39 protein-coding genes and 11 pseudogenes (2 of these 50 running past the window's edge) are annotated in these 57,671 nt (G+C 31.6%); 29 read left to right on the top strand and 21 right to left on the bottom strand.

The window, feature by feature from the left end; genetic code table 11:
* From MNO09_RS01995 to MNO09_RS01985, 3 genes and pseudogenes are all read right to left on the bottom strand, one after another.
* Positions 1-1,185, bottom strand: a pseudogene (locus MNO09_RS01995) (DNA translocase FtsK) (its annotated part extends 465 nt beyond the left edge of the window); the annotation flags it as partial.
* 118 nt (positions 1,186-1,303) lie between these two features.
* Positions 1,304-1,690: a hypothetical protein gene (locus tag MNO09_RS01990; protein ID WP_048530099.1), complete on the bottom strand. Its 387-nt coding sequence runs from the start codon at positions 1,688-1,690 to the stop codon at positions 1,304-1,306.
* A 190-nt stretch (positions 1,691-1,880) separates the two neighbouring features.
* Positions 1,881-3,164: a replication-relaxation family protein gene (locus MNO09_RS01985; RefSeq protein ID WP_070169472.1), complete on the bottom strand. Its 1,284-nt coding sequence runs from the start codon at positions 3,162-3,164 to the stop codon at positions 1,881-1,883.
* 1,694 nt (positions 3,165-4,858) lie between these two features.
* On the opposite strand from MNO09_RS01985, the gene MNO09_RS01980 reads away from it, so the two are divergent.
* Together MNO09_RS01980 and MNO09_RS01975 are read left to right on the top strand one after the other, a co-directional pair.
* The gene (locus tag MNO09_RS01980) at positions 4,859-5,281 is read left to right on the top strand and encodes a hypothetical protein (RefSeq protein WP_016089810.1); all 423 of its coding nucleotides are present in this window, start codon (positions 4,859-4,861) and stop codon (positions 5,279-5,281) included.
* 4 nt (positions 5,282-5,285) lie between these two features.
* Complete coding sequence (locus MNO09_RS01975) at positions 5,286-6,740, top strand: FtsZ/tubulin family protein (protein ID WP_070169526.1); 1,455 nt, start codon at positions 5,286-5,288, stop codon at positions 6,738-6,740.
* A gap of 33 nt (positions 6,741-6,773) precedes the next feature.
* On the opposite strand, the gene MNO09_RS01970 is transcribed toward MNO09_RS01975, so the two are convergent.
* Positions 6,774-7,514, bottom strand: coding sequence for a MerR family transcriptional regulator (locus MNO09_RS01970; protein ID WP_016089808.1), 741 nt, complete (start codon positions 7,512-7,514; stop codon positions 6,774-6,776).
* Between the two features lie 3,359 nt (positions 7,515-10,873).
* On the opposite strand from MNO09_RS01970, the gene MNO09_RS01965 reads away from it, so the two are divergent.
* Together MNO09_RS01965 and MNO09_RS01960 are read left to right on the top strand one after the other, a co-directional pair.
* On the top strand, positions 10,874-11,827 hold the full coding sequence (locus tag MNO09_RS01965; RefSeq protein WP_070169570.1) for a hypothetical protein: 954 nt from the start codon (positions 10,874-10,876) through the stop codon (positions 11,825-11,827).
* Between the two features lie 19 nt (positions 11,828-11,846).
* Positions 11,847-13,346 (top strand): annotated as a pseudogene (locus tag MNO09_RS01960) (hypothetical protein).
* Positions 13,347-13,494: 148 nt separating this feature from the next.
* Here MNO09_RS01960 and MNO09_RS01955 read toward each other — a convergent pair.
* Positions 13,495-13,605: a YjcZ family sporulation protein gene (locus tag MNO09_RS01955; RefSeq protein ID WP_000540371.1), complete on the bottom strand. Its 111-nt coding sequence runs from the start codon at positions 13,603-13,605 to the stop codon at positions 13,495-13,497.
* Between the two features lie 404 nt (positions 13,606-14,009).
* Between MNO09_RS01955 and MNO09_RS01950 the strand changes: the two genes are divergently transcribed.
* The 3 genes from MNO09_RS01950 (at position 14,010) to MNO09_RS01940 (ending at position 16,592) form a co-directional block, all read left to right on the top strand.
* On the top strand, positions 14,010-14,276 hold the full coding sequence (locus tag MNO09_RS01950; RefSeq protein WP_070169568.1) for a hypothetical protein: 267 nt from the start codon (positions 14,010-14,012) through the stop codon (positions 14,274-14,276).
* Between the two features lie 898 nt (positions 14,277-15,174).
* Positions 15,175-15,609, top strand: coding sequence for a sodium:proton symporter (locus tag MNO09_RS01945; RefSeq protein WP_070169007.1), 435 nt, complete (start codon positions 15,175-15,177; stop codon positions 15,607-15,609).
* Positions 15,610-15,845: 236 nt separating this feature from the next.
* The gene (locus MNO09_RS01940) at positions 15,846-16,592 is read left to right on the top strand and encodes a YrrS family protein (protein WP_070169006.1); all 747 of its coding nucleotides are present in this window, start codon (positions 15,846-15,848) and stop codon (positions 16,590-16,592) included.
* Between the two features lie 929 nt (positions 16,593-17,521).
* On the opposite strand, the gene MNO09_RS01935 is transcribed toward MNO09_RS01940, so the two are convergent.
* On the bottom strand, positions 17,522-17,995 hold the full coding sequence (locus MNO09_RS01935) for a CDI toxin immunity protein (protein ID WP_070169005.1): 474 nt from the start codon (positions 17,993-17,995) through the stop codon (positions 17,522-17,524).
* A gap of 727 nt (positions 17,996-18,722) precedes the next feature.
* Here MNO09_RS01935 and MNO09_RS01930 point away from each other — a divergent pair.
* Positions 18,723-19,004 (top strand): annotated as a pseudogene (locus tag MNO09_RS01930) (hypothetical protein).
* A 1,011-nt stretch (positions 19,005-20,015) separates the two neighbouring features.
* Here the strand turns inward: MNO09_RS01930 and MNO09_RS01925 are convergent.
* Positions 20,016-20,180 (bottom strand): hypothetical protein, encoded by a 165-nt coding sequence (locus tag MNO09_RS01925; protein ID WP_081339411.1) that lies wholly within the window; start codon positions 20,178-20,180, stop codon positions 20,016-20,018.
* Between the two features lie 711 nt (positions 20,181-20,891).
* Between MNO09_RS01925 and MNO09_RS01920 the strand changes: the two genes are divergently transcribed.
* Entirely contained in the window at positions 20,892-21,170 is a 279-nt protein-coding gene (locus MNO09_RS01920) for a hypothetical protein (RefSeq protein ID WP_070169004.1), read from the top strand.
* Between the two features lie 607 nt (positions 21,171-21,777).
* Positions 21,778-21,969, top strand: a complete 192-nt coding sequence (locus MNO09_RS01915; protein ID WP_070169003.1) for a hypothetical protein — start codon at positions 21,778-21,780, stop codon at positions 21,967-21,969.
* A gap of 145 nt (positions 21,970-22,114) precedes the next feature.
* Here the strand turns inward: MNO09_RS01915 and MNO09_RS01910 are convergent, their stop codons facing one another.
* Positions 22,115-22,252, bottom strand: coding sequence for a DUF3956 domain-containing protein (locus MNO09_RS01910; RefSeq protein ID WP_000376554.1), 138 nt, complete (start codon positions 22,250-22,252; stop codon positions 22,115-22,117).
* A 654-nt stretch (positions 22,253-22,906) separates the two neighbouring features.
* Here MNO09_RS01910 and MNO09_RS01905 point away from each other — a divergent pair.
* Positions 22,907-23,161: pseudogene (locus MNO09_RS01905) on the top strand (LPD1 domain-containing protein); the annotation flags it as partial.
* Between the two features lie 13 nt (positions 23,162-23,174).
* A pseudogene (locus MNO09_RS01900) lies at positions 23,175-24,435 on the top strand (DUF3854 domain-containing protein).
* 295 nt (positions 24,436-24,730) lie between these two features.
* Here MNO09_RS01900 and MNO09_RS01895 read toward each other — a convergent pair.
* A complete protein-coding gene (locus MNO09_RS01895) occupies positions 24,731-25,159 on the bottom strand; it encodes a hypothetical protein (RefSeq protein WP_098251898.1) in 429 nt (142 codons plus the stop codon).
* An 869-nt stretch (positions 25,160-26,028) separates the two neighbouring features.
* Between MNO09_RS01895 and MNO09_RS01890 the strand changes: the two genes are divergently transcribed.
* Genes MNO09_RS01890 through MNO09_RS01875 form a run of 4 tightly spaced genes read left to right on the top strand, consistent with a single transcriptional unit; the run spans position 26,029 to position 28,669 of the window.
* A complete protein-coding gene (locus MNO09_RS01890) occupies positions 26,029-26,409 on the top strand; it encodes a GntR family transcriptional regulator (RefSeq protein ID WP_241949907.1) in 381 nt (126 codons plus the stop codon).
* Complete coding sequence (locus MNO09_RS01885; protein WP_070169579.1) at positions 26,406-27,104, top strand: ABC transporter ATP-binding protein; 699 nt, start codon at positions 26,406-26,408, stop codon at positions 27,102-27,104. Before MNO09_RS01890 ends, MNO09_RS01885 begins: the two co-directional genes overlap by 4 nt.
* Complete coding sequence (locus tag MNO09_RS01880) at positions 27,101-27,895, top strand: hypothetical protein (protein WP_048563620.1); 795 nt, start codon at positions 27,101-27,103, stop codon at positions 27,893-27,895. Before MNO09_RS01885 ends, MNO09_RS01880 begins: the two co-directional genes overlap by 4 nt.
* A gap of 39 nt (positions 27,896-27,934) precedes the next feature.
* The gene (locus MNO09_RS01875) at positions 27,935-28,669 is read left to right on the top strand and encodes a Bax inhibitor-1/YccA family protein (RefSeq protein WP_070169578.1); all 735 of its coding nucleotides are present in this window, start codon (positions 27,935-27,937) and stop codon (positions 28,667-28,669) included.
* 966 nt (positions 28,670-29,635) lie between these two features.
* Here MNO09_RS01875 and MNO09_RS01870 read toward each other — a convergent pair.
* The 3 genes from MNO09_RS01870 to MNO09_RS01860 all read right to left on the bottom strand — a co-directional run bounded on the left by MNO09_RS01870 (position 29,636) and on the right by MNO09_RS01860 (position 32,629).
* Positions 29,636-29,830 (bottom strand): hypothetical protein, encoded by a 195-nt coding sequence (locus MNO09_RS01870; RefSeq protein ID WP_070169584.1) that lies wholly within the window; start codon positions 29,828-29,830, stop codon positions 29,636-29,638.
* 1,133 nt (positions 29,831-30,963) lie between these two features.
* Positions 30,964-32,109, bottom strand: a complete 1,146-nt coding sequence (locus MNO09_RS01865) for a DUF418 domain-containing protein (RefSeq protein WP_070169001.1) — start codon at positions 32,107-32,109, stop codon at positions 30,964-30,966.
* Positions 32,110-32,146: 37 nt separating this feature from the next.
* Complete coding sequence (locus MNO09_RS01860) at positions 32,147-32,629, bottom strand: thioredoxin family protein (protein ID WP_048563623.1); 483 nt, start codon at positions 32,627-32,629, stop codon at positions 32,147-32,149.
* A gap of 601 nt (positions 32,630-33,230) precedes the next feature.
* On the opposite strand from MNO09_RS01860, the gene MNO09_RS01855 reads away from it, so the two are divergent.
* Positions 33,231-33,779: a hypothetical protein gene (locus tag MNO09_RS01855; RefSeq protein WP_048563624.1), complete on the top strand. Its 549-nt coding sequence runs from the start codon at positions 33,231-33,233 to the stop codon at positions 33,777-33,779.
* 889 nt (positions 33,780-34,668) lie between these two features.
* Here the strand turns inward: MNO09_RS01855 and MNO09_RS01850 are convergent.
* Positions 34,669-35,220 (bottom strand): annotated as a pseudogene (locus MNO09_RS01850) (hypothetical protein); the annotation flags it as partial.
* On the opposite strand from MNO09_RS01850, the pseudogene MNO09_RS30970 reads away from it, so the two are divergent.
* Positions 35,120-35,374: pseudogene (locus MNO09_RS30970) on the top strand (hypothetical protein); the annotation flags it as partial. The pseudogenes MNO09_RS01850 and MNO09_RS30970 sit on opposite strands and share 101 nt — an antisense overlap.
* 457 nt (positions 35,375-35,831) lie before the next feature.
* Here the strand turns inward: MNO09_RS30970 and MNO09_RS01845 are convergent.
* Positions 35,832-36,089: a zinc ribbon domain-containing protein gene (locus tag MNO09_RS01845; RefSeq protein WP_070169000.1), complete on the bottom strand. Its 258-nt coding sequence runs from the start codon at positions 36,087-36,089 to the stop codon at positions 35,832-35,834.
* 171 nt (positions 36,090-36,260) lie between these two features.
* Between MNO09_RS01845 and MNO09_RS01840 the strand changes: the two are divergent.
* Positions 36,261-37,691: pseudogene (locus MNO09_RS01840) on the top strand (IS4 family transposase).
* Positions 37,692-38,145: 454 nt separating this feature from the next.
* Here MNO09_RS01840 and MNO09_RS01835 read toward each other — a convergent pair.
* Positions 38,146-38,424 (bottom strand): putative quinol monooxygenase, encoded by a 279-nt coding sequence (locus tag MNO09_RS01835; protein ID WP_070169470.1) that lies wholly within the window; start codon positions 38,422-38,424, stop codon positions 38,146-38,148.
* Positions 38,425-39,470: 1,046 nt separating this feature from the next.
* Here MNO09_RS01835 and MNO09_RS01830 point away from each other — a divergent pair.
* From MNO09_RS01830 to MNO09_RS01795, 8 genes and pseudogenes are all read left to right on the top strand, one after another.
* On the top strand, positions 39,471-41,726 hold the full coding sequence (locus tag MNO09_RS01830) for an N-acetylmuramoyl-L-alanine amidase family protein (RefSeq protein WP_088107629.1): 2,256 nt from the start codon (positions 39,471-39,473) through the stop codon (positions 41,724-41,726).
* Positions 41,727-42,506: 780 nt separating this feature from the next.
* A complete protein-coding gene (locus MNO09_RS01825) occupies positions 42,507-43,220 on the top strand; it encodes a response regulator transcription factor (RefSeq protein WP_048563637.1) in 714 nt (237 codons plus the stop codon).
* Positions 43,217-44,296 (top strand): sensor histidine kinase, encoded by a 1,080-nt coding sequence (locus tag MNO09_RS01820; RefSeq protein ID WP_016119293.1) that lies wholly within the window; start codon positions 43,217-43,219, stop codon positions 44,294-44,296. The genes MNO09_RS01825 and MNO09_RS01820 overlap by 4 nt, the downstream gene beginning before the upstream one ends.
* Positions 44,297-44,372: 76 nt before the next feature.
* The gene (locus MNO09_RS01815) at positions 44,373-44,864 is read left to right on the top strand and encodes a DM13 domain-containing protein (protein ID WP_048563638.1); all 492 of its coding nucleotides are present in this window, start codon (positions 44,373-44,375) and stop codon (positions 44,862-44,864) included.
* Between the two features lie 71 nt (positions 44,865-44,935).
* Positions 44,936-45,027 (top strand): annotated as a pseudogene (locus tag MNO09_RS01810) (IS6 family transposase); the annotation flags it as partial.
* A 776-nt stretch (positions 45,028-45,803) separates the two neighbouring features.
* Complete coding sequence (locus tag MNO09_RS01805; protein ID WP_048563639.1) at positions 45,804-46,205, top strand: BlaI/MecI/CopY family transcriptional regulator; 402 nt, start codon at positions 45,804-45,806, stop codon at positions 46,203-46,205.
* Entirely contained in the window at positions 46,205-48,127 is a 1,923-nt protein-coding gene (locus MNO09_RS01800; protein ID WP_241949905.1) for a M56 family metallopeptidase, read from the top strand. The genes MNO09_RS01805 and MNO09_RS01800 overlap by 1 nt, the downstream gene beginning before the upstream one ends.
* 249 nt (positions 48,128-48,376) lie before the next feature.
* Positions 48,377-48,799, top strand: coding sequence for an organic hydroperoxide resistance protein (locus MNO09_RS01795; protein ID WP_053513985.1), 423 nt, complete (start codon positions 48,377-48,379; stop codon positions 48,797-48,799).
* A 554-nt stretch (positions 48,800-49,353) separates the two neighbouring features.
* Here the strand turns inward: MNO09_RS01795 and MNO09_RS01790 are convergent.
* From MNO09_RS01790 to MNO09_RS01770, 5 genes and pseudogenes are all read right to left on the bottom strand, one after another.
* Positions 49,354-49,551: pseudogene (locus MNO09_RS01790) on the bottom strand (IS4 family transposase); the annotation flags it as partial.
* A gap of 386 nt (positions 49,552-49,937) precedes the next feature.
* The gene (locus MNO09_RS01785) at positions 49,938-50,417 is read right to left on the bottom strand and encodes a CPBP family glutamic-type intramembrane protease (protein ID WP_000615073.1); all 480 of its coding nucleotides are present in this window, start codon (positions 50,415-50,417) and stop codon (positions 49,938-49,940) included.
* Positions 50,418-50,486: 69 nt separating this feature from the next.
* The gene (locus MNO09_RS01780) at positions 50,487-50,840 is read right to left on the bottom strand and encodes a PH domain-containing protein (protein ID WP_070169586.1); all 354 of its coding nucleotides are present in this window, start codon (positions 50,838-50,840) and stop codon (positions 50,487-50,489) included.
* A 6-nt stretch (positions 50,841-50,846) separates the two neighbouring features.
* Positions 50,847-52,232 (bottom strand): glycosyltransferase family 2 protein, encoded by a 1,386-nt coding sequence (locus tag MNO09_RS01775; protein ID WP_088106829.1) that lies wholly within the window; start codon positions 52,230-52,232, stop codon positions 50,847-50,849.
* A gap of 111 nt (positions 52,233-52,343) precedes the next feature.
* Positions 52,344-52,577 (bottom strand): hypothetical protein, encoded by a 234-nt coding sequence (locus tag MNO09_RS01770; RefSeq protein ID WP_088106830.1) that lies wholly within the window; start codon positions 52,575-52,577, stop codon positions 52,344-52,346.
* A gap of 230 nt (positions 52,578-52,807) precedes the next feature.
* Here MNO09_RS01770 and MNO09_RS01765 point away from each other — a divergent pair, with 230 nt between their 5' ends.
* Positions 52,808-55,024 (top strand): peptidase domain-containing ABC transporter, encoded by a 2,217-nt coding sequence (locus tag MNO09_RS01765; protein ID WP_070169445.1) that lies wholly within the window; start codon positions 52,808-52,810, stop codon positions 55,022-55,024.
* Complete coding sequence (locus MNO09_RS01760; RefSeq protein WP_241949904.1) at positions 55,017-56,330, top strand: HlyD family secretion protein; 1,314 nt, start codon at positions 55,017-55,019, stop codon at positions 56,328-56,330. The genes MNO09_RS01765 and MNO09_RS01760 overlap by 8 nt, the downstream gene beginning before the upstream one ends.
* A 123-nt stretch (positions 56,331-56,453) precedes the next feature.
* On the opposite strand, the pseudogene MNO09_RS01755 reads toward MNO09_RS01760, so the two are convergent.
* Positions 56,454-57,671 (bottom strand): annotated as a pseudogene (locus MNO09_RS01755) (IS4 family transposase) (its annotated part continues 27 nt past the right edge of the window); the annotation flags it as partial.

The following is a 57,671-nucleotide window of genomic DNA, read 5'->3' as shown; positions in this document are numbered from 1 at the left end:
GTAGGGAATCTCTGAATGAATTATGGAATCATTAGCCCACTCTTGTCACAGCATAGTAATAGATAATTCTTTGTTAAGTTCTGCTACTGGCATTTCGCCATTTCGTTGTAAGGCATCTATTAACCTCGATGCACGTGTATAACTTATATTAAATTTGTCCTGTACTACAGATATAGGAACGGTTCCTGCCTCTTTTACAAAAGCTAAAACATCGTCATATAGAATATCTTTAAAGGAATTTGTCTCCTCTTGCGCGGCTTCGTTGTCTTCGCCTGGAATGGCTACTTCTTGTGAAATAGTCTTCTTTATATTTGTATCAGATGAATGAGAAGTATTAATATCCGATTCTCTTGTTAATATTGGTATACCATTATCGTTTGAAATCAGTACTTTACGAGGGCCATTCCCTGCGTAAGAACTTACAACTTGATTTTGTTCTAACTTATCAATTAATCTTGCAGCCTTCATATAGCTAATCTTAAATTTTCTTTGCAGAAAGGCTGGCGAGACTTGTTGTGAGTCGATAACAAATAATTTAATGTCTTCATACAATTTGTTTTCTGCCTCTTCCTCATCAACCTCTGCTTGCTGGCTGACAACTGCAGAGTCATTAGATAAGGTTACACTTTCAGATTTATGTTCCCTATAATTCTCTAACGATACTATGTGTTGTTGCTCACCCTGTAATGCTATTGGGTTATCCAGCTCCATTTTCTCATCTTGCATAGGTGGTAATGGTTCAATTTTTTTCAAATTCTCTGCATCTACATGCTTCATAGCATTTGTTTTTTCGATAGATTCATTAATAAGTCGAAGACGTTCATTCTCCCAATATCGTCCTGTTTCCATATCTACCTGTGTAATAGCTTGAAAAAATTCCTCTTTAGGCACAAAGTTACTTGTAATTTGTTGGACTGGTTGCACATGGTTATCTTGTACGATACGAGCAGCACAGATGAATGCCCCTTGTGCCATGATATCTCCTGGTGACATAACAACTTCTTTTGTTTTCTGGTAAGTCGATCCTAATCGACTAACAGGATTCTCTTGCATAGGAGAAATACCCTGTTCGGATTCTGCCTCTTTAAATTCCTCTTTTTCACCAAACATATCAGAGAAAATTTTTGCATCATATGGTGTTACATCTCCAAATATCATTTTGTTACGGAACGAACCTAGTAAAGTAACTTTATGTAGTTTACTAGACCGAATCCAAATGAAAAAATAAATCCACTAATTAAGGTGAGTGTAGTAAATAACGGTAACCGTTGTTTAAATGTCCCCATAGAAAATCACCTACATCTTACAGGTATATTTGAATTTTATGATGGAATGTGAAGCGATTATTGAATTCAGGTTTAAATTGCTCTTTTGATTTTTCTAAAAAGAATTTCGCCGCATCTTCAGTTTGTTTTAAATATAAATCAATACTACTTCTTTCACATAGTTGGTCATATTCTTCTTGAGAAAGTACTGCAATATTCACCTCTATTTTTTTATTTGTTGCTGTTTCAATTATGACATCGTACCAAAAGTAATTTGGCTTTCCTGGAACTTGGATATCTTGTAGAGAAACATTAAACGTTGCACCCTCTTCTGTAATATGTTTAAGTACAAGTTCTGGGTTCTTAAATGCTTCTCTTGCAGAGAGCACTCCCCCATTCGTTGTTGTTGCAAATTGTAAATTCATTATCATTTTCCACCTTTCTCCATACAAAAAAAGGCAAGCGACACCCACTGTAAAAACAGCGTGTGTCGCTTGCCTTAATTTCATATGTTCTGATTTGATTGTAGTTTTCATTATATGTTCAAACGTTATTCTAACACTTTAAATAATTAAAATCAATAAAATTGTATAGAGTTATATAGAGAATAATAGATTAATATAATTCTACAAGTTTACGTCTTTTCGGATGAATGTTATTTGCAGTACGTACCAGGATCTGTTCATCCGCTTCTATAGTGACACTTTCATTTTGTAAGGATAGCAGTAGAACGTTGTGATAAGCGTTCATTAAAAGAATATCTCTAGGTTTTTCACGTTTCGGATAAATAACAACAAGTGGAACGCCTTCGTCTCCTTCTTTTCTTGAAAATACGACATCGTCTAGTCTAGCAATCATCCTGTAATCATTTTCATTTCCGAAAATAAAGAAGAAATCTTGGAGCACATCTTTATCTCTCCTATACGTTCGTCGAAGTCCTCCATCTATTGGTTCTTTGAACGTTTGAACCTTTTCAACAAATGCGTAACGCCAATCGGCATCTCCTACTGTACGTTGAGATAAAGATAAAAGAATATCTTGTTCGAAGTTTTGATTATCATCTTTTCCAAGGATGATATCTGAAATAACATCTCCAGCATTTTTAAGTGAGCAGACGTGTACATGTAGATTGGTTTGATTCATTAAAATTTCATGATATTTCCGCATAGAAAATAATAGATTTTTCATCCGCAAGTATGGTGGTTCAGCATCTTCTGCAAGAAACATAGTTTTGTCGTACATAACAAAAACAACGGTTATATTCTCATTCGTTTTTTGTGAGAATTCTATGTACTTACCTACTTTTTCAACTAAGGTAGTATTTGTTTCTTTACACATATCCATCTCGATATAGATATTTTTACCTTGATATGAAATATGTTCATCAGGAATCAAAGGCAACTGGTCATCCTCAATTTTCATATTTTGTTTCTGGTAAAAAGAACGAATATCCATTTTATATAATAATTCATTGGTTTGAGTTTTCTTTGTAGTCGCTAGAAGAGTACGCATAATGACTTCGCGTGAACATACTGTGTGAAAAGAAGTTGCTCGTGAGTACCTTCTTTTGGAACTTTTTTTGGGAATTCTTCCTATCCCCATTAAAAATTCAATTGTTTTTTCTTTTAAGGAAAATAAGGCACGTTTCGTAATGCTGTCATCCCTTTTATCAATTTTTTTAGTTAGCATAGCCCCGTATTGTGAGTATCGGTCAAGTTTTGTAAATATGCTAGCTTCAGAACATTCTCTTCCCTCAAATGCACTATATAACATTGTGATTTGTCGTGTTGTAAGAGCTCTTTTGTAATATAAAACTGTTAACATAAAAACGTCTGCTTCTTTTAAGTGAAAATGTTTTTTGGTACCTGGTCGTTTATATTTATACACTTCTCCGGACAAAGTATACACCTCTTATATTGAATTAGACTTAAATTAAATAATTATCATTTTTAATATACTATTACATTGATATAGTGGTTGTAAAATAAAAAAACATGAATAAGAGGTTTTGCTTTTCAGAGATACCCTATTTTGTACACCAGAGTTGGGATGGTAACTACTATTATAAATCTATTAAAAATTATGGGTTTATATGAATCTACTAAATCTTTCATGTTGTTAGGCCGATATACTACTAGACATCTAACAATAGTTATAATGAAATTTTGTTATAAAAATAATGTTATGACGTCCTAACATTTATTAGATAGGAATAATAACATTTTGATTGATTACAATTATTCAAGAATTATAAAGAGGCTTTTGATAACAAAGAGGAGTTTTCTCTATATTTTTTTAGAAAGTAAACTCTTTGTTGAAGTGCCCTCTCCTACTTTTGTTACTGATTCATTGCAAAAATTCAACTTATTCTTTTAGGTGTTTCACCTCAGATAATTGTAAATTCATTTATATAAATAAAAAAATGATAGTTTTTACTAAATCGTTAGTACGTTAAAAATGTGTCTATATGTTCTGAACATAAGGGTTCCATACACATGAGGTTAATTAGTTGTTAATTTTATGTGAAGTTCTAATTACCATCATCATTCCTACTAAATGAATAAGACTTTTAGTGTAATGTAAGTATCACTTTGATGTTAATAAGATAAGAACTTACTGTTAATAATCCAATTTACATAAATTTCATAGCAGTGATGCAATTTTTTTAGCATAATACTATTAGAATGTCTTAGTTTAAGAGATTATTTACAGGGATTTTAAGAACTATTGCATCAGTCAGCTTAACCTTTGACTCTCTTTTTAACATGTTAATTATAATTTGAGATGATTTCTGTTGTTCATATGAAATTAACAGCCGCTCCTAATGGCTTTCTAAGAATGACTGAAATTGACAAGGAATTGAATTTTAATGAGGCACAGAGTAAATTTTTTCTGTCAACAGATACATTCATGTGAACTAACAAGTACTAGGTAAAGAACAGCGCATTAACATAACATTAACAATTATCGTCCTTATAAGAGATAGATCCCTTCAAAACAATTAAGTAATAAAAAAACTTAGTGTGAATTGTTATAAGATCTTCATGAAATTTCCTTAGTAACATATCTACACGCGTATGATATTAGGTGTTTGGATATTTAATATTTTAGATGTGATTTATATAAGCTGTATAAGTAAGGATTATATATAAAACTTATCTATACAGCTTATGTAAAATAAAATCAAATAATTTTTGTGAATAAAATTTAATTTATTGTTGTTATAACAGTGTTTATATATACGACTTATATATAAAACTTATATATAAGTCGTATATATATATTTGTGAGTTTAATGTTAATAAAAAGGAGTGATTTTTTATGTGTTTTTATCAGTTTTTCTATATTGTTTTATTACAATTAATAAAAATGTGAATTACATGAAATTTAAGATTGATATAACATGTATACGCGTTATATATACACTGTATATATAAACCCTTATAAAACTTAGATTCTTTATGATTTTATTAATATAAGTCTTATATATAAGACTTATATATAAGTTTTATTTATAATGACTTGATATACGACGTGTAATGATGTACTATGTTTCTAGGAATAATTAACCAATGCTTTAAGGGGGGGACAACTTGAACGAGGTTTTAAGTGAAAAATATCAAACAATCAAGTTTGCAGATGAAGTAGTAAACATGTTTGCTGATATACTTGAACAAGATGAAATACTCTACAGTGTATTTCTATACATAGGAAACGTAGTAAATAAACAATTTCAAGAGACAAAGTACATGAGGGGCATATCGATTAATGAAATAGTGGAAAATGTAGTTATTGATAGGAGAGTAAAGAAGAAAAAAGGTAAATCCTATTCATTAGAAGTTGAACGTACAAATATATCTAGACGTTCAGCCGAAATAAGTGTGAGTACACTATCATCAATGTCTTTAATCTATGAAAAGACTATGCACCCATATAAATTTTTAATCTCAACTTATAGAGGGCAACAAGTACTTATTGAGTTAGGGAAAAGAAAAAAAGTAAATAAGGAGAGATAAAATAATGGCAAAAAACTTCTTGAAAAATGAAGTAGCAGTTAAAATGACAATGGTTGGATTTGGTCAAGCTGGTACTAGAATGGTAGATAAGTTTGCGGAATATACACATACAGATGGCACAGCAGTATATAATTGCTTAGCACTAAATAGTAATGATGGAGATCTAGCTGAATTAAAAAATGTACCAAAAAGTAATCAAGTTTCACTTAAATTAGGTGGTTTAGGTAAGAACCCTGAGCGTGCGTTAAAAGTTCTTGATTCAAATGAGGAAGCAAAAGATAAATTAAAAGAATTTATTACTGAACGTGTAAGACCTTCTGATGAACTTGTTTTATTCTTTGCAGGTTTAGGTGGAGGAACAGGAACTTCTACAATCATTAAAGCTATTGAAGAATTTTCGGCTTTTCATAATAAACCAGTAATCAGACAAGAATTACAAAAAGTTGCGCAGCAATATCCAATGTCTGAAATCAAAGCAAATCAAGCAAAGTTTGCGAGAATTGCCTTTGAAAATGCTATTGAGCGCAAAGATTTTATTAAAATGGGGATTGTTGTAACACTTCCTGTCCGAGCAGATGGGCCGGATGTATTACGACAAGTAAATAAATTTTCACAGGAGATTTGGAAATTAGCAAATGATAAATCCAAAGGTGTAGCCTTTGTAGTATTTGCTGATAACCAGCACTTCTACGATGAATTTAAGGAATTAAATGAAAATGAGAAAAAAGGTATCGCCAATTCACGAGATTATGCAAATCAACGCATTAGTGAAATCATTCATGAGTTAAATACCGCTGCCAATGGATCTGGTACATCTGTAATACTTGATTCTCAAGACTTTAAGCGTATTTTACTTGAGAAAACGGGCTGTTTAGTAATTAATAAGGTTTCACGTAATATGAACCAGATAGAAAATAGCCATGCAATTATCGAGATGTTCCAAGAATCATTAAGAGGTAGCTCTTTCCATCCCCCAATTGATTTGATGAAGAAGAATAACGACGGTTCTGTAGAAGCGTCAAAAGTACATCATTTTGGTATGCTTGCTATCTTAGATGAGCAAAAAAATATTAATGATTCCTTTATGGATGATGCTAAGGTAGAAGTTTCAAATAATCTACCAATAAACGGTACAGTTTTTAACGGATATTTGGTAAGTAAAAATGATTTCTTAGGAAGTGTATATACGTTCTATAAAACTGATGCATTACCATCGAGATTATCTAAAGGTTTAGTTGAAGAATTTAATGAGTTTAAAGAAAGACAAAGCCAAATTCAGTTTACTAAGTCTCAAATTAGTACTATCGAGAGTATTGATGAGGATGAGGATTTAGGCTTTGCATTTGGAGATTTTATCGATATGGGTAGTGACGAAGAAAATAATAATGCTGGAGCAAATGAAGAAGAAGATTTAGCAGATTTTCTAGATCCTGATAAGATGTTTGGTACTACAAAATAATAAAAAGTCTGGACTAAGTTCCAGACTTTTTTATTATTCCACAGAATTCATAAGAGATTTTATATAATCAATTATATTATCCTGTATATACTGTTCAATGAAGAGTTGTTTTTTACCCAAATCTTCCTCTTTTTTAAACCATCCTACCTTTCTAGTACGTTCCTCTTCAGCTTTACTATTCCACAGGCCTTCTGCCTGCTTTCTTAACTCCTGACGTGCCCTATGCTCAATAATGAAATTATCAAGTCTATCTTGGCGCTGACGTAATTTTATGGTTTCTGCATCTTCGGGTTGTGGTAACTGTTTAAGTATACTGTCTACCCTCTCTTCGTAACGAGACTCAATATGTTTTATTTTTTCTTCTAACTGTTTAGCTACCATTTTTTCAATGATTTCTGCAGTTGCCTGAAGGTTTAATTCAGTAGACACTTCATTTGATTGATTTTCTGGTGATACAGGTCTTAAATCGAATTGGTGTGGTAATAGGTCAATAATTGCATCTAATGACCATTTCTCATCCCTTTTTTGCTTAATAAATAGAGCAATTTCAAGATCTAATGTATTATAAAGTTTTTCATTTGTATTTTGTGTTCTTAACGTTTCGTGGAGCCCTTTTTCCTCTAAAATATTGAACCAATTATAAACAGTATTGTGATGACGTCCAACTAGTTTAGAGAATTCAGTTATTCGCCATGCCTTTTCAAAAATATTATCATCTAATATGTCATCATCGTTAATTTGATGGTCATGTGATTCGCTTTTTTGTTCAATCATTGTAACAACCTCCTTAAAAATCAGCTTATGAACACTCAATTTGAAATTAACATGTGGACTGAAATTAACATGTTAGGTAGTATTTCGCTAATATGTATGCAAATCCCTATGTAATCAGTAACTCACATGAAATATAAAATTAACATGTAATCGAATGTTTGTTAACAGAACATTACCTATCTAAATAGAATACGCTGGACTTGTTGATACTATTGTCATCCTAAAGTATATAAATGGCAATGTTCTATCAATGGATAACACTATCTTTTTTACTGATAGTTGCCATGAGATTAACAAAATACGTTACTTAATACTAATGATAAGGAAATATAGGTATTTTGTAAACAAGTTATGAGGAGATAATCAATGATAGTGCGGAAAAATCAACTAATGTAAGCTAGGGAATTTAAATTATAATGTATAATAGCTAGAAAAAAAGGTAATAATATAACCAAATTAGCAGTATCTTATGAGGACAAATATTGCTAGGAATATAGGATTAGAATTAATGTGAATCGACTTTAAGGTTTAATGCCTACTCTATGTCTCGATCAATAGAATATTTACGTGTATTTTAATAGTGTATGGAATACTTGAGATAGATTTATGTCACCGTGTTAACACTCGTGATTTTCAAACAATTACAAGATGTCATTTGTTTAATTTTCAACAAGACAGTTGTTATTAAAGGTTGAAATCACTCATTTTGGATGAAATCCCACCCCTACTGACATTAACACGAGATGTGAGATTGACATAGAAAGGATTTTTGGCGGATAAATATCAATGTCTTGTCAACCAAACTATCATTAGCAATCGTTGTATTGGTGATGTTCTTATTTATATGGGATCAAATATAAGAAAGACTTATTCAAATTAACCGAATAAGTCTTTTAACACCTCTGTAATAATGCTTAATTTAGCGGATGAACTAACATATTATTAATTATTGACTGATTCTGTTGCAAATATTTAAACTTCTATTATTAACATGAGATTGATATTTAAACACATTACTATAGTTTATTGTCAATTTCATGTTAACCAAAAGGATGAAATGTAAATACGGTAGTTGTATATAGGTTATTGATAAATTGAACTTTTTACATGGTTAGACGTGTTAATATCTTGTTAGTAATTAATTTATTAGAAGTTCAAATTACAGAATTAATAGCTATTAGCAATACCCTATTATAAATTGTTTTTAATAGAGTTATTAATGAGTATTTATACTTATTGCATTAAAGGTGTTGATATGAAATTAACACGTTACTTTGAGTTTGGGCATTACATGTCAATGTCGGTTGATATGTCAATGTGAGTGCGTGTTATGAAGAGGTTGTTTCTTGTTCATATAACATCGATAACAGAGATAATGTAGCTTTGAGAGTTCAATTGTATATAAACATTATGGTATTTTGTACAAAATCTCCAGGTCTCTTGAAGTGATTATTTAAATATAAGTAGTACGCTATAAGGTTTGATTTACATGTAAAAGTTAGTTTAAACGAAAGTGGCGAGGATCTGAATGTATAATTCCTCAAATCTACACTTCTATCATTAACATGAGATTGATATTTAAACACCTTACTAACTCCTAATGTCAATTTCATGTTAACCAAAGGAATGAAATGTTAATACTATAGTTTCATATAGAGTATTGATAGATGGAACTGTGTACATGATTAGAAGTTTTATATCTTGTGATAAGTATTTAAGTAATTAATAAATTTATTAGAAAATCAAGTTACAGAATTGATAGCTATTAACAATGTTTCTATTAAATAAGTGTTTTCCTATATGGTTGTTATTAAATATTTATAGTTAATGCACCCAGAATGTTGATATGAAATCAATATTTATTGTAGTTTCTGTGATTACATGTCAATGTCAGTTGATATGTCAATGTGAGTGCGTGTTTCAAAGGGGTGTTTTCTTATTCAAATGACATCAATAATAGGGATAATGTAGTTTTGAAAGTTCAAATGGTATATAAACATCTTGGTATTTTGTACAAAATCTCCAGGCCTCTTGAAGTAATCATTTAAATAAGTGATACATTAAAAGATTTGAATGACATGTAAAAGTTAGTTTAAATGAAAATTACAAGGATCTAAATGTATAATTGCTTGATTTCGTGTGTATAATTAACATGTAAACAAAGATTGGTTGAATCTGTTGCAAATAACTGCACCACTATTATTAACATAAAATTGAATTTAAATACTTTACTATATTCTATTGTCAACTTCATGTTAACCAAAAGGATAAAATGTTAATGTGATAGTATATTAATAGATTGAGATTTGCATTTGATGAGAAGTTTTATATTTAGTTAATAAGTAATAAATTTATTTATTAAATGTTTATATTACAGCATTAATAGCTATGAATAATATTACCGTAAAACGCATTTTAAAATTATTAATGAGTATTTGTATTTATTGCATAAAAACTGTTGATATAAAATTAACATTTCTTTTCGGTTTTCGTTCGACATATCAATGTCAGTGGATATGTCGATGTGAGTTTAGGGTGCGAAATGGGTTTTTCTTGTTTATATGATATCAATAACAGAGATAATGGAGTTTCGAAAGTTGAATAATACATTAAGATTATAGTGTTTTTTACGAAAGCTCCAGATCTCTTGGAGTAATCTTTTGAATATAGTGGTTTGTTAAGAGAATTTATTGAAATGTAATAGTTTTTCTACATGAAGATGATAAAAATCTAAATGTATATTGCTATTAACAGATGGTTATTTATAATTTTTCCTATTAAGAAGTGTATCTTATAAGATGTTAATGATATCTAATATATATACTTATTCTATCAAAATGTTGATATGAAATTAACAATTCCCCTTGAATTTTTCTTTACATATTAATGTCGGTTTATATATGAATGTGAGTGTACTTAATAAAATGGGCTTTTATTGTTTACATAATATTAATATGGGGGCGATTGTATGTTAAGTAGTTTTAAAAATTTAATCGTAAATAAAATTACGAGATTTTGTTATAATAATTGCAGATTTCTAGTAAATAATTTTCTATACATTGTATTATTCTAAAAATTGTTTGATTAATATAGAAGTTTGTGTAATTAACTGTATCTTTGAGTTTAGATACATGGAAGTATAGAGAAAGAGGAATAGTTATATATGCACAAGGATGCAATAAAGCTATTGACTTTTAAAAATTATAGCTTTATTCTTATGTGTGAATAACAATTATTCAAGATTAATATACAAATTAATAGATTTAATTTCTAGCTAAACGGACACACCGAAGGCACATAACCTGCCATTGGTGTGTCTTTTTTTGTATATATAACATTTGAGAGGGAGAATCCAGGCTATGAATGAAATAATAAACCTGAGTAAAAAGAGATTTACAAAGTATTGTGAGGATAATACAACATTTGAGGAAAGTATTAATCGAATGATTAATCATTACTTTTTGCAGTTAGGTAATAGAACGAATATTTTACAAGAAAGAGAATTTAATAACGAAGTTGAAGAACAAAAATTTAAAAATAATGTAAAACGTTTTGAAACTTTATTCCCAGCAGCAGCTAAGAATGCGTTTTTAAAAGGGTATCAACTTTGCCTAGAGTTTATACATCATCCTGAAACACAAATTCCAGACACTTTATATACTGATCCTAACTTTATAAAAGATATTCCTTTTGCCTTAGCAAATGCATCTGAATTTGAATTATACGAAATCATTCGAACAGATGAAACACAGGAGTTTTGTGTGTTTGCCGTACGAACATATGAGGGGGTTCATCCATTACTAGAACAAGTATTCTGTGAAATCGCATTCGCTGGTGCTGAATGTGCTTTTGAACATGAGCGATTGGAAAAAGGTTTTGAATTAGAGAAAGGTGAGATTACCTCGTTAACCAAAGCTTCTGTAGATCGTCTTTTTGCTATTACGCCTTCAATAAATGGAGTTGTTGTGCATGCAGAAGAGCATTGTGAGATTTGGAATCTAAATTGGAATAGTAAAGTAACAATTGACGATCCTTTTATTGAGGTTGCTGAGGTTACATTTATTCATCAAACAAAGGATATGATTCAAAAAAATATTGAAGATGGTGTTTTATACTATAGCATTCTTTATCTTGATACACCTTTACATGAGATACAAGATCGATTAGAAATACGAGTAAAACTAAATTCTGATTTTGGGGCTCCACGTCCAATGGAACAAGTTGAAATCGAGTATATTCTGAATGAGATGATTGGGAAGGTTCATCTTCAGGCACAGATTCCAATTGAAAACATGATTTTAATCCAACGTTAGGGTTTGTAGGAGGTTAACTATGGGGAAAAAGATCGTTTTAGCTATTAGTGATACTGTATATACGGCATATTTACGTGAGGATTTTATTAGTGCGGGATTTGAAGTAGCTGATAGTGATGTGATGCATATCAAGTACCTAGATGAAATTCTAGATATGGAACAACCCAATATTCTATGTATTAATGACAAACGATTAAATATTGATGCGGGACATGAAGAGAAAAGTGAATTAATTATCTTACAAAAACTAAGAGATATTCGCTTTAATCGGGATATTCGTATTGTGGTATTTACAGAGCGTTAAAATGATGATGAGTTTTTGGCGAAACTGATTTATCTAGGTATCTATGACATTTTTAACTCTCGTAAAATTGATATTGATAATAAAGTCATCCCGCAGTTGCTACAGGAATCGAATATTAAAAATGTAGCGGAAATTGTAGGAGCAAGTCAGGCGCCGCAACAAACGAAATTGCCCGACGTTCCAGTTGGTGAGGAAGAAGAGGAAGTATCAAGTGAATTAGAGGAAGATAGCAACAGTGAACCTCCATCTAAATCCAACAACCTATTTAAAAATAAACAAAAGCGTAAGTCTATCCCAGAGGATACACCAAAAGCACCTATTATAAAAAAACAGTATAAATTGGCTTTTGAGCCGGTATATGAAAAACAAATTGGTATTGCCATTCCAAGAAGAACAATTGTTGTGGCCAGTATGAACAGGAGAAGTGGTGCTACTTTTGTTTCACATCTTTTAGCTGCGTATTTAAATGAACTACAGATAGATGTGAACTATATAGAGAATCTATATGATGAGGGCTATACGTATCCGTTATTAAAGGGATATACAGAAGCACCAGAAAACTATCGTAGTGAATTTATGTTGCAGCGATATAAAGAGATGTTACAGAAGGAATATGATATATTATCAATTCAAAAGTGGAAGCTAGGAAGAATAAACTATATCGTAAAGAATCCTATTGTAGACCAAGAGTTAAAAAATGAAACTGAGCAGGACTTCGACCATTTTATTAAGGTTTTATTGGGTAACCAAGAAGCACCTATTTCTATTATTGATGCAGGAAGCGATTGGGATAAAGATTTATACCATGAAATATGTGAAATGGCAGATTACATATTCTTTGTAGCAGAACCAGAGCTACATCAATTGCTAAAGATAGCACATCCTCTTACACAAAAAGAGAGAAAGATCGTTTCTTACTTAGCTTTAGAGAAAACGAGAATCATTGGGAATAAATTTTCTCCAGCACTTTTAAAGCAGGAAGTAGTAGAAGAATGTTTTGGAGATAAGTTATTAACTGCTCTACCACCATATTCAGTTGAGGATGTATTTGAATCTCAACTGAATAGCAGTACGTTACTATCTAGTCGGAACTATTATAAGGAGCTTGAAGGAATAATGAAGGAACTAGCAGAGCTACTGCTACCAAATCAATTGTTGAACCAAAAGAAAGGTTCCATTTTAAATGGATTTCGATTTGGGAAGTCTGAAAGTTAAGGGAGGATGAAGAGGAATGCAAAAGTTTATTATTGCAAGAATACTACAGAAATTATATTAAACGTACATAAAAAATCAATGAGCTTATAATGGATATAATCCACAAGAGAAAAGACACTCAAATTCGAGTGTCTTTTCCAATAGTTTTTTAGCAGAAGCAACTGCATCCAATAATAATCAACAAAATAAACAATACAACTAATAAAGCAAATCCTCCCGCAAAACCGCAGCCTTCGCCGCAACTACCACCATATCCCATAACAATAGTTCCTCCTTTAGATAAGGGGGGGGAAAACTAGGATTCATTCCATGGATTTTAACGGGTTCATTTTACTTTATGTTTTGAAGAAAGAAATGAGCAGGTCCTTTTGAAAATAAAGAAAAGACGCCATTAGGCGCCTTTTCCATAGGTAGATAAGACTTTAGTTTTCCAATCTAAAGAAATTTTGTATTAGCTCTTTGTGAGTATATCATAATATCCGACCAATATATTATGTATTATTACATATTGTTCTAAAACCCTCCCTTTTACAGATGATAAAATTAAATCCCAAAATTACTAAAATCCAAACAAATATTTCTACATATGCAAAATATTTAAAAAAATCACAAAGGTGATACATTTAAAGTGCAAGTTATAAAAATATTTGAGGGGGAATTATTATGTTTAAGAAATTAGTATTAGGGGCTTTAGCAACTGGGCTTATGCTGTCTGGTGCTACAGGAGCATCCGCAGCTGTAGATACTGATAATAATTTGAATAATAGTAAGAAGTCAATTGCTGCATCATGTGATTATAAGGCTTTTCCTTATGCTAAAAAAGAAGACATGCCTATGGTAGTGATAAAAGGTGGAATAAAACATTATTTAAAAGGAACTGTTACAAAGGGTGGACAGTTATACGGGTTATATGAACCTGAATATTGTTAAAAAAGAAAGGACACTTAATGAGTGTCCTTTCTCCGACTTGAACCATCTTAATTTTAATAATATGTATTGGACCCCATCTAATATAATTGTATCGAGCTGATGCACAGTGGCAATTGAGAAATACGATTAACAAGAGAATGATAGTAGTGAAGACACCTAAAAATAAGGAAGTAGATTCTTACAGGTTGACTACAAATTCATCGACTCATGGTAACCAAAGTGGCTGTAAACAATATCATTAATAGTATTACAATGATATACAATTCGGATTGAGATATCATAATATCAATCATTATGCCATTAATCTTCTCATTGCTCCTGCTACAATCCCATTTAATATAGGGATCATATCTTAAAATAGAAATATAATAATAACACTAACAAAAATACCAATCAGGATTTCTAAAACAGAGGCTGTACTTAAATAGTTGTTACATTATTTGTAAGATATATTTTTTGTTCATTTAAAAATCCAAACAAGCTTATTAATGCATTACGGAGGTTAACAGGTAAAAACATCAATCATACAGATTTCTGAACTTAAAAAGGGCTACTAAACTATGTAGCCCTTTTTAACAATTTAGTTTCCAAAAATCTATATTTTTTGTAATTCAGTCGCAAACTACAAAACTTCTTGTAAAAGAAATGTACGTACATACACATTATATTTTATTCCATAACGCTCTATCTTTTTTCACAATAGTTTAATATCGTGAAAAATAAAATATTAGGTACGACATCACTTTGTGTTTTATATAGATTTTTAATTAAACTATATATTGAAATTAGTAATAATAAAATGTATTATTGAAAAGCACAATTTATAATTCAAGTAATCAAGACTATGCACCCGTAATAATTTGAACATTCAGAAATTATAATATTGTCTAAAAATGAGGTGAGATTCATAGAAACAGTACATATTAAATGGTATGGATTGTATAGTATAAATGATTTTTATAATAGAGAAGAAGCTTCTAAGAAGGGGATATTTACAATCTCTAGAGTAGATGCTAAGAATATAACATTGTTATATATAGGAAAAACCAAAAGAAGCTTTATACAAAAGATAAGGGAACTTAATAAGGAATGGCTTTGTGATGATAGCGAATTAAAGATTACATTAGGAATAATAGAATTTCCTAGTGGTGAAAGTTACTCTGAAAAGAAGGTAAAAGAGATAAAATCCCTTTTGATTTTAAGACATACACCATTAGAAAACGAAACATCTTTATTATACCATAGAGGGAAAGTTAAATTAAAAATTATAAATAAGGGAAGAAGAGGCTTAATTGTTAAAAAGCTTTCTACAGAAGATCTAATGTGGAAGTAATTGGAACAACCTTTGAATAAAATTGAAGGATTCTTAAGTGCCGAAGCTTATCAGTTTTTAATGTATTAAACTATTTTGAATAACATATGTCAGATGCTTGAAAAAAACAAATTTTATTATGATATGAAATCCTGTATGGAAAGTGTAGTTCATTTCTATTATTTAATAAAAATATTAAGAATTAGAGGGATAATGCATAAAGAGTAGAGGAGAAAATAAACACGGAGGTTTAAAGAATGGGACAAGTAAGCAGGTTTCAAGAAAAACAACAGAATCGTCGTCAAAAGGCGATTTTTAATATTGCATTTACTTTGATATTAGTGACAGTGGGTATAGTGACATACCAGTTGTTTACCCCTTCTGATGCATCAAAGAAAGCAATTGCTCAAGAAAAGAAAGCAACAAAGATAGAAGAGAAGAAAAGTGAAGATAAAGAAACATTAAAGATAGAAGAGAAGAAAAGTGAAGATAAAGAAACATCAAAGATAGAAGAGAAGAAAAATGAAGATAAAGAAACATCAAATATAGAAGAGGAGAAGAATGAAGATAAAAAAGCAACAAAGATAGAAGAGAAGAAAAGTGGAGATAAAGAAGCAGCACAATTAGAAGGGAAATTAAAAGCGGAAAAATCGGTAAAAACGAATGAAAACGAAAATGAAAATAAAGAGGGAGAAAAAACGGTATCTCAAGAAAAGGGTTCTCAAACTAATTCTTCTTGGAAGCCAATTGGTACAGAGCAAGGAGCAAAACCTGAAATGAAATTTAAAGAAGGAACAGTAGATTGGAATGAGATGAAAAAAGCAATTTCTTATGCTGTTGATGTTCCAGAGAGCCAATTGATTTTCGATTTTATTGGGAATAATGGTAATAATAAAGCCTACGGTAATGTACGAGATAAGCAAAGTAATAAAAAATATAAGGTTGATATTGATTGGGTAGAGAATCAGGGATGGAAACCAGTATCTGCTCAGGTGGTAAAATAAATAAAAGAAATGTAATTATGTGCTTAAAAGTTTACTTTTGTAAAAACTCAAAAAAGAGTCCGTATCAATCAGGACTCTTTTTGTTATGTTGACAACATTAATTACTTGGACCCATTTGTTAGATCCTGATGCGGACAAACTTGGAAGTCTATTAAAAAAATAATCTATGCGCCTACTTTATGTAGGTAAATAGAGTGTTTTTTGTTATATATTTATAAAATTTCTGTTATTTTTTTGCCGAGATACGTGTGAAAATAGGTTATATCAATACATTTTTTACTAAACTTTGTTTTTCGTTGATATTTGTAACATAAACGTCCATTTTTGTTAGGTTTTATATTTGAAAATATGAAATATCCTAACGGTTTTACTAGCTGTAATAAAATACTGTCTCAAAAATAATTTGTAACATTATTAGAAAACGACGGCGAGATGAATACAAACGAAAGAAAATCTTGTGGATCATAAAGGATTTGAGAGCTAGAGGGATACATAACAGCGCAGATAAGAATTATATCCCCCTGGCGGCCAAATGATAAAAACCCTGCAGGGGATACTGGGCAAGACTAAGGTTATTGAAGAATTGTCGATTCTAAAAGTAAAGTAATTTTTGGAATATTATAAGTTTAAAACATGATTCATCTAAACATTATATAAGGATGTCACAGAATTATGAAAAAGGTTGATAATCCAAAGAATCCATAAGGGATTATGTTATTAATAGCGTCTTTATAGTATTAATAGGACAAGCTCTTGCATGTCGTAAATTCAGGAATCGAATAGAATACCCCACCTAATAGACAGGTTCCTGGAGTAGGAAGATTGAACTATAACAATTTTTACGTAACTTTTACAACTGATTGAAGTATTTGATTAAAACAAAATTTGAATTTTGTAGAACTGTAGACTAAGGAAATATGCTTAGGGTATTAGCGAAACCCAACCTTAATCAATTCTTCATCGTTTATTTCAATTACGAATCTATATTCTTTATCTAATAGCCAGTAATAAAAACTGACTGCCTCTACGTCAACTAGTGATTGGAATACTTTATCAAGATTTGTACTTACTACAGGGATTTTAAAATTATCCCATATTATAAAAATCTGTTCATCAAAATCAAGTTGGTTTGGTCTAATAAGAGAAATTAGTTGTTTTTTGTTCAAAGCTATGAATTGATTGTCTATCTGTTCCCAATCAATTCTTCCAGAGACCGTTATAGGAAATAAATCTATTAAAGTAGTAGCAATCTGTTGGCTTTTTTTCTGAGAGAAAATGAGCGTTTCGTTTCCTAGGGATTCAAGGCATTCATTAAACAAAGGGTTTGTATCATTTCTGTTTTTGGTTTTCAGTTCTCTTAACTTTTGTCGCATTTTCCATTGCCTTGACGATCTATCATTCATTTTTAACATTCCTTATACAATCATTTATGAATGAGTAGAGCATATAAGGGAAGCTCTTATGAAAATGAATTTTTATAATATACATTAAACAAAAGCTTTATTTGAAAAAAGGGCCTCTTACGGAAAGATAAGAGGCCATCAAAAAATGTTGTATTTGAAACACGTGATGTTTCACAAAATATTATAACATAATTTGAATATTAAGTATAACTAATATATAGTTTTTGAAAAGAATAAAAATGTATAAAACTATTATTGAAATGGAGAAGAATTAGGATAAGGGGGCTAGGGCTTCTAGGATTGGTATATATCTCTCACACGACATAAAAAAAGAATAAAACGTATTGAAGATAACACATGAATGTCTCATAAATAAAAACATTATTTTAATTGTTGCAGCCCCTTAGAGGGCGCTCTAAGGGGCTAAGATTCGAGAATTTTTAAACTCTTGTTAATTACATGATAACTCCCTAAGGAGTATATAAGGAATTTTAGCACTTAACTAATAATTTTACAACTGTATATTCGAATCAATACATTAACAAACTATTTATATAAAAAATGGCTCTTACTACTTCGTAAGAGCCCCATGAACAAAGAAAAAGTCGTATATGACACTATATAAGAATCACAATAATATTTTAACATCTTTAAATATAGTTGTCTATACATGATTAGCGTAATAGGACTAACAAAATGTCATTTGATTTGAAAGGGGAATGGAAAAATGATTGAACAGGTTGAAATCGAAGGGCAGTTATCAATATTTGATATAGATGAAACAAAAATCAAGCTGTATGAAGTCTTAAAAGCAAACGCTTGCCATTGCGAGATTAGGAGTTATTACTTACACAACGATTACATGGGTGAAGTTAAGTAGTTCTTTATTAGAATTACAGATGACATAATTATTGATATGTGTTTGAGTCAGTTCCCTGAAGTATTTGCTGTGTACGAGGAATTCACTGAAACGCAGATCAAGAAGATATACAGAGGGAGATTGCAATAATGCTATTTTATAAAAAAAGAGAAGCCCTTAATCAGGTCGCTCCTCTTAATGCCAATATACAATAACTATTCCATTATAATGTATGGGCGTAAAATATTTAATAATTATCTTTATGGTAAAAATTTCATTTTTCCTTAGTACCTTTAAATCACGAAAAAAGGTTCTGCTGTTTCCAACAGAGCCTTTCCTAAATTGGCAAAGAGTAACTCTTACCTTACTCTCTATTTATATACTATAAGATTGTTAACGAGAATCCAAGATTCTTTATATTGAGAAATAAAGAAGAATCATTATAAAAAATTTATCTTTTTTCATAAGTAAAAGAGCAGCTAGCAAAAACTAACTGCTCAATACAAGGAGATACAGAGAAAACTAAATGGATTTTGGCATACAAGCCTATCAACATTATGGACATAATATTGATTTTTATTCGAAGGAATTCATGTTTTACAAATCAGATTATGATAGTCGAAATTCTCCATATTGACCAGAAAAGGACCAAGAATTCTAGTGAAATTCCAAGTGTTCTTTTCCTAGTTTTTTGAAATTCTTTTACTAAATAGCCAACAGCACTAATTGCTAGAAGAATGAAAAGAATAAGTTCTAGTGTAACTGGCATTTGATCTACTCCTAATCCGTTAATTAATTTAGTATATAACGATTATAAGATATTTTTGTAGTTAATGGTGAAAAATTTTAAAAAACTATCTATATATGTAAATAGGCCCCGTTGTCTACAACAGGACCTTTCCTAAAATGGCAAAGAGTAACTCTTGCCTTACTCTTTGTTCATACACTACAAGATTGTTAATAAAAATCCAAATAGCTTTATATTGAGAAATAAAGAAGAATCATTATAAAGGATTTTATCTTTTTTCATAAATAAAAGAGCAGCTAAAAAACTAACTGCTCGGCTGGTTCTCCAAGGGGGAACAAGGAGAAAATCTAATCTCATATATAGTATTGACGGAATATTAAGTTTTATTCAAGGGGGTGTACAAATTATGTAGATTACACGAGAAGTCCTATTAACATCCAGGCTGCCCCGATCAGAATCAAAGTTTTGAATGTAATCCAAAACTTTCTTTTTTCTGGTTTTTGAAATTCTTTGATTACAGAAAATATGGCACTTATTCCTACAAGAGTGAAAAGAGCAATTCGGATTGTTTCAATCATTTGCATCACCACCTAATATTTGAATAATTTAAATATACATTAATTACCGTTTTGTAGAAACTTAATGAAATAATCCTTTTAAGTGAATACAATTCTATTATTCTTTGTCATTTGTTTCTGGAAATGGAATGGGGTGGTTGTTCATGATTGAATGGTTACGCGTGTCTGGATAATAAACAAATATTAAAATAGGCTTCGCTTCATTAATTTGGACGATGTAATTTACACTTTTAATGAATTACTCACATTTTTCGTTGGGCAAGGGGTGTCGCTCTTTGTTTGAGCTAATATAGACAGAGCTCCCTTAGTTCTCCATGTGTATTGCTTCAAATAAGGCATCGGAAGAAAGATATACCTCTTGGATATAAATTAAACATTATGCAAACGTGATTGGTCAGCACAAGATCGGCCAGCTGAAGTATTGACCGACTCTACAGAGTATAAACGAGAAGATTCTTAGTCTTTTCCCAAGTACCGAACGTAAAGCGCATAGCTAATATGAGCTGGAAAATTTCATGATACGGTGGTTTGGAGAAGGTTGCGAGTGACCTTAGAAGAAGAAGTTTTTCCGATTGTTTTTATTTTTCTCTCTCTATTAGATAGGAAAACAATGAGTAAGCTAATAAAACATATTTTTTGAATTATTTAATACAAGTATATATAATTATATCGATGTTAATATATTAACTAGTTAAAAATGGGGAAAGAAAAATGAAAATTAAATTTAATGTGGTTAAAGATGAAAATTTTGATTTTATTTTATTAGAAGCAAAATTACTGAAAACTTTTAAAGAAGTCGATAATGTAGCAATAGTTGAAAAGGTTGAAGGCAAAATTTTTGAAAAAGATGATGTGAAAACCCATTTAGAGGAGATTACTATTAATGTTACAGGAAAGAATATCGGATATAGATCAGTTTCAGCTAGTATATTTATTGTTCTAGAAAGCCTATCAATGAAGTTATTCAATATTAATATTAGTATACATTAAGCATCCAAAACGGATGCCTTTTTCTTTGTTATGTAGAAATCACACATTAAATATTAGGGGGGCATAGAAATGATATAACACCAAACAATCATCTCTTCTAGTGTATTGTAGCGTTTTAGTGTTACCCCTGCATTCATGAAAGGGTACCTGTATAAGGTGCCTTTTTGATGAACCATTTTAATATAGAAATCATATAGTATAGTGTAGGACAAGCTAACCGCTTATATCCTATTCAATGCTCATTGGGGAATTTCCCTTAACATATTCTAGCATCTACTGACGTGGATGCTCTTTTTTGTTGAATAAGATGGGCACATTTTTTGAATTGCTATTACGCCGTAAAGAATAACGCTAGAGCGATGAATCCATATAAAAACAAAAAGAATCCTAAGATGAGTAGTATTGCACGAAAGTTGAGCATTTTAGACCTCCTAAGGGTATATAAGGAATTTTAATATATTATTGGTCTATTTAGAAGGATAACCACAAATTGGTAAATGTTAAACTTAAATTTGAACAAAATGAATATTTGGACTAGAGAATATCTGTATAAATAGGTAGAATCTAGTTATATGGTTCACATTTTAATCCAAGAGGTACAAATTCTATGCGACGTGAAAAGGATTTGTTGAAACAATGGAAGGCGGATTTGCAAGCTATTCAAGAAGAGAAAAGGCTGAAGAAGAAGGCTAAGAAAAAGAATAAAAAATATAGCATTCCTGGTAATACAGCTGACTTCATGGATTGCAAGAATACTTATCGTAAAGAGAATGGGGTATGGAAGCAAAGAAATAAATAGTGTGAAGATAAATAAGTTTGATTATGTTTATAGCAATTATTATAGACTCTGCCATGATTTGAGCGGCGTCTTGTTTATTGTTAAGAAAAGATAAGGGGAAAATAAAAAAAGAGAGCTAATGCCCTCTTTTTTAGCGGTACGTTAATTAATCGCAGATTGGTATTCCGAGCACTCTTAAAGCTAATGCTACTTGGAGAGAAATCTCTAATCTAGCAATTTCGATACCCGCTACTGAAAGAACTAAAAAAGGTTGTCCATTTACAAACACAACGCAACTATCCATGGTTATGCCTCCTTTCTAGCAATCTAATATAGTATATGAATGAAACAATACTATGTAATAGTCGAATTAATGAATTTAATAGAATTAATAGATTAGCCCATTTAAACAAATGAACACAACGAAAGAGAAGGGTTCTTTTTGTCTGTCTAAAAGTTAGTCTGAAATAGCATATATAAAACAATAATAACTTTTAGATAGTATCAGGGGGGCGATTAATGGTATTGGTGGGATATGCATGAGCTATTATAAGAGAGCAAGATTTAGGGTTGCAATTTGAAATGGTAGAAACATATGGTTGTACAAAAATATTCACTGAAAGGTAGAATGGAGCGGATTAAGGAAATATAAAGTTGTTGAAATTTTTGTATGAATTTATTAATATGGAACTATATTTATTGTTTATTTGATTCCGTTTATTCCCACACCTTATGCGTTGTGGTTGAGTTGTAGAAGCAAGTTACGTCTTGCTTCAATTCTGAAAGGGCTTCTTTGAGCCGATTAGTGTATATAAAGCTTATTTAATTAGCTGTGCACATTTTTAATCGACTTGAAGAAGCCCTTTTTGTGTTGTTTTAAAGTCTGTTTGACTGGTAAAACCGATTATCACATTAGGCAAAAATTATTATTTAGGGAGATATATAATGATTGAAGTATCTATACTTTGATACGGCAATCAAGTTAGATAAAAAGAGAATCAAAAAATATTGGTCTACAAATCACGAGATGTTTGCTAGAGCATTTGAAGTATATATAGCATCCGCTTTGCTAGAACAAGAACATAAAAACGATTATTTAGTTTGTGGAATATATTCTTTTGTATATCTGTTAGGAGAACAAAGAAAGTATCTAAATAGAAGTATAAGGAGTTTAATGGAGGTAGTTGTTCTATACATAATAAACAATATATAAGGGGTGGGGGATTATGCATTATAACATTCAAAAAGGACAGTTCCGTTTCCAATTTGTCATGATACAGGCAATTGCATGCTGGATGTTTCGCAAGAGAAAGTAGCGTGTACGCGTGTAGAAAGTAAATGGATCTATGGAAAAACATGGGCAATCCAAGCTACATTCACTACATAAATGGAAAAGATAAGTATCAATTGCCTGAGGTGGATGAAGTTCAGATCCATGATAAGAAAAGCAATGAGGAATTAAATGTGTTTAATCGTAAGTTAATGGATCTCATACCATTGCAAGAGCATCATCATGCACATTTAATAAGAGATAGGAAAATGAGCGGGGAACAAATACAAGTACGTCAATATCGTTCTTTCTTAAAGCAACAAATTGTGTTAGAAGAGGATAATACGTATACGACCGTTTGGGAGAAACTATTTGAACAGATTGGGAGAAAAAGTTGCTGGCAGGGCATTCCGGGATTTTATGAGATGAAGAAAAGTCAGCTTTCTCTTCGTTTAATGTCAGGCTTCCCTGGTATATTGATTCCTTTTCGAAACCAGTATAATCAAATTGTTGGATGGCAGGTTCGTGTGGATGAGGTGAAAAACTCAGTTCATGTGAAATCGGCACCTACTGGAGTTCAAGCAGAATTAATTGAACAACCTAATGTTGTAAAGATAACTAAGAATGGTGATTGTATATTTGAAGGTGAACTAGAAGTGAGCAAAAAGGTAGAAATTCCATCTCAAGAGGAACGAATTGTTGTAAAGATTCATAAAGGGAAAAAATATTTATGGATCTCATCAGCAAATAAAAATCAAGGAACTGGTGCAGGAGGTAGTGAAAATCCACTGCCTGTGCATGTAGCGGTACCGGGTTCTCATTTGAAACATTGGAATTCTGGTACACTTCATCAAACTAAATCAGTGATGATAACAGAGGGGGCTATAAAAGCAGGTTTGATTGCTGATTTGATTCCAGAGAGATTTAATAAAGTGGAACTTTCTGAAGTAGGAACAACGGTTCTTGCGATTCCTGGTGTAAATGCTTGGAGAATTACTATGCCTGTATTAAAGGATATGGGGGTAGAAAATGTCTATTTAGCGTTTGATGCTGATTTAGTAGAGAATAAGAAAGTAAGAAAAGCTCTTATAGACTTTGCGACAAAGTTAAAGCAAGAGGGTTATAACATAATTATTGCAGCATGGAACCCAGCACAAGGAAAAGGTCTGGATGATACAATGCAAGCGGGATATAAACCTGTGTTTAAGGGACTGTAATAGTAATAAATTAGGTTGATATTTTCATAAATAGTTAGGTTGAAAAAGATGGATTGATTTACCCTTTCTCATTAAAATAAGAGAATAGTAACGTGCTTTTAGCTTCAAAAATAGTTTAAATCCTTAAGTTGAGGGGCATATATGCTGAGGTCTTAGAGGGGCGTCCATTACATATTATTAAAATTTTAGATAAAATTTATTACATACAAAAAAGAATCTGCTTAAATTAGCAGATTCTTTTTTGTTAAATTAATATTTTAAGTGAAAATTAATCTAGATTCCCTTATTATTTATACTATTCCATAGTGCGAGCGCCAATATAAATTGGTCCAGTTCCATTAATATCGCTAACAACTCTGAGTTGATAAGTGCCTTTTTTAAGTTTAAATGTGTTATTATATGTTGCGCCCTTCGCTAGATCTCCTTCCTTATACACTGTTCCATTCGGATTTTTTAGAAACCAATGCACACCACCATTAGAGTTATTTGTGATGCTTACCCTCATATTTGCGTCTTTCTTATGATTAAGTTTTTTTGTCACTTCGCCCTTTTCTAAAGGAAAATAATCACCAATTATTTTACCATCTGAAGCAAATATTGCTGCTTTACTTTGTAAAATGTTATCTTGTGTAGCGCTTACATTTTTGCTACTTGCAAATGATGGGCTTGCCCCCATACCTGTTAAAGCTAAAGTCATTACAGAAATAACTAATGTTTTCTTCATGATAAAAATCCCCCTTAATAATGTTTTCTTTATACACACCAACCTTAACACATTTTACAGATATTGTTAGTTCGATAAGTTTGATAAAAAGATATTTAAATATTCGAAAAAAAGTATATTTTATATAATTATATGGAAGGGAATAAACCATTTGATATTGTCAAATTTACATTCGAAAGAAAAAAATGAATTGAATTTCCACAGAAAATTATAAAGAGATAGAATCTTCGTTTTGGAGATACATCAAACTATTAGCTTGATAGGTATGTGGTATTAACTTGCTATTTAGATATACAATTAGGCATATTTAATTTATTTTAATCTCCTTTATATTAAATGAAAAGTGGGAATGATTAATGAAGAAACAGTCTCAATATATGCATCATTTAATTATTAGCATAATATCACTTTTAGCTATACTATTTTTGTTTTTTGGAAACTATAAAAGTACTATTTTTAAGTACTCACTTATCTTTATATGTTTAATTAATATGATAATAAATTTCCTTTCTTATTATAAAAAAAGAAATAATTAGTTCTCCATAAAATTAAAAAAACGCTATTCTTTCTTTAAATCATAGGAAAGGATGGCGTTTTTTATGTCTGTTTCTGACGAATTACAACTATTTGCTCAAGAAATTTAATATTTTTTATCTCCAAATACCTTATGGGATCTTACTGGTGTAGCACCACATACCCATCAAGCTAAGATTTTGAAGTATCCTCAAAACGAAATTTTTATTATTTTACAGTTATTTATGAGAATTTATACTTCTCTTTTATTTAGTATAGTTTTCAAAGTAACTATTTACATATAATTTACATTAGTGTACTATTTGGCTAGTACACTAATACAGAGGGGGAAAGAAATGAAAACTGAGTTTTCTCTTAATATCCCTATTTATGTTCAGGTAATGGAATACATCAAAAAAGAAATTGTAACAGGACGTTTGGCGCCAGGTAAAAAAATTCCTGCTGTACGTGAATTAGCGGGTGAATTACAAGTGAATCCAAATACAATTCAACGTGCGTTTCAAGAGCTAGAACGGGAAGGTATTGCTGAGACACGTAGAGGAACAGGAAGATTTGTAACAATGAATGAAGAAAAAATAACAGAGCTACGCAAAGAAATGGCAAAAGAGTTGCTTGATAATTTTATAAATGGAATGAATAACTTAGGATTTATGGAAGAAGAGGTTCTCTCAATACTCCATTCTTCTTTGGAAAATAAAAAGGAGGGAAATCAATGAAAGAATTATTGAAAGTTGAAAATCTGTCGAAAAGATATGATTTAAAAACAGTGATTCAAGATGTAAGCCTAACAATCACAGAAGGAAAAATTATAGGTCTTGTTGGTGAAAATGGTAGTGGGAAAACGACATTATTAAAAATGATTTCGGGTTTACGTTTTCCATCTAAAGGAAGTATTACTATTAAAGATAAAAAGGTGGGATTAGAAACGAAAAAAATCGTTTCATTTATGCCCGATAGTCCTGTTTTTGAAAAATGGATGACTGTAAAAGATGCCTTGTTGTTTTATCGAGATATGTATGCTGATTTTAGTCTACAACAAGCAATAGAATTAATAGCTAACTTTAAAATCCCGATAGAGGAAAATATAAGCATCTTATCAAAAGGGAAAACAGGGATATTACAGATAATATTAACTTTTTCAAGGAAAGCAAAGGTATATGTATTAGACGAGCCATTAGGTGGAATTGATCTTGTTTCTAGAAAACATGTATTAGATTTAATTCTTAACTTTTATCGTGAAGATAGTACTATTCTTATTTCGACTCATTTAATAGAGGAAATTGAAAATATATTTGATGAGGTAATCTTTTTGAAAAACGGGAGTATTGTATTGCATGAAAATGTAGAAGAAATTCGTTTTCACCATGGAAAAGCAGTACATGAGTTATTTAAGGAGGTTTTTGAGAAATGAATCCACTTGTTCGTTATTTATTTAATTGTAATAGAAAAAAGATAGCTGTCTTTTACTTTGGGTTTATTATTATTTCCTTACTTCTTTTGTTTAATATGATGGGACTATCGAAGGTAATCAATCAGCTTACAAAGGATATAACATTAGGCATATATGTATTAATTATAGGTATCACTGCATTTTTACTGCTTTTAATAGCTTTGCCTTCTTTCAATAAAATGCTAAAAAATACTATGATACGTTATACAGCCATCTCAGGAAAAAAATATATATATGCAAATTTATTCTTTTTCACGTTAATGTTTATTCTATTACTAGTAATAGGATTAATTTTTCTATACTATTTCTCCCAAAGTACCTACGGAGGAAAAGTGATCGGGGGATACCAACAAGAATTTCATAAGTTATATGCATATGGATTTCTTCATCACATACTTTCTGTTTTGTTATGGGGAATCGATTTCATGAGTATACTGGTCTCCTGCTATTTCATCATGGTAATTACAAAGTTGATTCCTATAAAGTCATCAAAGAGTAAGATGGTTTTATCAGTTGTTTTTCTTGCTGTATTTTTAACAATCCAAACATTCGTACTGGATGTCTTAAGTAAATTAGAGAAATATGTAATCACCATAAAGAGTGCGGGGTTCATAGATAAAAATGGTTTTATTGACACATCACTGTATCCTAGTGAAGGGTTTACTATTTTAGATATTTGTTTTACTTGCTTATTTATAGTTGTCCTAGCAGCTATTACAGGTCGTATCATGGATAAAAAATTAGAAATATAAAGCTCCATTTTAAAAATAGAGTGTATTTAGGGGGAAAAAATGAGAACAACTAATCCAATATTAAAAAAAGAAAAATTTCATAAAGAGAAGACAAATGCTTCTACTATGACTATTGGTGGAACGATAGGAAAAACATTCATTTTGCTTATCTTACTTCTTGCAGCGTCTGTCTATTCATACGTACAGATGGCACACGGGACAATGAAAATACCTGTGTTAATTGGAATTATAATAGTTACTCTAATTGTCGCATTTTTAGTTATATTCATTCCTCGTATATCACCAATTTGTGCTCCGATTTACGCAGTATTACAAGGGATACTATTAGGAAGTATTTCAGCATATTATACAGTGCGATTTGTTGATTCTATCGCTTTAACTGCCGTATTACTAACAATTTCGATTTTATTTGCCATGTTATTGTTATACGCAACTCGAATAGTAAAAGTAACTAAAAAGTTTCGTGCAGTTGTAACGGTTGCAACACTTGGAATTCTTATTATGTATTTTATTGTTTTCTTACTGGGTATCTTAGGGGTGAATGTTCCATATATTCACCAAGGTGGGACAATTAGTATCATCATAAGTACAATTGTAATTATTGTTGCTGCATTAGATTTATTACTAGATTTTGATTCAATTGAACATGGTACTCATAGTGGAGCACCAAAGTATATGGAGTGGTACAGCGCAGTAGGACTTATGATGACATTAGTATGGTTATACTTAGAGATCCTTCGTTTGGTTTCTTACATTATGAAAAACAAAGACTAGAAAACATCCTGCATGATCCAAACATGCAGGATGTTTTTTGTATCTCGTATTTTCAATTAAATTAATATAGGTAGTAACAAATGTAGGGTGTTACTGTACAAAAAGTACCCCATGCCCATCAAGCTAAGATTTTGAGACATCCCCATTACGAGAAATTTACCTTTTTGCAGTTATTTATGAGAATTCGACTCATTTTTTTGTTTTGGGGGACAATCGATTTCTTAAGTTGATGGCGATGTGGCGATACCCCATCGCTATCAAGCTAATAAAAAGAAATGCCCCCATCGCTATCAAGCTAAGAAAAGTAAATACCCCCAGAACGAAATTTTGTGCTAACTTGTAGCAAAAAAGCTCATTTTTTTGTTTTGGGGTAATTCAGAATTCTTAAGTTGATGGGCATGGGGGGAGACCCTTTTTCTTAACTTGATGGAAATGCGGTGCTACCCCATGCCTATCAAATTAAGGAATTAATTGTTTTTCATCACAAAAGTGTTCTAAATGCTCATGAATAATGGTTGTAGTGATATGAAATTTTTGTTTTAGAGTTACCTGAAATATTTTTTAGAATTATAGCATCTATGCAATTAAATGGTTTACAAATTTAAATTAAATATTGACAACAGAATTTATGAAGTACTTAATCAATGTCGCATGTAAAAAACATTGAGTAATTTTTTATGGGGGATTTTGTTAGATTACTACGTCTACTGACTACTAATACGCGGTGTTATTTTAATTAACACCACGTATTGTTTTATAACATGAAGTTAGTAATGAAATAGCCAAATTCATAACCTGCTCTTATTATTCCAGCTCCTAATATTATATATAGAGAATACTTAATGAAAAGATTCTCGTTTAAGTAGTTTTTTAGATTATTCATGTTGAATCCTCCATCTAAATTTTATTTGCTTGACTGTGATATGTCGATCCTTCAAATAAGCTTAAATTTATCATTGTATATACTTAGTCTTTAATTTGTTTCATTAATGCTTTAGCTGCTACAAATAACATGAAACTGTTGAGGGTTAAACCTGCTAAATTTACGTAAAAGAAATTTGATTTTGTAAAATTGTATATACCCGTTATTACAAAAATGAAAAAGATAAATGAAGCTATTGTAAGGGATACTATTTTTTGCTTATTTGTGTATGAGTTCATTATTATCACCCTTTAAATTAAATATATGGATATAATTATATCATGAATTGATGTATGTAATTAACTATAAGATAGATATCTATGAGGATTTAAATTTTTTCTTTTACAGGATAATAAGGCAGCAGATTAACACGTACAATGTGTTATACGTGTTAATACTAAATTCTATAAAGAAAGACACCCTAAGGTGTCTTCCTTCGTCTTGAACCATCTTAATTTTAATAATATGTATTGGACTCCCATCCGAATATTATTTTATCATGTTAAGTAATTTTGTATATTGATAAATATGATACACTTCTTTATTTGAGGGTAAAAAGTCCTAGGAGGACTAGGACTTTTTGACAGAATGAATATGATTCAAAAAAAGGACTTATACAACATAACATTTAAATGTTTCATAAATATATCGTAAAAGTGAACAAATTCTATATTTTAAAAAGTCATCTAGGTATAAAGATAATCGATAATCATACAATGATATGGAAGGATCTTTTCTAACGTGTTAGTTACCTCAATGTATATGTATCTTTTGGCGCCTGGACGAGGGTGCTTTTTTTATTGCACATTATGATAAGGACAAGCATATTATGTAATGGGACGAGCTCTTTGTGTCCTATTCAATGCTCAGGATAAAGCTCGATTCACATTGAGAGTGTGCTCCCTTTATTGAAGGAGGTATATAATGTTATTTATATATTTGTATTTCAATCTGAGGGGGATAGAAATTTAATGTGACGTAAAAAGGGTTTGTTGAGACAATGGAAAGTGGATTTGTAAGTTGTTCAAGAAGAGAAGAGGATGAAGAAGAAGGCAAAAAATAAGAAACATAGCATTCTTGGTAATACAGGGGAATTTATCATTCTAGCCAAGGAGACTCCTTCCTTAAGGAGCGCCTGTGTATAATATAGGTGATACTTGTGGTCTTTGTGGAGAAGCAAAATGTGTTTATAATAAAACTGATGAATCGGATAATAAATAGTATATAAAAAAGACACCACAAGGTGCCTTCCTCTGACTTGAACCACTGTAATTTTAATAACATGATCTCAAAACCACAAATATATCTTTAATCTTTCATATAAGATTTTATCATATTTTTCAGTTAATAGCATGTAACTGAAAAAAATAGGCTATTCCTTGTAAATCCCTTTTCTCCATACCCACTCAATAGGACCATAACAAAAATGTTTACTCAAAATTTTGCTGAATATAATTTGTACAAAGATAATTAAAATCCCGAAGATACATAGTTTCCAATAATATACGTGTGAGATATCTTTAAGGGACCACGAAAGAATGAGAAGAGTAAGTATACTTTGGCTAATGTAATTCGTTAAAGCATACTTACCTACGTTCATAAAGGGGTACAGCCACTCTATATATTTTTTATTCTCACAAACTCTAAGTAGGGTACAAATATAGAATATAGCTAGTATTTTCCCTCCAAATAGAATCCATAGTTGTATATCGTAAGAGTAATAGACATCCGTTTTTATAAAGTAGTAGATAATAGGGCAAGAGAGAAGACATGGAATGCATAACGAGCTCCACTGTAAAAATGTAATGTGCTTTATTAATTCCGGTACCCTTTTAAAAATATCTTTCTTACCAGCCCATAAACCGATTAAAAATAAGCCTATATATTCCGGAATCCCAATTAGTAGTTGTTGGGGTTCCTCTATCATCAGAAAAAACAAACGTGCTTTTACTTGATATAAATAATGTGTAAATAGATTTACCGTGTGGTTGGTAGTGTTGCCAGTAAACATATATTGATAGTAAGTTGGTACTTCAGGAATAGAAGAACTTACTCGTAAAAATAAAAAAATATGTAATATATAACTAACCATTAGGAAACTACAACCTGCTATAAAAATAAGCTTAGTAGATCGCTTATAAAAGAACAATAGAATAAATCCAGCTATAGCATACGCATGTAGAATATCTCCATACCATAGAAAGGTGAAGTGGAGTAAACCGAAGACTAGTAAAATACACAGTCTGCGAATAAACAACTTATACATGGGATATCCTTTTGCTTCTATATTTTTCATAAAGATATAAAACCCTACTCCAAATAAGAATGCGAAAATAGTATAGAACTTTGATTGTATAAACAAATCTACTAAAAAGCGAATCACTTTATCTATACCACTATAACCTGCCTGATTAAAGGTATCTAGTCCCATCATAGTGGGCAGATTAGCAAAAAGAATACATAGTATGGCTATACCTCTTAATATGTCTAAAGAATGAATACGGGCATTTTGTTGCATGTTAATTCTCCTTTCTTACAAAAAAACGAGCACTATACTAACTAGCGCTCGAATTACGTCTTGCAAAGAATCCGTCATATGTAGCAGCTGACACTGCTCCTTCTAGACGTTCAACTTCTTCACCTCTGTTATAAGCTACAACAACTGGAGTACCTGGAATGTCGAACTCTTGAAAGGCACTTTGATTTACTGATGTAGAGATATCAATACGATAGATGGTTCTATCATGCTTTTTTGACATACTATTGATATCTGGTGCAGCTTTTTTACAAAAATGACAGGTTGGTTGATAGTAATACGCAATGAACTCTTCATGGGATTGTATTTTTTGCTTTAATTCTTCTTTTGAAATATCTTTTATATTTTCAGGTGCTTCTTTTACATCTGCAGCAGATACAATTGTTTTTTCTGGCGATATAGTTTCTGTTTTGACTGATTCATTTTTAGTTAAAGTAAAGATCGCGATACAAGCAACGCATAAAGTAGTGACAATTGCTCCGATTTTGTAGACTTTTTTCATAGTAAATTCCTCCTTAAAATAAAAAAAGGACAAACCTCGCCCGAGTTAACAGGGCGTAAGGTTTGTCCTTCACGCTACGTACAATAGAGTATAAACAATGGAAACAAATTTTCTATCTATATAATACCATAATATTCATATATAATGCTATAAGAATTTTAAAAGAAAAACAAAGGAATAACTTAATTGAAAAATTTCATGTACCAGATTGCATATAAAAAATAATAAACAGTACAATAAGGGAATTCTCTGTGCTGTATCCAACTGATAGGGACACTATTCCCCTCCAATAAGCATAAAATCATTCAACAAACACATCTCAAAAAGTGTGTGTACTTATGAAGTGTGTCTTAAGTACATTTTGATACCTTTTGAAGTAGTTTACGCTGCAAAGAATATACTAAAGGTGTACCTTTCGAAACACTTCACAGACGTATCAAGGATTCTTTTTATCTTTAGATATATGAAAATAAAAAATATTCTTAAAATTATACTTTTATAAACAGGTAAATTCCAAGAAATATTTGTTCATTAAAAAATATAACAGAACACTATTTGTTATAATTAGAATAATTGGAAAGGAATTTGGGGAGGAATAGCTGTGGGGTTAAATATACGACAATTAAATAAGAGTTTAGAAATAAAAATAAAAAAATGTATTGCGCTATTAGGCGAAGAATATATGTCCTTAAATTTCACTATATACTTTTATGAGACCCGAGAAAAGCTTCAAAAAGAGCGTGATAATAAGCCCGATTTAAAGAGAGAGCATTATGAACAAATATTGAATGGTGAAATAGAAACGGCGGGCTTAACCATTTGGGAAGAGGGAAAAATTAAAATTTTTCTATTCCTTTTTCAAGATTTAAAAGGGACTCCTACAGAAATCATTGATTTAATCGGTAATTTGTATCATGAGATTCGTCATGCATGGCAATTTGAAAATAATTTATTCCAAGATGAAAAAGAGATTGATACGATTGATGGGGATCTTGAATCATATCTAAGTTTACCCTATGAGAAGGATGCATATAGATTCCAAGATGAAAATATGAAAAAACATGGTGAAGAAATTTTAAGGATTTTTGGTTTTCAGTTGAAAATTAGTTATCGTTTAGCCGATGAAATAAGGAATATTATATATTCATAATGAAAGAATCTTAAAGAAGTGTCTCTATTATTAACTTGGACGAGGAGGCATTCTTACAGAAAGATATATTTATGTTTAATATTAATTAACTATAAGAAAATAAATTTCATATTATAACTAATTATAATTCTTGAATATATGTAAATGGGGTATTCTTATCTTTTTTATTTATGTGATGACGAAATTAGGTATAGAAGAATTAAACAAATGTTTGTTTAAAATATTTTAGTTATGAATGATGAGTTCCGTGTTCAATTGTCCGCTTAGTTAATTTCTTTATTTATTATATAAATTTTATATAGCAAAGAAAAAAGAAGTCGCTATGGATGCTTTCTCTAAAAATTTATCGCTACAAGTTCTTCTTAAGGTTTTTCTTTATGAGAAGTAATTAACTTTTAAACTTTTTCTAATATTCGAAACCACTATTTGTAATCCAACCCATATTTTATTGATACCAATATAGTTACAGGTATGCTAAAATCCATTTGAAACATTGCTTTTGGGAATACAATTGCTATCATAATCGCAATTTATTTTCTACAAACTGATTGAGTTTTAACCCAAATTGCGGTTTTATTCCGCCGTCCTTAACAAATTGTTAAGGACCTTTTTTTATTTGTCCTTTAGTTGCGAAAAAATAAATTTTTCATAATGGGGTTGTTAAAAATATTAGCTTGATGGACATGGGGTAGCACCACATCGCCATCAAGCTAAGGTTTTGAAGTACCCACTAAATGAAATTTTTCTTTCTCTACAGTTAGTTATTTTGAGAAGTCAGCTCATTTTTTGTTTTTGGGGTGTTTACTTTTCTTAAGTTGATGGATGTGGTGATACCCCAAATATGACAAGAGAGCCATTTGACTCTCTTGTTTCATACACAATAATAAGTTTATGGAATCGGGCTTGTAAAAGGAAATCTTGATGCCGCAAAGAATGTTGGATTAAATTGATTGCCCACAATACTGCCATTTGTAGTAGCACGAAATATAACTTGCACACTGTCTCCTGCTTTTAATCCATATATAGTGGAAATATTCACAAGTAAGTCGGCAAAAAAATCCACATCATTAGTTGTAACTATAACTTCAACATTGTTAAGAAAAATATCGAATGAAAACCCATAACTAACTAATGTACTACTAGGGCTAAATCTTGCACCTGCTGCTAATGAATATACTCCGTCTTGATTTGGTTGGAATGTTGAAACACCGTCAAATTCATTTCCAAAATCAAATTGTTCATTATTAAATGTAAGAACTAAATCATCCCCTGCGGTATATGCTTGTGCCTCTAGTGGTCCTTGTTTAGAAGCTCTAAATGCAGATTCAATTACGTTTAATCCAGTTGGACCCGTTGGTCCTGTGGGGCCTGTTATTCCGGTTACTCCTGTAGGTCCCGTTGGTCCTGTAGGCAAAGTAAATGGTGGAATAGGTGGAAGTGTCGGACCGAGTAAGCTTGGGTCTATTGCCGCACCTTGTAAATCTTTTTCTTCTGACATACGCCACCTCCAAAAAACACTTATCATACTAAATATATGTATTGTAGAATCAATTATGACAAAAGAACCTATCGGATCTCTTTTTTATTTTTTCTAAACAATACAGCAGATGGTTGCGAATATTTTCACTGTCGATATTCAATTGAAAAAAAGACATGCAATATTCATATCCACATTTTATTGATACTACTATAGTTACAAGTATGCTAAAATACACTGGATTTGTTGCATTTGTTAGCTTGATAGCGATGTGGCGAAACCCCATTGCCATCAACCTAAGATTTTGAAGTACCCCCAAAAACGAAATTTTTATCTCTCTACAGCTGATTATGAGAACTAAGCTTATTTTTTTATTTAGGATAGGAACTTATGATTTCACAGTTTCAAAAAGAAAAACCACAGCAATTGCTGTGGTTTTTCTTTTAATGACCTAAACTATGTTGTGAATGCTCATAGCATTATACGTTGAATTTCGAAAAAGTGTTAAAATGTAAACTTTTAAATAAATGTACTAGGGTCTAAATAACGCATGATAACATTATATAACCAATAAACTATTTCCAACGATCTAATTTAGGAATATTTCTTACAAGAAATTTAGCAAGAAATTTAGGGGTTTTTATATTTTTTATTAAATGTTCTTGTACAAATTGTTGCATTTGTATTGCTGTAATATCTTGAACAAACTTACCATCCATATAACAATGACTACAATATTTAATACTTTTACTCCCATTACTTTCTGTACCTCCACCTAATTCATCTTTCGAAAGAGGCATTCCACAACTTTGACATACTTTATATTTTTTCATCAAAATTCTCCTTTGAAAATTAACCACATCAAATAATAAACAAGTGTACAACAACATAACAAATTTATAAAGAGGTAACTCTTGCTATTCAGCTAATAAAAAGAAATACCCTCAAAATGAAAAAAATACGTTATTCTTTCTGTATAATCATAGGAAAGGATGACGTTTTTTATGTCTGTTTCTGTGTCTAACGAATTACAACTATTTGCTCAAGAGGTTCAAAGTTTTTTATCTCCAAATACCTTACGGGATCTTGCTAGAGATGTTGGTTTTGTACAACGAACCAGTAAGTACCAAGCAAAAGATTTAGTAGCTTTATGTGTATGGGTGAGCCAAAATGTAGCTATGACTTCTTTAACTCAGTTATCTAGCTGTTTAGAAGCATCAACAGAAGTACTCATCAGTCCTGAGGGACTGAATCAACGGTTTAATAAGGCGGCCGTCCAACTTTTACAACACCTACTAGCCGAACTACTAAGCAAAAAATTGGCCACATCTATGCCAATTTCTTCTCCATACACTTCTGTTTTCAAGCGTATTCGTATTTGAGATTCAACGACATTTCAACTCCCGGATGTATTTTCATCGGTTTATCCAGGTGCAGGAGGATGCAGCCATACAGCTGGGATAAAAATTCAACTTGAGTATGACTTGTTAAGTGGACAGTTCCTACATATTCATACAGGTCCGGGTAAACAACATGATCGCACTTACGGCTCTCTGTGTGCCCCAACTGTGGCAGCGAATGATTTATGTATCCGAGATTTAGGTTATTTTCATTTAAAAGACCTTCAATATATACAAGATAAAGAGGCCTACTATATCTCTCGTATCAAGTCGAATACACGTATGTATCAAAAAAATTCTAACCCTGATTATTTTCAAGACGGAAGAATCAAGAAAGGTACAGAGTATATACAGATAGATATGGAGGTTTTAATGAACTCTCTTCAGCCAGGACAAACATGTGAAATACTCGACGCTTATGTAGGAATGACTGATAAAGTATCAACTCGTGTGATTGTTCATCGACTAACAAAAGAACAACAACAAAAACGATTACAAGATCAAACTGTAAGAGAAAAAAAGAAAGGAATGAAGTATTCTCCTCGTAGTAAACGACTCAGTGGTATCAATGTATATATGACAAACACCCCTACAGACATTGTCCCGATGGGACAGGTACATGACTGGTATTCTTTGCGTTGGCAAATCGAAATTTTATTTAAAACGTGGAAGTCATTCTTTCAAATCCATCATTGTAAAAAGATAAAACCAGAACGATTGGAATGCCATTTGTATGGGCAACTGATTGCCATTCTCCTCTGTTCCTCTACCATGTTTCAAATGCGCCAATTACTTCTTATAAAAAAGAAACGAGAACTGAGTGAATATAAGGCCATATATATGATTAAAGATTACTTTTTTCTTCTTTTCCGTGCGATACAGAAAGACACCCAAGAGCTATCAAAGGTATTATTTCGTCTGTTCAATCTTCTACAACAAAATGGGCGGAAATCTCATCGGTATGAGAAGAAAACAGTCTTTGATATATTAGGTGTCGTTTACAATTGTACCCTGTCTGATAATCAAGCGGCTTAATTCAAAAAAGGAAACCCGTTAGGGTTTATTTCGTATGCAAATCTTTCAATTTCCTACACATAGCCTTTAGAAAACAGAAACAGCTTCTACTATAATTTACGTTGTATGAGCTTAGCTTGATAGCGATGGGGTGGTACCCCACATCCATCAATCTAAAGTTTTGAAGTACACCAAACACGAAAAAATTGTGTCTTTTATAGTAATGAAGTTCATTTTTATCGTTTTTCGGGTAACCTGTTCTTTTGGGTTGATGGGTATGCGCAGTATCCCTAATAAGAAAAACCACAGCGATTGCTGCGGTTTTTCTTATTAAACGGTGAAAGTAAACTAATGAATAAAAGATTACTTTCCCTATAAACATCAGTCCAATAAAAAAAGAGTTGCTTTTGCTACTCTACATATATATAGTGCTCCGATTTATATTTTATCAAAACTACAAGAACAACCAATCTTGTTAGTTCACATTACTTCTAATTACCCATTCTATTTCTGCTAATTCTTGTTTTAGAGTATTTTGAGTGTGTGGTTTGGTGAAATGAATATTAAGAGCTTCTTCGTTTTCCCAAATCTCCCAAAGCATTAATTTTCGTTCTGAGGGTTCAAGAGGGTACACATGAAATTGAATACATCCTTCTTCTTTAATAGTTTCTTTTTCAAGTTTTTTGAACTCCTCTATTATTTCATTAAGGTCTTTATCACTAATAATTTTCAAGCATGCAGTTATGTAATGCATCAGATTACCCTCTTTCCATTCCTAAATTTTAGTCGGTATCAAAAAATATATTCAATTAATATCTTATAATTCCTTGTTTTTGGGTGTGCGGTGATGGCTGGGGTGCAGTGAAGCCGAGGAGCTAGCCCTTCTAATTTCCCTTTCCTTAGACTTAAAACATGAAAGTAAACTTTATAAATAGAAGTTTACTTTCAGTTTCATCAATAAGAAAAACCACAACAATTGCTGTGGTTTTTCTTATTGCCCTGACTAAAACTATGTTGTAAATGCTCATGGCATCATATGTTGGATTTCAATTATAAGTTCCAATATAAACTTTTGAACATTAGTTTACATTCATTTCTTTGATTTTATTAGATTTATAGCAATTCACACATTTTCCTCAAAAACAATTAGAAAAGTATACATTCGAAACACTGTAAATAAAGAGATTATAAAACCCATTCAAAGTAAAGAACAAATTAGTTATGATAATCTAATTAATCAGAAATCACGTTATTATGATAAAATGTTATTTAATGGATATCAAAAAGGAGGACATAACAATATGGCTGATTCTAAACAAAAAACACCCCTTTGGGAATGGTTTGCTTATCTTGGAGCAACCGTAACAATTATTAAACTTGTATATACATATTTATTTTAAAATCAAACATATACATTCTACACAACCGTAGTTACCATAACCCATCATTATCGATAGTATCCAAAAAGCTAACTTTTTATCTTTTTTCAGATAAGAAATTAGCTTTTTCGTTTTGGGGGTGACTTGATTTCTTAGGTTGATGGCGATGTGATAGGGCTCCAATTAGTTTCATTCAAACTATCCTTTATAAAAGCGACATGATATATACATAAAATAAAAATTAGATTTATGAAAGACTTTTGTAACATTTGCGAAAGAGAAATGAAAGATTTATAAACTAAGATGAACTTACTGATATTGACGTTATATCAGTCGTTAATAAAAAGTACAAGTAGTGAGTGAGGAACAGCATTGTATTTCAGCAATCTAAACTACATTCTACTAAGAGAGGAAAACAAAAATGAAAAAAAACTTTAACACAATTAGAATGGGAAAGAAATTAATTCCTGCCACAGCGGCATTAGGTATTCTTTTTTCTGTAGCTCCTGTTGCAGAGAACAAAGCTAGCGCAGGTTTAGCCACGGTGTTGGATGTGACTATTACTTCATTAGGTATTGTAGCTGATATTTATGAAAAGCTTGGGATATCTGTAGGGGAGCCTGACTTATCTAATTACACTGGCCCCTATGCAGAGAATGTGTCTTACAGAGCTCCTAACTTTAAATCTGGGGAATTTAATATTTCTATGCATCATACGAAAGGAGATTCCAATTTCACTAGAACGATTAAAGTACTTTATCCAGATGGAAAAAGTGAGATGAAACACTTAAAATCGGGACAACAGCTTAAGATTACAGAACCCGGTACAATTGTAGATTTGAAACCCCTTGCAGAATCTGTATCAGAGCACGATCTTCTTTACATTACAAAAGCGCAATTGGATGAAGGAAAAACCGGAGTTGCGCTTAATCAAGGTATCACCATATACGTAGAAAAAACATCCGGTGAAAATAAAGTACTTGTTGACGAATTTTATAAGAAGAAATTTGGAGCAGATTCTCTTGACGGTTTTAAAGGGTTAGGGGTGGACCGCTTTTCTTATTTAACAGATGAACAAAAGAAGGTAGCAACATTGACTTCACATCCAGTAGGTAGAGAAGTTCTTTCTAATTATGTTACGAATAACCCTACAGCTCAAGCAGATTTTAATAACCGGTCAAGTAATGTATTCGCAGAGATCACCAATACCCTAGAGACACCTATTAAAGCAGCATATGGCTCACTAAATCACGGTGAATCCTATCAAATTATCCCCTATAAAAAAGGAAGCAATAAAGTATTGGTAAAAGCAGGTTCAAAATATCTTTCAGGGAAAGAAGGAAATGTTCTTCAATATTCCGATTCGATTGGTGACGATGAATTGTTTGAACTTGTCTCAGCCCCCGCTTTTCTTAATAAATGGCAGTTTGATTTGGTAAACAAGAATGGAGTACGTCTGACTAGTAATCCATACATTCAAGGCTTCCTGAAGGAAAACGATGGTGCTAATTCTTTCAGATCTGGAATTAGTTTCACTGCAAAAACGAATGATGAAGTTCACAACTGGTTAATAGACTGGTACCCTGGTAAAGAACATGATAGACAGAAGTATGATGGAAGAGTAGAGTTCAAAGCTAATGATAAAAGTGATGGCTCTATATGGACTGCATACGATGCTTCTGGAAAATTAATAACGAATAGTTGGATAGAACGAGATGGAGCATATCATTATGCAGATGCTTCAGGAGTTCTTTTGAAGGGTTGGCAGGAAATTAAAGGTAATACGTATTATTTTGCTCCGCATTCTAATTCCCTGGTAGTGTCGTCAAACTCATCTGATGCACAGATTGAGGGGAAGGTCTATCATTTCAAGGATTCTGGTGTTCTGCAGCGATTAGCCTGGAAAGATGAGCAATATTCTGATGCTTCTGGAGCGTTTGTTAAAGAGGGTCTGAAAGAAATAGAAGGTAAAATTTACTATTTTAAAGATTTCGCAGTTACAAAGAATGAAATGCGTCTAGAAGACCAACATGTCATTCTTCACTTTTCCAACAAAGGCGTGCTTGAGAGAGCTTCAGATCTGAATGGGAAAGCATTAGCTAGTACTACTACTGTTACTCTTAACGGGAAACACGTAGTCTTTGAGAAAGACGGTTCTGTTAGAAAGCCAGGACTCACTGGAAAGAGACCTTTCCTCCAATCAGATGGAACTGAAAAGGTCACAATGCACTATTATAGCTTAGAGGATGGAGCTTCCTACTCGGGTTGGAAGATAATTGATGGAAAGAATTATTATTTTAAAGATGGTAAGCACTACACTTTTGATGGTTATGAAAATATTGACGGAAAAAAATATTATTTTAATAATGACGGACAAGCTATGTTGACAGGGTTTAAAAAAGAAAACAGTAAAATATACCACTTCAATGATAAAGGCGTAATGCAAAAAGGGTGGCAAGAAATCGATGGTAAATGGTATTACTTCGATGATTCTGGAGCAGCTAAGATAGGATGGTTCTCTGTTGGTGGTGGATACCATTTCCCTTATTACGGGTACTTTACTTATTATGCCAAAGAAGATGGTTCAATTTATCAAAACACCACTGTTGAACTTGATAATGGGAAAGGTGTTTGGAAGACTTATAAATTTGACAGTCATGGACACAAAGGTTATTAATAATCCAAAAAGAGTCTGTTTTTTATAAATATGACTCTCTAAATGAGATCCCTCTACCTAACTGGATCATATAACTCTGAAAAACTAAAAACAAGGCTTCCAATCAGTGAATGAGAAAATGGGTTAAAGAGTGGGCGTTGATATTCTTTTAAGAATTTAATCATGTGAAGAAGTACATTTCTAATGTCCATGAAACAACAAGTCGAGAATGGCCGTAGGACCTTCGTCTTTGATAGTAATGGATATTACAAGGTGAAAAGTTAGTTAATAATAGGCTAGTACTGTTGCAGATAATGGTAGCGCCCCAGTTGTAGCTTCTAGTGAATTCATTTTAAAACCTGAGAATACAACTGCACCAGGCAATAATCACAAATGGGAGTTAGAAAGTATTAAGTAAAGAGTCATGCAATATATGTACCCTCTATCCATATGAATAGGGGGTATATATAGATTTCTAAATATAACAAGTCTTTCTATACATTTGTTACCCCCTACTCCATACGCCACAAACTGAAGACTCCTCAGTATTTATTCTTTTAGGAATGGTATATAAACAGAATTTACCTAGTCATACAAGTAATCAAGTGTTAAAATTACCTTCTGAATTATAGAATCACCTTTAATAATTTTTAATGAATATAAGATCAAAGTGTTGGATTCCGACTTACTAATACTGTCAGTGATAACATCTGCATCTCCAAGTTCCATAGATTTATTAGATGAAAGCAGATAAAAGAAACATTTCAATTGTGATTTATGCACAAGAAGCGAGGATTATATATGAAAAAAAGGATTTTAATCGTAGAAGATGAAGAAAACATTCGAGAAGTATGTAAACGGTACTTAGAAAGAGAAGGATACGAAGTATATACAGCTATGAATGGAATGGAAGGCTGGGATGTATTTCATCAATATCAACCAGATTTAATTATTTTAGATCTCATGATGCCGAAAAAAGATGGATGGGAATTATGTGAGGAAATTCGTCAACAATCAAATGTTCCTATTATTATGTTAACTGCTAAGGGAGAGGAAAGAGATCGAATTTTAGGTTTAACAATGGGAGCAGATGATTATGTAACAAAGCCGTTTTCACCTCGTGAATTAGTATTAAGGGTTCAAATTATACTAAGAAGAGGCAATCAAGTACCGATACAAGCAAAAGAATCCCTATCAGAAGTAATAGAATTTCCAGATTTGAAAATTTATCCAAAGACGAGATGTGTACTTGTTTGTGAAAATAAAGTGGAATTAACGGTGAAAGAATTTGAGGTACTTTATGTCATGGCACAGCATCCAAAACAAGTATTTTCTCGTTCGCAACTTCTTGAACTTATTTGGGATTTTGAACATGAAGGGGGCACAAACACAGTAACCGTGTTAGTGAGTCGTTTACGTGACAAACTGGAGAAGCATACGATAAAGAATCGTTGGATTCATACTGTTTGGGGAATAGGATATCGCTTTGAGCCAAATGGAGGAAATGAAACATGAGATTACGCATTCAATTGTTATTGATGAATTTATTAAGTACCAGTATCCTGGTAATTGCTATATGGTATAGTGAAACGCAAATGTTACTTGAACCAGAACAAACACGGTTATTAACAGTAATTGCGGTTGTAGGACTGATTATTTCAACGTTTATTTACTGGTTAATGACACGCCCTATCATGAGGTCCATTCAAAATTTAATTGAACTAACAAAACAATTTAGCGATAGACAATTTGAAACGAGGTATATAATTGGAAAAGAACCACGGGAGTTTAAAGAATTAGCAACAGCCTTCCAACAGATGGCCAAAAATTTGGAAGAAGGGTTTACTAAGTTAGAAGAAGGGGAAAAAGCACGTAAAGAGCTCATTACGAATATTTCACACGACTTACGAACACCTATGGCTAGCATACAATTGATGATAGAAGCATTACAAGATAATCTGATTGAAGATCCTGAAATGAGAAATCAGTACTTAGTTACGATTTTAAAAGAAATAAAAAGATTAAGTGGATTAATCAATGACTTATTTGACCTTTCAAAGTTAGAAATTGGGCAAGTAGATTTTCATCCAACTTTAATACATATGGACAAAGTCCTATTGAATGTACTAGAGGCACATTCTGTCTTATTAGCAAACAAACAGATCGATTTACAATTGGAGGTTCCTGAGACATTACCTCGACTTTTAATTATGCCGTGTAAAATAGCACGGGTCATTAGTAATTTGTTAGATAATGCAATCCGGTATTCACCTGTCTCTGGAACAATCCAGCTGATTTTAGAGGAAAATAAGCAAAAGCAACAAGTCCAATTCATTTTGCGTGATGAAGGAGAAGGAATTACTCCAAATGACCAACTACGCGTATTTGAACGGTTTTTTAGAACAGATCAATCAAGAAGTTCACAATCTGGAGGATCCGGTCTCGGACTAGCCATTACAAAATCATTGATTGAAATGCATAGTGGAGAAATTGGTGTGAGAGATCGTTTAGACGGCAAACAAGGAAGTGAATTTTGGTTTACTCTTCCCATCACATCAGAAAAAAATAAGACCGCTGAAAGACTTTTGTAATACTTATATTATAGAAATGAAAGACTTCCTTGTTAACATACTACTACACAGTATGTTACAGGAGGTTTTTTATTTTATGAGAAGAAAACATGTATTGCTTATAGGAGGTTTTATTATTGTCGGGGGAATTTTATGGTCTTTGTTCCGCCCCGAGAAATTATTTATTGATAAGCAAGTGAATGAAGCATTGCCACAAACAGAAATACAATCAAACGAAACAAAACAAGAACGAGTAATAAGTGAAGGGCAGTTTCAAAATGGTGTCCATGAAACAACTGGAAGAGCAACAATCCATCAATTAGCGGATGGAAAACGCGTTTTACGACTTTCCAATTTTTCAACATCTAACGGGCCAGATGTTCGAGTTGTATTAGTTCCTACAAACCATTTGAAAAATAATGAAGACGTGAAAAATCATCAGTATATTGAATTAGGAAAATTAAAGGGAAACAAAGGAGACCAAAACTATGGAATTCCTGAAGGAATAGATGTAGGTACATACGGTTTGGTTTCTATATGGTGTAAAAGGTTTAATGAAAACTTTGGTGCGGCTTATTTTGAAAAATAAGAAAGAGGGTTCTGTTGCAAAGTTTTTAAAGTAAGCTAAACTCTGTAACAAGCAAACGAGGAGTATAACGGATGAGATATTTTAAAGGAAAACAGTTCAAGAAAGATATTATCGTGGTAGCCGTTGTTTTTCTTTAAGCTATTGCGATGTGTCTGAAATTCTATAGGAACGTGGTATTTCTATAAAAATCAATGTGTCGAAAGGTTTGAGATAACATTTTGAAGGACTTCAAAAATACATAGACCTTTTGAATCATATATGAATTGTTGGGAAAAAGCTTTCCTTCAAACTAATGTAGCTCCCATAATCGACTTAAACTCATTATCTTTATATGAATAAATTAATTAACAAGAATGATGGTATAGGTTATTAGGTAAGAATGGGAGATTTTCACACAAGATTAAATGGGTATAGTTCTGTAAATCTATAAAAATGTAGTTTAGAGTTTCATGTCCCAACCAATATCTAAAAGTGAAAGTTTAGATATTCTTGTCTAAATAGTTTGGAGTTTCATGTCCTTGTACACCTGATGTACAAAGACATGAAAGTAGGAACTTATTTTATAGTGTAAAATGCTGAATTATCTACAGATACATTTCATTTAGTACCCATTTTCTTGTCCATATATCGAGACAAGAAAATGGGTATTTTTTTTAACGTAGACACCAAAGTGGGTACTTTGTAAAATAACAAATATTAAATAAATGTGAAGTTAAAATTCAGTTCTATATTAGTAACAAAAATATTCATGAAGGATCTACTTTCTTGTCTCATTAGGAGGACATGAGAGTCTAAACTTCTGTTAATTTTTTTCGTTCTGATGTTGATGGGCATAGGAAAGGATTCCGCAAACACCAAATAAGCTTGACAAGAATAGATTACAATTGTAATATTCAGTTGTGGATTACAATTGTAATACGAGGGGTGTAATTTTAAACAATGAATGAATTGCCTAAAATTTCAGAAGCTGAGTTAGAAATTATGAAAGTACTGTGGTCAAAATCTCCACAAACGGCAAATGAAGTGATTGAAGCGTTGGAGGTGAAAATGGATTGGAAACCAAAAACGATTCGAACGCTGATTAATCGATTAGTTCACAAAGAAGCAGTTGCTTATCATCAAGATAAAGGGCGTATGTACGCTTATTATCCTTTGGTTTCGCAAGATAGTTATTTACAAGTAGAAACAAAATCTTTACTTAAACGTTTCTATGGTGCAGCATTTAAACCTTTGCTAGTAAATTTCTTGAAAGAAGAAAAGCTGTCTTCAGAAGACATTAATGAACTTAAACGTATCCTGGATGAGAAAACTGAGGAAAATCAGAGGAAGGATAGATCATAATGATAGAAATGTTTATAAATGTCTATCTGCCTCATTTTTTCGATTGGTTGATAGAGACCTCTATTATGGCTAGTATATTAGTGGGCCTAATCTTATGTATCAAGGTCTTGTTTAGAAATAAGTTAACGCCACGCTGGCAATATATGCTATGGATCATATTAATTATAAGGCTTGTATTACCTTGGTCGCCAGATAGTTCCTATAGTATTTATTCTGTTCTTACTTACAAAAATGATGATACATTCATTTCTAGCCGAAATCCTGTAAGTATTTTTCTTACAAAAGAACGTATGCAAGAATTAAAAGGCATAGACGATACAAAGGTTCTCACAAAAGAAGATACTTATACCTCAAGTTCAACACAGACTGCTCAGGCAAACGAGAAACAAACACACATTAATGAAAAGCAGGATGATGAGACGATTCCATTCTATACAATCTGTATATACATTTGGCTTACTGGTGTTATCCTTCTAAGCGTTGCTACTTTTATAATGAACAGGCGTTTATTACTTTACATAAAAAAACAACCTGTTATTACAGACGAGAAGATTGTCCAGATTTTTGAAAAGTGTAAGCAATCTATGTCTATTCAACGGAATATCCCTCTATTTGTATCTGGAAAGGTTTCCAGTCCAACAGTGTTCGGATTTATTCGTCCCAAGTTGTTATTGTCAACTGTACATATGAAAATATTAGATGAGCAACAGTTACGCTATATTTTTTATCATGAATTAGCTCACATCAAGCGAAGAGATGTTGGTGTGAACTGGCTTATGCATGGCTTACTAATTTTAAATTGGTTTAATCCAATTCTATGGTATGCCTACTCATGTATGCGGGAAGATCAAGAACTAGCATGCGATGCATTAGCTCTTACATGTATAGATTCAGAGGAACAAATTGCGTATGGACATACTATTATTAGTCTTTTGGAACATTACTCAAGTTATTATCAAGTACCAAGTATAGCAAATTTTAGTAAAAACAAAAGAGCGTTAAAAAGGAGAATTCTAATGATTAAAAAATTCCAAAAAAAATCATATCGTTGGTCTGCGATAGGGGCTGTGGCAGTTATTGCATTATCATCTGTATCCTTATTAAATGCCCGTGCTGATATACCAACTAATCCTGAGAAACAACAAATAGAAGTGAAAAATAATATGAAAGAATTAAAAACACAACCTGATATTCCTATACAGCAAATTGTAGAAAAAATGATTGGTACAAAAGAACAGGCGGATGCAGAATTTTTTGTTTTAGAGGGAGAGTATAATACTTTACTTAAAGAAGTTGGTTTGGCACGAAATCTGTTTACAAAAGAAGAATTTAAACGATTTATTGATTTAGAAACAGAAGCATATACTTTGGATAAAAAAGTAAAGTTAGTAGGAAGTCCTGAAAAGTTAGACTCAGAAGAACAAAAAAAATATCAGAAAAACAGTGAAGAAATTGGACCATTTAGACAGAAAATTACTTCGGAATTTAGATTAACTAAAAAGGAAGCACAGAAATATGTTGATTTTCCAATTAATGCCCCAAGTTATGTGGTAAAAGGGTTTAAATTAACTGGAGAAGGTGTTACAACACCGAAGACTACTGGAAAAATGAATCCCGATTTTATTTATGAATATCAAAATCAAAGTAAAGATAATGTATATATTGTGCACCAATCTGCAGTTACTGATGAGGGAAAAAAATTCTCGAACAAAAGAGCGGAGTATAATGAAAAGGTAACAAATTATGAATTAGAAGGTACAAAAATAACCTTAGTTGAAAGTCTCGATACAGAGGAAAACTATAAAGTAATGCAAATGATTGTTCCTGCAAAAGGAAAGAATAGCGCTTATCAAGTCTTAATTCTTGCAGGTGATTTAAGTAAAGAAGAAACAGAGAAAATTATGCTGTCCTTTTTAAAATAAAAATAGAGTCTCAGGATCCCGTTCCTGAGACTCTATTTTTATTTCAGTTTAAACGAAAAACCATGAACAATTGTTGAGTGTTACGCTATTTTAGATTCCATACATAATCAACTGTCAAAGTAATGTGTTGCCAATCTAACGGTGAAAAATGTTTAAAAATGATAATTGACATTTTAAATTATATTGCTTAAAATTAAATTGTGTACAATTTAATTTCAGGAAACTAAAAAAAGAAACGAGGAAAGTAAAATGACAGCTTTATATACAGCAAGAGCAACAGCGGTAGGCGGCAGACATGGACGAGTGGTTTCTTCTGACAACGTATTAGATTTAGATCTTAAAACACCGAAAGAACTTGGAGGTTCAGGCGGATATGGGACAAATCCAGAACAATTATTCGCAGCTGGATACTCTGCTTGCTTTGACTCGGCATTAAACCTTGTGATTCGTACAAAACGGGTAAAAGGTGTAACGGCAACAGCAGTATCTGCAAATGTTTCCATTTTAAAAAATGATGTAGGCAACGGATTTAAACTTGCAGTTGAACTTGAAGTAGAAATAGAAGGTGTAGATAAAGAAACAGGAAAGGAACTTGTAGAAGCAGCCCATCAAGTATGTCCATATTCTAATGCGACAAGAGGAAACATTGAGGTAACTTTAAAGATTGTATAAGAGGGACCGCCAGCAAAACGTAGATTTACAACGTTAAGGGATTTGGATATAAAAAATAGCCGGTTTTCATCACGTTAAGGGTGAAAACCGTTTTTTTCATTTTAACCCCGAGTAACAGCAAAGTTAGCACTGTTTATAGGGGTAGTACGAACGTAGTTGTCACAGAACGCGAACTGATGTCAATATATCGCAATAACCTCACTAATGCTGTAATTATATGATTTAGAATATGCCATTTTTTATAGAACCTGAAAAATTACAGCTGTGAATATTCTCTAAAATTTTGAGATGTATAATACAAATAGCACCAAATACTCAGCAAACTAACATTTTAAAGTACCCCAAAAATAAAAAAATATACATTTTCACCTGAGGATGCAAATTTTCTCATTTTGGGTATTTTCTTTTCTTGGCTTGATTGTGATGTGGTGATACCCCATGCCCATCAAGCTAACCAAGTAAATTACTAGATAAGAAACGATCCTTGTTTCAAAACTAGCAATTGATAGAAAAGTAGGCATGCTAAAGAAGCCTATTAAAACGTGATTTTTTCGCTAGGCAGATTGTCTATGCTTCACCGTCGTTTTATACACAATCCCTAGAATATCAAAGACGGTCATCTTCTTATACCGATGACATTTACGACCGTTCTTTTTGAGCAGCAGATAAAGACGATGCAGAATTTTTAAAATTTCTTCTGTGCCAACAGCTATCGCTTGAAACAGTAACGGAAAGTAATCTTTAATGGGGTACGGCAACGATTCCTTCTTTTTGGGGCCACTCATACCTCAAATTAGAATTCAAAGGGTAAAGGTCTCTGTTCAAATCGTTTTAATTGTATTAACTTTAAAAAACAAATAAAAAGACACCTTTTGTGCCTTTAATTTTCTTGTTTCTATTCTTTTTATATAAAAACTTATTTAGTTTGTTGTTTCGGAAATTCAAAGAGTATTGCTTATATTTTGCAGTAAACACGAAACAAGCAGATAAAATATTATTTATATATATATAAATAATAAGTAAAAAATGCCCATTTTCACTTCGATTTAGATATCCAAATAAAATTCCGAATAAGATCTAGATTCCATTAGAAATTCTAAAAGTGATTTTTCCAATCTCTATTATATTGATAAAAAATTTATAAATTTTTAACTAAAAAGACAACAATATTATGTAAAATATGTATACTCCATACAATCCAAAATGCTGAAATTTTAGTATGTCCATTTTCTTTTTTCTGTGTATAATTCCAATAAGAGTATGCAAATACCCATCCTATAATTCCAGCATGCAATATATAAGTATAGCTAAAACGGTGGCTCAATCCAAATATACAAGCGGAAATAAAGATAATTGATTTATTGTATTTTTCCATACCGGGAATTAATTTTAAAATCCAAAATACAAACATTTGATATAGAGCTGTTTCTAATAAAGGTGCAATTAGTATACCATCTACTATTTGAACTGATAAATCTTCATCTTCAATAGAGTTTTTTTGTGTGCCACCTGGTAGAAAACTGGTTGGCATTGGTAACAAGAAAGATGCAAGAGTCATGATCAGAATAAACCATATTGCTTTTAAATGATATAAATAATGTTGTATCTTCTGAATCATTGATATATTCTCCTATTGTACATTAATAAATATACTGTCTATTAATTTTTAGAATAATAGAATTCAAAATTAAATATTTGATTTCATTTTAATTACTTCTATAAATTCTTCAATATTCTGGCTCAATATTTGACCAAACATTATATATTCATCTTTGTAGTAGATTATTATTTTCTTATCAAAGATTTTTCTCTTTTTTTCTATGGATAAGATTTTTTCATATTTGAATTCTTCGATTAATTCATTTTTGAAATGCATGAATGTTTGTCCATAAAAGATAATTCTTTTATCAGTTGCAAGCAATATTCCTGGGCGCGGAGCATTATTCGTAACGATGTAACCAGTTACTGAACATGTTAAAGTATCTAAAATAATTTCCTGATCATCTAATAATTTTTTCGCTGCTTCTAAAATTTTGTTCATATTACATTATCCTTTTTTATTTTTTATTAAAAATATCTCTATATTTTCTTTCAATATGTTTAAATGATGGCTTAATTCATTATTTATGTGTTTATCTTCAATTGCGGAAAATAAACGAAAAGCTTTTTGGTAATTACCGATTTGGAGATATGTCATCCCTAATATTCGATATACATGATCTCCCTTAGCATTAATCGTGGAATATGGAAAGTCTATAGATTTTATATGATTCAAACAATCTTCTACAAAATAATACCTTTGTGATAAGTTGCTACTCATCTCATTTACTAGCTTATAATACCAACCATCTAGACAATAGGGGTATAAAGAGATTAGTTTATTTATAACAATGTCTAGTTTATCAAAATTGTTATTTTCATTATACATTTGGGCAAGTAAAAGTAAGGAATATAAATGGTATTGTTCTGGATTGTTATCATAGTTATGATATTTCATTCCATTACTAATTATATCAATAACTTCTTTATCTCCGTAACCACCAAATTTTTTTTCGCGTGCTAAAAAATAATACCATCTAATATTATCAGGTTCGATTTGTATCATTTTTTCCTGTAATTTTATATTTCTATTTAATTTCTGTTTTGTTTCTATAATCTCGGATGTATATCCATCATGATGAATTACAAAATCAGTCGTTATATGAAATAAATCCTGCCCTTTTTTCTTTATATCATATCTCAATTCTTCATGGATGAGACCAAAAAATTGTAACTGATCTTTCTTCTTTAGTATTCTCTTTGTATACTCTAATTCTGTATTATCATGATTTATTATTTTGGGACTTATTACCAATGGAGATATAGGAAAATCATAAAAAACTTGTAAGAATTCTTTTAAATCCACTTGATTTTCTAATAAAAATTCATCTGCATCGATTTGGATTATCCAATCACCAGATGAATAGTCCACTAATGTATTTCTGCCAAAAGAAAAATCATCTTTCCATTGTATAGTACGTAATGTTACCTCCGGAAAAGACTCCATTATGATATCCCTTGTCTTATCTGTCGAACCGCTATCTAAAACTATAATTTCATCTGCTAAATATTTTATACTTTCAATACATCTTGCGATACATCTTTCTTCATTAAAAGTCATAATATTAACGGATATTTTAATGTCGTGGCTATCTAAGTTAGTTGTTACTATATCGAGAAAGTCTGTATCACTCAAATTTTGTACCATTTGCTTGAAATCTAAATTATATATATAATTTGTGATTTCATCTGAGCATTTGCAAATATGATCTAATAATGATATTCGCTTTATAACCGTATTCAATACGTCATCGTTAACTATATTCATTCTCTTTAATCTATCCAATGAGAATTTAAAGAATTCTATATTATATTTTAAACTGTTATTGTTCATTATCAATTCCTCATTTTCATATAAAAATTAAAGAGGTAGTATAAACTACCTCTTTAATTTGATTTAAGAAGGATTTCCTTTTGTTATAACTGTTTATTATTTCAAAAAGAATTAGCGATGTCCATAAGACCCGTTTAGATATCCGCCAGTTGTCCCACTGCTACCGCCACCTTTAAGAAGTGCATCACCAAGACCGCAACCATAAGGAACTACATTCTTATTTAAGCCAATAGTAAAATCCTTAACCCAGCTTAGATTTTCTCTCCAGCCACCGCCTTCAATGTTTTCCATTTCAGCTGCTTCTAAATCTACTAGAAAGTTATTTTCTTGTTTTACTGTTTTCATAATATATTTCTCCTTTTGTAAACGTTTTATTTTCATGCATGATTATTATATCAAAAAACAATAAAAACGTAATATGCAATTATACATATTTATAACCACATGTTTTATATACCATTACAATATAGAAGGTATACAAAATCCCCTTTAAAAAATAATATTCAGATAATAATTCATTTTTGATTAATTTAAAGAAGAAATAGTATATGTCTATATAGAAAGTAGGTAATATCTTGAAAAGAAAAAAATTCCCGTTAATTAAACAACATGATCTAAAAGACTGTGGCCCTGCATGTCTGGCTATGATTTCTCGTTATTATGGACTTAGTATATCGATTTCCAGAATCCGTGAAGTAGCAGGTACGGATTTACAAGGTACCAATATAAAGGGGGTATTAGAGGCTGGAGAAAGATTAGGATTTGAAATGAAAGGAGTAAAGGCAACAAATCCCGAAGCTTTGAACACAGTACCTTTACCAACTATTGCACATGTATTGGATGAAGGTTTGCTTCATTATGTGGTAATTTATAAGGTTAAAAAAAATAAAATTTTTATTGCCGACCCAGAAAAAGGGCTAGTTACATACTCATTAGATGAATTCACACAAATATGGACAGGAATTCTTGTATTAGTGGCGCCTGGATACCAATTTCAAAAAGGAAAGGTATCTCAAGGTACATTTTCTCGTTTTGTATCACTATTAAAACAGCAAACTCATTTATTGATACCACTATTTTTTGCTTCTATATTTTTTAATTTATTTGGGTTACTAGGAGCGTTTTATTTTAAATTTTTAATTGATGATATCGTGACAAATCAATTGATGCAGACACTCCATATTGTATCCATTGGGATTATCGTCTTATATATTTTTAAAGTGTTACTTTCTTATTTTAGAACGCATTTAATTATGTATCTAAGTAGAAGAATAGATATTAAATTAATCCTTGGATATTATCGGCATGTTGTAGGATTACCAATGAATTTTTTTGAAACAAGAAAAGTAGGGGAAATTATTTCTCGATTTATGGATGCAAGTAAAATAAGAGATGCGTTATCAACAATAACGGTTACATTAATGATTGATACTATAATGGTTATGTTAGGAGCAATTTTACTATATACACATAGTCCAATGTTGTTTGGAGTTACATTGTTAATAATCCCCTTTTATATAGGAATTATTTTTGTGTTTCATAAGCCATATCAAAATATTAATAGAGAAGAGATGGAGAGTAATGCAAAATTAACATCATATTTAGTAGAATCTTTAAATGGAATTTCAACTGTAAAATCTTATAACGCTGAAAAAGAAGTTTTTTTTCAAACAGAAAGCCGATTTGTGAATTTACTGAAGCATGTATTTAAAAGAGGACTGTTATCTAATCTGCAAAGTTCTATTAAAATGGGGATTGAATTAATTGGAGGTACAGTAATACTTTGGATTGGATCCATGCAAGTATTACAAGGAAATATGACGATTGGTGAATTAATTACATATAATGCACTTCTAGCTTATTTTCTAAATCCTATTGAAAACTTAATTGGGGTTCAACCCGCTATGCAATCTGCATTGGTTGCTGGAGAGAGATTAAATGAAATATTTGACTTAGATACAGAAAAAAATGAACAGGAACAACATAAAGTTTTTCCCAAACAGTTATCTGGGAAAATCGAATTTTTAAATGTCACATTTCGTTATGGAGTACGTAAGAACGTGTTAAATAAACTAAGCTTTTCTATTGAACCAGGTAATCAAGTAGCATTTGTAGGGGAAAGTGGTTCAGGAAAAACAACAATTTCAAAATTATTAATGCATTATTATGAACCTCAACAAGGTGATATATATTATGACGATTTTCATGTTAAGGAGATAAATCGAACTGCTTTACGAGATCGGATTGCCTATGTTTCACAAGAATCATTCTTCTTTAGTGGCTCTATTTATGATAATTTGCGATTTGGACTAGATCGACCAGTTACATTAGAAGAAGTCATGCAAGTATCTAAACAAGCTTGTACCCATGAATTCATTAGCGAATTGCCATTACGTTATGAGACTCGGTTAGAGGAAAATGCTTCAAATTTATCAGGAGGACAAAGACAGCGATTGGCTATTACAAGAGCATTGTTGAAGAAACCGGATATTTTAATTTTAGATGAAGCGACAAGTAATTTAGATTCTACAACAGAAAAACATATTACAGATATGTTAAAAAAACTAGGTTCCCAAGGGATAACAGTAATTATGATTGCACATCGATTAAGTACAATTCAACATGCAAATCAAATCTTTGTAATGGAAAAAGGGAGTATTATAGAACATGGTTCTCATGAAGAATTATTGTTCCAGAAGAGTGAATATTATCGTCTTTGGAAAAATCAAACAGTTCATGTAGAACATATTGAAGCTGAATATTCTGCAATGAGGGGTGTTCAATATGAGTAAAATTTATAATCTTGATCAATTAACGGATAGTGTAGAGCTATTAGAAAGGAAACCCCCTCGTTTTATTGCTTGGTTACTAGGTGTTCTTTTTTTAACTCTTTTAGGGTTTATAATTTGGGCTTATGTAGGGAAAGTTGATATTGTTAGTAAAGGAACAGCAATTGTACAAGGGAAATCTGATATGAGCACAATTCGAACACAAATTGTGGGCGTTATAGAAAATGTTTCTGTTCATTCGGGTGATGAAGTGAAAAAAGGGGACATTTTGATTCAATTAAAAAACCAGGAGTTATCAGATAGACAAAATCAATTTGAACAAGTTGTTAAGCAATTAGAAAAACAAAAAGGAATGTTAGAACAGTTGAAAAGTAGTATTCAATTTCACAGGTTATCTTTTAATGATGGCGTTGATGAAAAACTACGTGAAGAATACAAAGCATATGAGCAAAACTACCAATCTTTACAAAATGAAAAAGAGAATGAGATACAAGAGATCGTTAATAAAAAATTGCCAGATGAACAAGATGAATTTTTACAAGGGTTGACTGTGGAAAAAGAAAATATTCAAAGAGAAATCAAATCTGTGAAAAAACAAAAAGATAAAGAAAATATCTTAGATGAACAAAAGCAAGTTTTAGAGGATAAAATCCAATCCCTAGAATCTCAACAAACTAGTATAGATAAAAGAATAAATCAAAGAAAAACAACATTAGAAAGTGAAAGAAAAAAACTTGAAACAATAAAAGAAGGAAAACAAGAGCAAAAAAAGGATTTATTAAATCAATATACACAAAGCACCATTGCCTCTGTAAATCAGCGTATCCATTCTGTAGAACAAGAAATTTTTGTTAAAAAACAAGAGTTAGATGGATTGCGTAATCAAAGTCAAATGACGGTTGTGAAGGCTCAAAAGGAGGGAATTGTACAATTCTCTTCAATTCTACAGCCTGGTGATTTAATTAATGCAGGACAAGAATTAGTTTCAATAATTCCGAAAGAAAATGAAAAAAAAATAAAAATATTGTTACCGGCCCAAGAAATAAAAGGTATTAAAAAAGGAGACAAAGTACAGTATTCATTTAAATTAAAGAAAACTGATAAGCAAATAGGAAAGGTAACTTATATATCAGCAAATCCTATCTTTGATAAAAATACAAAAACGTATATGTATGAATTAGAAGCAACAATTAATACGAAAGAATTAATTGAACTACATACAGGGATGGTAGGTTCTTCATCTGTAGTAATTGATGAAGAACCTATTTGGAGGGTTCTACTGAGAAAGCTAGACTTTATTTCAGATTAAATTTAATCAAGCTCTTATAAAGACCTCCCCATTAAGTTAAGAAACAGTCAACTATTTCAAATTAGAAGTAGTTGACTGTTTTTTTATCAGGGGCACGGCAACGCTTACTTCTTTTTGGGGCCACTTAATCATATAAATCGCTTTGTATTCACTCAGCTCCTGCTTTGTCTTTTCAAGCAGAAACTGTCGCATTTGAAACATCGTAGAAGAACAGAGGAGAATGCCGATGAGTTGTCCATATAAATGGCACTCTAGGCGTTCTCTTTTAATATTTTTACATTCATCAATTTCAAAAAATGACTTCCACGTTTTAAACAAAATTTCAATCTGCCAACGAAGTGAATACAATGAGTGCACGTAGTTCGTTGGTACTCCTTCTAGAGACGTGTTCGTGATATATACATTCATACCCATTAAACGTTTACTTTTCTCCTTCATGACGATGCCTTTTTTCTTTTCACGTATCGCTTGGTTTTTCAGGCGTGTTTGCGTTTGATCATCGGTTAAACGATGGATAATGACACGTGCTGGAAGCTTCTGATTTTGGCCAATGTATGCCTCGGGGATTTCTATCGTTTCACCTGGGATTAGACCCGACATCATTTGTGTCATATCAAGCTGGATGTATTCTGTTTGCTTTTTTAACGTGCCGTTGTTGAAGTATTCTGGCTCAGGGTTCTTGATATAAATGCGTGTATTCAGCTTCAACCGCGAGATATAGTAAGCCTCTTTATCATGAATAGTTTGTAAGTCTCCTAAATCGAAGTAACCAAGATCACGTAAACACAAATCACCCGCCTCTACGGTTTCAAGGCAGATGGTACCGTATGTTTTATCATTATTCTTTCCTGGTCCAAGCTGCACGTTAAGAAATTGACCACTAAGTAAATCATATTCCAATTGGATTTTCACGCCTGCCGTATTACTACTCCCGCCTGAACCTTGATAGTTAGTGGCGAAATGATCAGGCAGTTGAAACACTGTCGCATCTAAAATACGGATACGATTGAAAGTAGAGATCATGTGTGCAGAAAGCGATTGATTTGAACAGAGTTTTTGTGTGAGAAGAGAAGTAAAGACTTCTCGAAGAAATGCGACAGCTGCTGGGTTAAAGCGTTGATTCAATCCTTCTGAGCTCATCAGTACCCCAGTTGAAGCTTCTAACTGACTGCACAATTGTGTAAGTGATGTGCTAGCGATTTCTTGACTGAGCCATACGCAAAGGGCAATGAGTTCGTTTGCTTGATACTTACTAGATCGCTGTACAAAACCAACTTGTTTGGCGATATCTTGTAGGACTATTGGAGATAAAAAGTATTGTAGCTCTTGTGCGAAAAGATT

The sequence above is a fragment of the Bacillus sp. N5-665 genome (genome assembly GCF_022637375.2).
Lineage (GTDB): Bacteria > Bacillota > Bacilli > Bacillales > Bacillaceae_G > Bacillus_A > Bacillus_A wiedmannii.
This window is presented reverse-complemented; position numbering and strand designations above follow the sequence as displayed.

Bases quoted from the DNA above. Each gene is read 5' to 3' on its own strand.
- MNO09_RS01880 (WP_048563620.1), top strand. From the start codon at position 27,101: ATGAATCCACTTGTTCGTTATTTATTTAATTGTAATAGAAAAAAGATA.
- MNO09_RS01785 (WP_000615073.1), bottom strand. From the start codon at position 50,417: ATGATTCAGAAGATACAACATTATTTATATCATTTAAAAGCAATATGG.
- MNO09_RS01835 (WP_070169470.1), bottom strand. From the start codon at position 38,424: ATGCATTACATAACTGCATGCTTGAAAATTATTAGTGATAAAGACCTT.
- MNO09_RS01955 (WP_000540371.1), bottom strand. From the start codon at position 13,605: ATGGGATATGGTGGTAGTTGCGGCGAAGGCTGCGGTTTTGCGGGAGGA.
- MNO09_RS01865 (WP_070169001.1), bottom strand. From the start codon at position 32,109: ATGCAACAAAATGCCCGTATTCATTCTTTAGACATATTAAGAGGTATA.
- MNO09_RS01795 (WP_053513985.1), top strand. From the start codon at position 48,377: ATGACAGCTTTATATACAGCAAGAGCAACAGCGGTAGGCGGCAGACAT.
- MNO09_RS01775 (WP_088106829.1), bottom strand. From the start codon at position 52,232: ATGAACAATAACAGTTTAAAATATAATATAGAATTCTTTAAATTCTCA.
- MNO09_RS01895 (WP_098251898.1), bottom strand. From the start codon at position 25,159: ATGAAGAAAACATTAGTTATTTCTGTAATGACTTTAGCTTTAACAGGT.
- MNO09_RS01870 (WP_070169584.1), bottom strand. From the start codon at position 29,830: ATGAACTCATACACAAATAAGCAAAAAATAGTATCCCTTACAATAGCT.
- MNO09_RS01975 (WP_070169526.1), top strand. From the start codon at position 5,286: ATGGCAAAAAACTTCTTGAAAAATGAAGTAGCAGTTAAAATGACAATG.
- MNO09_RS01925 (WP_081339411.1), bottom strand. From the start codon at position 20,180: ATGATTGAAACAATCCGAATTGCTCTTTTCACTCTTGTAGGAATAAGT.
- MNO09_RS01890 (WP_241949907.1), top strand. From the start codon at position 26,029: ATGAAAACTGAGTTTTCTCTTAATATCCCTATTTATGTTCAGGTAATG.
- MNO09_RS01815 (WP_048563638.1), top strand. From the start codon at position 44,373: ATGAGAAGAAAACATGTATTGCTTATAGGAGGTTTTATTATTGTCGGG.
- MNO09_RS01970 (WP_016089808.1), bottom strand. From the start codon at position 7,514: ATGATTGAACAAAAAAGCGAATCACATGACCATCAAATTAACGATGAT.
- MNO09_RS01860 (WP_048563623.1), bottom strand. From the start codon at position 32,629: ATGAAAAAAGTCTACAAAATCGGAGCAATTGTCACTACTTTATGCGTT.
- MNO09_RS01940 (WP_070169006.1), top strand. From the start codon at position 15,846: ATGGGACAAGTAAGCAGGTTTCAAGAAAAACAACAGAATCGTCGTCAA.
- MNO09_RS01875 (WP_070169578.1), top strand. From the start codon at position 27,935: ATGAGAACAACTAATCCAATATTAAAAAAAGAAAAATTTCATAAAGAG.
- MNO09_RS01885 (WP_070169579.1), top strand. From the start codon at position 26,406: ATGAAAGAATTATTGAAAGTTGAAAATCTGTCGAAAAGATATGATTTA.
- MNO09_RS01780 (WP_070169586.1), bottom strand. From the start codon at position 50,840: ATGAACAAAATTTTAGAAGCAGCGAAAAAATTATTAGATGATCAGGAA.
- MNO09_RS01990 (WP_048530099.1), bottom strand. From the start codon at position 1,690: ATGAATTTACAATTTGCAACAACAACGAATGGGGGAGTGCTCTCTGCA.
- MNO09_RS01760 (WP_241949904.1), top strand. From the start codon at position 55,017: ATGAGTAAAATTTATAATCTTGATCAATTAACGGATAGTGTAGAGCTA.
- MNO09_RS01915 (WP_070169003.1), top strand. From the start codon at position 21,778: ATGCGACGTGAAAAGGATTTGTTGAAACAATGGAAGGCGGATTTGCAA.
- MNO09_RS01910 (WP_000376554.1), bottom strand. From the start codon at position 22,252: ATGGATAGTTGCGTTGTGTTTGTAAATGGACAACCTTTTTTAGTTCTT.
- MNO09_RS01800 (WP_241949905.1), top strand. From the start codon at position 46,205: ATGATAGAAATGTTTATAAATGTCTATCTGCCTCATTTTTTCGATTGG.
- MNO09_RS01950 (WP_070169568.1), top strand. From the start codon at position 14,010: ATGTTTAAGAAATTAGTATTAGGGGCTTTAGCAACTGGGCTTATGCTG.
- MNO09_RS01825 (WP_048563637.1), top strand. From the start codon at position 42,507: ATGAAAAAAAGGATTTTAATCGTAGAAGATGAAGAAAACATTCGAGAA.
- MNO09_RS01805 (WP_048563639.1), top strand. From the start codon at position 45,804: ATGAATGAATTGCCTAAAATTTCAGAAGCTGAGTTAGAAATTATGAAA.
- MNO09_RS01845 (WP_070169000.1), bottom strand. From the start codon at position 36,089: ATGAAAAAATATAAAGTATGTCAAAGTTGTGGAATGCCTCTTTCGAAA.
- MNO09_RS01935 (WP_070169005.1), bottom strand. From the start codon at position 17,995: ATGAATGATAGATCGTCAAGGCAATGGAAAATGCGACAAAAGTTAAGA.
- MNO09_RS01830 (WP_088107629.1), top strand. From the start codon at position 39,471: ATGAAAAAAAACTTTAACACAATTAGAATGGGAAAGAAATTAATTCCT.
- MNO09_RS01920 (WP_070169004.1), top strand. From the start codon at position 20,892: ATGAAAATTAAATTTAATGTGGTTAAAGATGAAAATTTTGATTTTATT.
- MNO09_RS01820 (WP_016119293.1), top strand. From the start codon at position 43,217: ATGAGATTACGCATTCAATTGTTATTGATGAATTTATTAAGTACCAGT.
- MNO09_RS01770 (WP_088106830.1), bottom strand. From the start codon at position 52,577: ATGAAAACAGTAAAACAAGAAAATAACTTTCTAGTAGATTTAGAAGCA.
- MNO09_RS01965 (WP_070169570.1), top strand. From the start codon at position 10,874: ATGAATGAAATAATAAACCTGAGTAAAAAGAGATTTACAAAGTATTGT.